This is a genomic window from Janthinobacterium agaricidamnosum NBRC 102515 = DSM 9628 (assembly GCF_000723165.1).
GTDB lineage: Bacteria > Pseudomonadota > Gammaproteobacteria > Burkholderiales > Burkholderiaceae_D > Janthinobacterium > Janthinobacterium agaricidamnosum.
In genome coordinates, this window is the sequence record NZ_HG322949.1 from 951,765 (window position 1) to 994,170 (window position 42,406).

The 42,406-nt window shown below is 61.9% G+C and carries 38 protein-coding genes and 1 tRNA gene; 21 read left to right on the forward strand and 18 right to left on the reverse strand.

Annotated elements, in window-relative coordinates; all coding sequences use genetic code 11:
• Nucleotides 1-80 precede the first annotated feature (80 nt).
• From GJA_RS04060 to GJA_RS04070, 3 genes are read right to left on the reverse strand one after another with little or no spacing between them, the layout of a single operon-like run.
• Nucleotides 81-1,388 (reverse strand): TolC family protein, encoded by a 1,308-nt coding sequence (locus GJA_RS04060; protein WP_038489069.1) that lies wholly within the window; start codon nucleotides 1,386-1,388, stop codon nucleotides 81-83.
• Entirely contained in the window at nucleotides 1,375-4,479 is a 3,105-nt protein-coding gene (locus GJA_RS04065) for an efflux RND transporter permease subunit (RefSeq protein WP_038489071.1), read from the reverse strand. The genes GJA_RS04060 and GJA_RS04065 overlap by 14 nt, the downstream gene beginning before the upstream one ends.
• Nucleotides 4,472-5,614: an efflux RND transporter periplasmic adaptor subunit gene (locus GJA_RS04070; RefSeq protein WP_038498638.1), complete on the reverse strand. Its 1,143-nt coding sequence runs from the start codon at nucleotides 5,612-5,614 to the stop codon at nucleotides 4,472-4,474. Before GJA_RS04070 ends, GJA_RS04065 begins: the two co-directional genes overlap by 8 nt.
• Before the next feature lie 501 nt (nucleotides 5,615-6,115).
• Between GJA_RS04070 and GJA_RS04075 the strand changes: the two genes are divergently transcribed.
• Together GJA_RS04075 and GJA_RS04080 are read left to right on the forward strand one after the other, a co-directional pair.
• Nucleotides 6,116-6,799, forward strand: coding sequence for a response regulator transcription factor (locus GJA_RS04075; RefSeq protein ID WP_038489074.1), 684 nt, complete (start codon nucleotides 6,116-6,118; stop codon nucleotides 6,797-6,799).
• Nucleotides 6,792-8,201 (forward strand): sensor histidine kinase, encoded by a 1,410-nt coding sequence (locus tag GJA_RS04080; RefSeq protein ID WP_038489076.1) that lies wholly within the window; start codon nucleotides 6,792-6,794, stop codon nucleotides 8,199-8,201. The genes GJA_RS04075 and GJA_RS04080 overlap by 8 nt, the downstream gene beginning before the upstream one ends.
• A gap of 11 nt (nucleotides 8,202-8,212) precedes the next feature.
• On the opposite strand, the gene GJA_RS04085 is transcribed toward GJA_RS04080, so the two are convergent.
• From GJA_RS04085 to GJA_RS27095, 5 genes are all read right to left on the reverse strand, one after another.
• A complete protein-coding gene (locus GJA_RS04085; RefSeq protein ID WP_038489078.1) occupies nucleotides 8,213-8,563 on the reverse strand; it encodes a Ku family protein in 351 nt (116 codons plus the stop codon).
• Nucleotides 8,563-9,285, reverse strand: a complete 723-nt coding sequence (locus GJA_RS04090) for an MgtC/SapB family protein (RefSeq protein WP_038489080.1) — start codon at nucleotides 9,283-9,285, stop codon at nucleotides 8,563-8,565. The genes GJA_RS04085 and GJA_RS04090 overlap by 1 nt, the downstream gene beginning before the upstream one ends.
• A 358-nt stretch (nucleotides 9,286-9,643) precedes the next feature.
• Nucleotides 9,644-12,778 (reverse strand): efflux RND transporter permease subunit, encoded by a 3,135-nt coding sequence (locus tag GJA_RS04095; protein WP_038489082.1) that lies wholly within the window; start codon nucleotides 12,776-12,778, stop codon nucleotides 9,644-9,646.
• A gap of 3 nt (nucleotides 12,779-12,781) precedes the next feature.
• Complete coding sequence (locus GJA_RS04100; RefSeq protein WP_038489084.1) at nucleotides 12,782-13,999, reverse strand: efflux RND transporter periplasmic adaptor subunit; 1,218 nt, start codon at nucleotides 13,997-13,999, stop codon at nucleotides 12,782-12,784.
• Between the two features lie 162 nt (nucleotides 14,000-14,161).
• On the reverse strand, nucleotides 14,162-14,446 hold the full coding sequence (locus tag GJA_RS27095; protein ID WP_144241417.1) for a hypothetical protein: 285 nt from the start codon (nucleotides 14,444-14,446) through the stop codon (nucleotides 14,162-14,164).
• A 210-nt stretch (nucleotides 14,447-14,656) separates the two neighbouring features.
• On the opposite strand from GJA_RS27095, the gene GJA_RS04105 reads away from it, so the two are divergent.
• Nucleotides 14,657-17,143, forward strand: coding sequence for a sensor domain-containing protein (locus GJA_RS04105; RefSeq protein ID WP_242404446.1), 2,487 nt, complete (start codon nucleotides 14,657-14,659; stop codon nucleotides 17,141-17,143).
• Between the two features lie 70 nt (nucleotides 17,144-17,213).
• Here the strand turns inward: GJA_RS04105 and GJA_RS04110 are convergent, their stop codons facing one another.
• Nucleotides 17,214-18,197, reverse strand: a complete 984-nt coding sequence (locus tag GJA_RS04110; protein WP_038489086.1) for an endonuclease/exonuclease/phosphatase family protein — start codon at nucleotides 18,195-18,197, stop codon at nucleotides 17,214-17,216.
• Nucleotides 18,198-18,233: 36 nt separating this feature from the next.
• Here GJA_RS04110 and GJA_RS04115 point away from each other — a divergent pair, with 36 nt between their 5' ends.
• The 5 genes from GJA_RS04115 to GJA_RS04135 all read left to right on the forward strand — a co-directional run bounded on the left by GJA_RS04115 (nucleotide 18,234) and on the right by GJA_RS04135 (nucleotide 21,321).
• Nucleotides 18,234-18,725 carry an aminoacyl-tRNA deacylase gene (locus tag GJA_RS04115; protein ID WP_038489087.1) on the forward strand — a complete coding sequence of 164 codons (492 nt, stop codon included), beginning with the start codon at nucleotides 18,234-18,236 and terminating at the stop codon, nucleotides 18,723-18,725.
• 109 nt (nucleotides 18,726-18,834) lie between these two features.
• Nucleotides 18,835-19,482, forward strand: coding sequence for a glycerol-3-phosphate 1-O-acyltransferase PlsY (plsY, locus tag GJA_RS04120; protein WP_081905240.1), 648 nt, complete (start codon nucleotides 18,835-18,837; stop codon nucleotides 19,480-19,482).
• A gap of 265 nt (nucleotides 19,483-19,747) precedes the next feature.
• On the forward strand, nucleotides 19,748-20,395 hold the full coding sequence (locus GJA_RS04125) for a DsbA family oxidoreductase (RefSeq protein ID WP_038489091.1): 648 nt from the start codon (nucleotides 19,748-19,750) through the stop codon (nucleotides 20,393-20,395).
• Between the two features lie 76 nt (nucleotides 20,396-20,471).
• Complete coding sequence (locus tag GJA_RS04130) at nucleotides 20,472-20,762, forward strand: DUF427 domain-containing protein (RefSeq protein WP_038489093.1); 291 nt, start codon at nucleotides 20,472-20,474, stop codon at nucleotides 20,760-20,762.
• 259 nt (nucleotides 20,763-21,021) lie between these two features.
• Nucleotides 21,022-21,321, forward strand: coding sequence for a hypothetical protein (locus tag GJA_RS04135; RefSeq protein WP_144241418.1), 300 nt, complete (start codon nucleotides 21,022-21,024; stop codon nucleotides 21,319-21,321).
• Between the two features lie 5 nt (nucleotides 21,322-21,326).
• Here the strand turns inward: GJA_RS04135 and GJA_RS04140 are convergent, their stop codons facing one another.
• Genes GJA_RS04140 through GJA_RS04150 form a run of 3 tightly spaced genes read right to left on the reverse strand, consistent with a single transcriptional unit; the run spans nucleotide 21,327 to nucleotide 23,509 of the window.
• A complete protein-coding gene (locus GJA_RS04140) occupies nucleotides 21,327-22,580 on the reverse strand; it encodes an MFS transporter (RefSeq protein ID WP_156484155.1) in 1,254 nt (417 codons plus the stop codon).
• A gap of 56 nt (nucleotides 22,581-22,636) precedes the next feature.
• On the reverse strand, nucleotides 22,637-22,945 hold the full coding sequence (locus GJA_RS04145; RefSeq protein WP_038489097.1) for a hypothetical protein: 309 nt from the start codon (nucleotides 22,943-22,945) through the stop codon (nucleotides 22,637-22,639).
• 15 nt (nucleotides 22,946-22,960) lie between these two features.
• Nucleotides 22,961-23,509, reverse strand: a complete 549-nt coding sequence (locus GJA_RS04150; protein ID WP_081905241.1) for an RNA polymerase sigma factor — start codon at nucleotides 23,507-23,509, stop codon at nucleotides 22,961-22,963.
• A gap of 107 nt (nucleotides 23,510-23,616) precedes the next feature.
• On the opposite strand from GJA_RS04150, the gene GJA_RS04155 reads away from it, so the two are divergent.
• The 3 genes from GJA_RS04155 (at nucleotide 23,617) to GJA_RS04165 (ending at nucleotide 26,744) form a co-directional block, all read left to right on the forward strand.
• On the forward strand, nucleotides 23,617-24,852 hold the full coding sequence (locus GJA_RS04155; protein WP_038489101.1) for a metal-dependent hydrolase: 1,236 nt from the start codon (nucleotides 23,617-23,619) through the stop codon (nucleotides 24,850-24,852).
• A gap of 76 nt (nucleotides 24,853-24,928) precedes the next feature.
• Nucleotides 24,929-25,837 (forward strand): ion transporter, encoded by a 909-nt coding sequence (locus tag GJA_RS04160; protein ID WP_038489103.1) that lies wholly within the window; start codon nucleotides 24,929-24,931, stop codon nucleotides 25,835-25,837.
• 628 nt (nucleotides 25,838-26,465) lie between these two features.
• Nucleotides 26,466-26,744, forward strand: coding sequence for a hypothetical protein (locus GJA_RS04165; RefSeq protein ID WP_038489106.1), 279 nt, complete (start codon nucleotides 26,466-26,468; stop codon nucleotides 26,742-26,744).
• Nucleotides 26,745-26,812: 68 nt separating this feature from the next.
• Here the strand turns inward: GJA_RS04165 and tsaD are convergent, their stop codons facing one another.
• Nucleotides 26,813-27,853, reverse strand: a complete 1,041-nt coding sequence (gene tsaD / locus GJA_RS04170) for a tRNA (adenosine(37)-N6)-threonylcarbamoyltransferase complex transferase subunit TsaD (RefSeq protein ID WP_038489107.1) — start codon at nucleotides 27,851-27,853, stop codon at nucleotides 26,813-26,815.
• 71 nt (nucleotides 27,854-27,924) lie between these two features.
• Nucleotides 27,925-28,698 (reverse strand): PEP-CTERM sorting domain-containing protein, encoded by a 774-nt coding sequence (locus GJA_RS04175; protein WP_038489109.1) that lies wholly within the window; start codon nucleotides 28,696-28,698, stop codon nucleotides 27,925-27,927.
• Nucleotides 28,699-28,944: 246 nt separating this feature from the next.
• Between GJA_RS04175 and GJA_RS04180 the strand changes: the two genes are divergently transcribed.
• Nucleotides 28,945-29,370: a nitrite reductase (NAD(P)H) small subunit gene (locus GJA_RS04180; RefSeq protein ID WP_051780255.1), complete on the forward strand. Its 426-nt coding sequence runs from the start codon at nucleotides 28,945-28,947 to the stop codon at nucleotides 29,368-29,370.
• 47 nt (nucleotides 29,371-29,417) lie between these two features.
• On the opposite strand, the gene GJA_RS04185 is transcribed toward GJA_RS04180, so the two are convergent.
• The 3 genes from GJA_RS04185 to GJA_RS04195 form a co-directional block, all read right to left on the reverse strand.
• Nucleotides 29,418-30,485: a 3-deoxy-7-phosphoheptulonate synthase gene (locus GJA_RS04185; protein ID WP_038489111.1), complete on the reverse strand. Its 1,068-nt coding sequence runs from the start codon at nucleotides 30,483-30,485 to the stop codon at nucleotides 29,418-29,420.
• Nucleotides 30,486-30,683: 198 nt separating this feature from the next.
• Nucleotides 30,684-31,361, reverse strand: coding sequence for a hypothetical protein (locus GJA_RS04190; RefSeq protein ID WP_038489113.1), 678 nt, complete (start codon nucleotides 31,359-31,361; stop codon nucleotides 30,684-30,686).
• A gap of 28 nt (nucleotides 31,362-31,389) precedes the next feature.
• Nucleotides 31,390-31,680: a hypothetical protein gene (locus GJA_RS04195; protein ID WP_144241419.1), complete on the reverse strand. Its 291-nt coding sequence runs from the start codon at nucleotides 31,678-31,680 to the stop codon at nucleotides 31,390-31,392.
• 226 nt (nucleotides 31,681-31,906) lie between these two features.
• Between GJA_RS04195 and ybiB the strand changes: the two genes are divergently transcribed.
• The 9 genes from ybiB to GJA_RS04240 all read left to right on the forward strand — a co-directional run bounded on the left by ybiB (nucleotide 31,907) and on the right by GJA_RS04240 (nucleotide 41,758).
• A complete protein-coding gene (ybiB, locus tag GJA_RS04200) occupies nucleotides 31,907-32,896 on the forward strand; it encodes a DNA-binding protein YbiB (protein WP_038489117.1) in 990 nt (329 codons plus the stop codon).
• Between the two features lie 72 nt (nucleotides 32,897-32,968).
• Nucleotides 32,969-34,192 (forward strand): BaiN/RdsA family NAD(P)/FAD-dependent oxidoreductase, encoded by a 1,224-nt coding sequence (locus GJA_RS04205; RefSeq protein ID WP_038489119.1) that lies wholly within the window; start codon nucleotides 32,969-32,971, stop codon nucleotides 34,190-34,192.
• 103 nt (nucleotides 34,193-34,295) lie between these two features.
• Nucleotides 34,296-34,895 carry an FxDxF family PEP-CTERM protein gene (locus GJA_RS25975; protein ID WP_051780257.1) on the forward strand — a complete coding sequence of 200 codons (600 nt, stop codon included), beginning with the start codon at nucleotides 34,296-34,298 and terminating at the stop codon, nucleotides 34,893-34,895.
• 389 nt (nucleotides 34,896-35,284) lie between these two features.
• A complete protein-coding gene (locus GJA_RS27960; protein ID WP_051780258.1) occupies nucleotides 35,285-35,896 on the forward strand; it encodes an FxDxF family PEP-CTERM protein in 612 nt (203 codons plus the stop codon).
• A gap of 143 nt (nucleotides 35,897-36,039) precedes the next feature.
• Entirely contained in the window at nucleotides 36,040-36,252 is a 213-nt protein-coding gene (gene rpsU, locus GJA_RS04220) for a 30S ribosomal protein S21 (RefSeq protein ID WP_008451879.1), read from the forward strand.
• 173 nt (nucleotides 36,253-36,425) lie between these two features.
• On the forward strand, nucleotides 36,426-36,875 hold the full coding sequence (locus tag GJA_RS04225; RefSeq protein ID WP_038489121.1) for a GatB/YqeY domain-containing protein: 450 nt from the start codon (nucleotides 36,426-36,428) through the stop codon (nucleotides 36,873-36,875).
• A 98-nt stretch (nucleotides 36,876-36,973) separates the two neighbouring features.
• Entirely contained in the window at nucleotides 36,974-38,770 is a 1,797-nt protein-coding gene (gene dnaG, locus GJA_RS04230; protein ID WP_038489123.1) for a DNA primase, read from the forward strand.
• A gap of 553 nt (nucleotides 38,771-39,323) precedes the next feature.
• Complete coding sequence (gene rpoD, locus GJA_RS04235) at nucleotides 39,324-41,528, forward strand: RNA polymerase sigma factor RpoD (protein ID WP_422567903.1); 2,205 nt, start codon at nucleotides 39,324-39,326, stop codon at nucleotides 41,526-41,528.
• 151 nt (nucleotides 41,529-41,679) lie between these two features.
• Nucleotides 41,680-41,758 (forward strand) — tRNA-Ile (locus GJA_RS04240).
• A gap of 81 nt (nucleotides 41,759-41,839) precedes the next feature.
• Here the strand turns inward: GJA_RS04240 and GJA_RS04245 are convergent.
• Nucleotides 41,840-42,394 carry a tyrosine-type recombinase/integrase gene (locus GJA_RS04245; RefSeq protein ID WP_242404447.1) on the reverse strand — a complete coding sequence of 185 codons (555 nt, stop codon included), beginning with the start codon at nucleotides 42,392-42,394 and terminating at the stop codon, nucleotides 41,840-41,842.
• Nucleotides 42,395-42,406: the final 12 nt, after the last annotated feature.

Below are 42,406 nucleotides of genomic sequence, written 5' to 3' on the forward strand. Positions count from 1 at the left end.
CCCGCCACGCGTCCTCCTCACGCCTGGTCCGCGCTCCTGATGCGCGGCCAGCAGAAGACGCTCACTACTGGGATAGGCTCTTAAAGCGCCGGCCGCTGCCCGATCGACAGTTGCAGCTGCACCGTTGCGGTGGCCAGGTCGGCGCGGGCTTGCAGATACGCCTGCCAGGCGTCGTCGGCGGAGCGTTGCGCGGACAGCAGTTCGAGAATCGACGCATTGCCATTGGAATACGAAACGCGCATGCCGTCCAATACTTTCTGCGCATCGGCCAGCACCGATTCATGGTAGCGCGTCAGGTTGTCGCGCGCCGCCATGAACTGGTTTTGCGCGATGCGCACCTCGGTTTCCGCCTTCAGTTCGGCCTGGCGCAAGCCCAGCATCGCTTGCGTGACCAGCGACTCGGCTTGCACCAGGTCGCCCTTGTCGCGCCGCGACAGCGGAATCGGGACCGACAGCGACACGCTCAGTACCCGCGAACGGGAGGTAGCGTCGGTCGGTTCACCGCTGGCGTCGATGCCTTCCGGATAACCGCGCAGCGCGCTGATACCGACCGTCACGGTCGGATCGACCGAGCGGTTGGCGCGCGCCAGCGACGCGCCGTCGCGCAGGTTGTCCAGCGTGGCGCGGGCGATGCGCACGTCGCCGCGCCGGTTCAATGCTTGCGGGATCAGCGCGCCGGCATCGTCGCCCTCGTGGAAGGCGCTGAATTCGCACGCCAGTTCCGGACTCGGAAACAGTTCGCCGATATTGCGGCCCAGCGGCGGCGACAGGTTCAGCATGGCCGCCGCCGCATCGCTGCGCGCCTGCACCACGTCGGCCTTGAACTGGTCGCGCTCGACCCGCGACTGCAGCAATTCCAGCCCGCCCACGTCGCCGGTCTTGTTACGGACCTGGTTGACCCGCACCACCTCGGACAGCGCCTTGACGGTTTGCTCCTTGCGGGCCAGCACGTCGCGGGTGCGGCACGCCTCGGCGAACGCCGCCGCCGAGCTATTGTACAAATCGCTCTTGAAGCCAGCCACCGTCTCTTCGGCCAGTCTCAGGTTGCTGCGCGCCGCCTTGATGCGCGCATCGCGCTTGCCGCCTGTTTCAATCGTAAAAGCCAGGCTGGGGTTATGCGTCACCGGACGGTTGCTGCCCGCCGTGCGCACCAGTTCGCGCGACGCGCCATAGGCAAACACCGGGTCGGGCCGGATGCCGGCGATGCCGATGCCGGCTTGCGCCGACGTCACGTTTTCGTGCTGCGCCTGCAAGTCCAGGCTGTTTTTCTCGACCGCGTCGAGGTAGTCGGCAAACCGCAGCGGCGTGCCGGCGTGTGCCGTCGGCAGTCCTTGCAGCATCACGGCGACGCCTAGCAGCATCAGGCTGGTACGGTTAGATTTCTTCATGATCCACTCCTTGATTTTTCGGTGCGCGCGCCAGGACCCGCGCTTCGATCAGGTAATACAGCGCCGGCAGCAGCAACAGCGTCAGCGCGGTGGCGGTCACCAGGCCGCCCACCACCACCGTCGCCAGCGGACGCTGCACGTCGCTGCCGAGGCCGGTGGCCAGCATGGCCGGGGTCAGTCCCAGCGCCGCCACGGTGGCCGTCATCAGCACCGGCCGCATGCGGTCGCGCGCGCCTTCCAGCACCGCCGCCAATAAATCCCTGCCCTCGGCGATGCGCAGCCGGTTGATTTGCGCCAGCATCAGCACCGCGTTCAATACCGCCACCCCGAACAGCGCGATGAAGCCGACCGCGCTCGACACGTTCAGCGTCATGCCGCGCAAGTGCAGCGCGGCCAGGCCGCCCAGCATCGCCAGCGGCACCGCCAGCAGCACCAGCGCGGGCTGGCGCAGGTTGCGGAACTGGCCGAACAGCAGCAGGAACATGGCGCCCAGCGTCATCGGCAGGATGATCGCCAGCCGCGCCTCGGCGCGCTGCAGGTTTTCAAACTGGCCGCCCCATTCGACCTGGATGCGCTGGTGGTCGTACTGGACGGCCCGCTCGACCAGCGGCTGCGCCTCGGCCAGGAAGCTGGCCAGGTCGCGGCCGCGGGCGTTCAGGCGGACGATGATGTTGCGGCGCGCCATTTCACGCACGATCACGCTTTCGCCCGAGGTGGTGCTGATCTTCGCGACCTGGGCCAGCGGGATTTTGGCGCCGGTCGCGGTGCTCAGCATCAGGTTGGCCACCGCGTCCGGGCTGGAACGCAGCTCGGGCGGGAAGCGCACCGTGATGTCGTAGCTTTTTTCGGCGATATACATCTGGCCCACCGGCGCGCCGCCGATGCCGGTCGAGATCAGGTCGGATACGTCGGCCGCGTTGATGCCATAGCGCGCGGCGGCGGCGCGGTCCAGTTCGACCTTCAGGTTCGGCAGCGGCGGTTCGACGTCGACCGCGACGTCGGACGCGCCCGGCACGCCGCGCAAGGTGTCGGCGACCTTGCCGGCGATGGCGCGCACCTGCTCCAGGTCGTCGCCGAAAATCTTCACCGTCAGGTCGCTGTGCGCGCCGGACAGTTTGTCTTGCACGCCGTCGATCATCGGCTGCATGAAGGCCACGCTATAGCCCGGCATTTTTTTATAGCGTTCGCCCAGCCTGGCGATCAAGTCCTGCTTGCTCATGCCCGAAGGCCATTCCCGGTACGGCTTCAGGCCGACGCTGGCCTCGATGTGCGACGGGGTCCAGTAATCGGTGCCGTCGTCGTTGCGGCCGGTCTGCGTGACCATGTACGACACTTCCGGGAATTCCAGCGTGGCGCGGCGCAATTCGCTGGCCATGTCGGACGCCTTGTCGAGCGTGATCCCGGACGGCATCTGCACTTGCAGCCACAGCGAACCCTCGTCCAGGTACGGCAGGAAGTCGCGGCCGATGGTGCCGCCCAGCACCAGCAAGCCGGCCAGCGCGGCGCCGCACACGCCGATGGCCCAGCGCCGCTTGCCGATGGCGCGCTGCAGGAAGCCGGCATACAGCGCCGACAGTTTTTCCAGCACCGGGTTGTGGAACATGCGGCGCGGCTTGCGGAACGCCAGCCAGGCCAGGCCCGGGATCAGCGTCAGCGCCACCACCAGCGCGCCCAGCAGCGCCGAACCGACCGCGTACGCCATCGGCGAAAACAGCTTGTATTCGATGCGCTGGAAGGCGAACAGCGGCAGGTAGGCGGCGATGATGACGGTCATGCCGAACACGATAGGCTTGGCCACTTGCAGCGTGGCCTGCACCGCGTCCTGCGCCGTCAGCGGCCGGTCTTGCTGCTGTTCGCGGCGGCGCAGTATATTTTCCAGCAGGACCACCGCGCCGTCGACCAGGATGCCGAAGTCGATCGCGCCGAGCGACAGCAGGTTGGCCGGAATCTTAAAATGGTGCATGAAGATGAAGGCGATCAGCAGCGCCAGCGGAATCGTCAGCGCGACGATCGCCGCCGCGCGCGGGCTGCCGAGGAACAGCAGCAGCACCAGCGCCACCAGCAGCATGCCTTCGGCCAGCGTCGAGCTGACCGTGTGCAGCGTGGCGTCGATCAGCGAGGTGCGGTCCAGGTAAGGCACCACCTTGACATCCTTCGGCAGCAGGTTGTCGTTCAAGTCCTGCACCGCCGCATGCACCCCGACCAGCGCTTCGGACGGGTTGAATTCCTTCAGCAGCAGCGCGATGCCCTCGATGGTATCGGGATTGTTGTCCTTGCCGAGGATGCCGCGCCGCTCCACGTTGCCGTAAGCCAGTCGGCCGAGATCCTTGATCAGCACCGGCACGCCGTTTTTGGTGCTGACCACCACGTTGCCCATGTCGTTCAGCGAATGCAGCAGGCCGACCCCGCGCACCACGTACGATTGCTGGCCGCGGTCGATCACGCTGCCGCCGCCGCTGCTGTTGTTGGCGTTGATGGCGTCCTTGACCTGGCCCAGCGTCAAGCCGTACTGGGTCAGGCGGGCCGGATCGAGTTCCAGCATGAACTGGGTGGTCAGGCCGCCGAAATTGCTGACGTCGGCCAGGCCGCGCACTTTTTGCAGGCGCGGGATGACGGTCCAGAATTGCAGCTCCGACAGCTCGCGCAGGCTGCGCGTCTTCGATTCCAGCGTATAGCGGTAAATCTCGCCGGTCGGCGACGTATAAGGGTCGAGGCCCGGCTTGGCGCCGTACGGCAGCGTGACCGAGATCAGCCGCTCCTGCAGGCGCTCGCGGGTGAAATAACCGTCGCTGCCATCGTCGAACACCACGGTGATCAGCGACAGCGCGAACAGGCTGCGGGTGCGCAGCACATGCATGCCGGGCGTGCCGAGCAGCGCCCGTTCCAGCGGAATGGTGATCTGCTGCTCGATTTCCTCGGCGCCCAGGCCCGGCACCTGGGTCACGATTTGCGAGGTGACGTCGGCGATGTCCGGGTAGGCTTCGATCGGCAATTGCTTCCAGCTATAGATGCCGTACAGGGTGACGAACAGCAGCACCAGCCAGACGATGCCGCGCCGCTTGAAGCAGGTGGTGATGAAGGAATCAATCATTCAGGAGCACTCCTTCCTTCACGACGATGCGTTCGCCGGCCTTCAGTCCCGAGACGATTTCCACCTGGCCGCCGAGCGTGGCGCCGGCCTTGACCACGCGCGGTTCGAAGCGCAGCGGCGCGCGCTCCACCAGCACCCGGGTGTACAAGCCGTTTTGCAGCAGCGCCGCGGCCGGCACCGCCAGGCCACGGTGGCTGCTCGCGGTGAAGTCGGCGTGGGCGAACATGCCGGGGCGGAATTTGCCGTCCGGGTTGGCGATCGCCACCCGCACCTTGACGGTGCGCGTGTCCGGGTCCAGCACTTCGCCGACATACGCGACCTTGCCGTCGAATACCTGGCCCGGATAGGCGCTCAGCGTGATGCCGGCCTTCTGGCCGACCGCGACTTGCGCCACATCTTTCTCGGCGACGCCGGCCGACAGCCACACGGTGGACAGGTCGGCCACCGTCATGACGGGCGCGTTGATATCGTTCCAGTAGCCGCCCTGGGCGCCGTTCATCTCGATCACGCGGCCGGCGATCGGCGAGCGCAGCACATAGTCGCGCTGCGATGCGCTGTGCAGGCTGGCGCCGAACTGGGCCAGCTTGTCGGCGCTGGAACGGGCGTCGCTATTGGCCTGGTCGTAGGTGGCCTGGGCCGCTTCGTAATCCTTGCGCGCGACGATGTCGGCGTCGAACAGCGTCTTTTGGCGCTCCAGGTCCTGGCGCGCCTGCAGCAGCGCCGAGCGGGCCTTGCTGTACTCGCCGTGGGCCGCGCTCAGCTCGGCCGAATCGAGCGTGAACAGCGGCTCGCCCAGCTTGACGGCGTCGCCCAGCGAGCGCTGTATCTTGAGGATGCGGCCGGCCAGCGGCGGCGTGATCCTGACCAGTTTTTCCGGCATCGCCTCGATGGTGCCGGGCGCGCCGATGGCGCTGGCGATATCCTGTTCCGTCACGGCCGCCACTTGCAGGCGCTGGCGCAGCGGCGAAGCGGCCGGCACTTCGATGCTGCCGTCGGCCCGGTGCAGCGGCGCGCTATTGTTTTCCTGTACTGCAGCGGCGGCTGTCGGACTGTGCCGGCCGCAGGCCGTCAAGGTGGCGCAGGCGACTGCGAAGGCGCACCAGGTGCGCAAATTCATATGGCGTATCGATGTCATCTCGATCATCCTTGTGGTTGGGTTGGATGGCGTGTGCGCATGCGCGCCGCGCACTCCGGGAACCGGGCGTGCGGCGATGGGTACAGTGCCGAAGAGGGGGATATGCCGGCCGGGCGGCGCGCTGGCCGGCCGGTGAAACATCCGCGCGGGTTTGAATCGTCCTGACCCGCGCCATCTATAAAAAACGGAGGGAAAATCAGACTACAATGAACGCGCTACCTGTTCGGCAGGGTGGATAACTCGAGTCGGGGTCCAAGCTTTCTCCTGTTGATGATGGGGGCGCCGTGGCGGCGTGGATATGGTGACGATTTGCTGCATTGACTCAGAGCGCCTGACAAAACGTTCAGTCGCCGAGAGAATAACAAAGCACTGCTGAAGATCATCCCAAGAAAGCCTGAATCCTTCTTCAGAATGGAAATCGCCTGGAAGATGGCCTGTAGAATAGCCGGCGATATGGTGCAATTTGTGCAATCGGTCCGGCAACGAGAAATGGCAGGAAATATGAGAATTCTATTGGTGGAAGATGACCGCAAGGCGGCGCGCCTGCTGGCGCGCGGCTTGCAGGAAGAGGGCTTCGTGGTCGACATGGTGCATTCGGCCGAAGAGGGCGAGGATGAAAGCTTCAGCATGGATTACGACTTGATCGTGCTGGACTGGATGTTGCCGGGCAAGGAGGGCATCGTGCTGTGCCGCGACCTGCGCGCGCGCGGCATCCAGACGCCGATCCTGATGCTGACCGCGCGCGACGCGACCAGCGACCGGGTCGCCGGCCTGAATACCGGCGCCGACGATTACCTGACCAAGCCGTTCGAGTTTGAGGAATTGCTGGCCCGCATACGCGCCTTGCTGCGCCGCTCCGACATCAGCCGGCCGCTGGTGCTGACGCTGGCCGACCTGACGCTGGACCCGGTCAGCCACCGCGTCACGCGCACCGGTACCGAGCTCGACCTGACGCCGAAGGAATACGCGATCCTGCTGATTTTGATGCGCCAGGCCGGCGAAGTGGTCAGCCGCGCGCGGCTGGCCGAGCAGATCTGGCAGGCCGACCTGATCGGCCTGGATAACCTGATCGACGTGCATATCCGGAATTTGCGCGGCAAGCTGGACCCGCCCGGCAAACCGGCGCTGATCCAGACGGTGCGCGGACGCGGTTTCCGCCTGGCGGCGGATCATCCCGGTGCTTAGTTTTCGCAAGCGCCTGGCGCTGGCCCATCTGGCCGCGATCGTCGCGGTGGTCGCCTTTGCCGCGCTGGCCGCGTACTGGGGCTTGTCGCGCGCGGTGCACAGCCAGCTCGACGCGGCGCTGCTGGCGCTGGGCGAAACCGAGATGGCGATGCTGCCGGCGGCCGGCCGCCAGCCGGTCAGCGTGCATGAATTGCCGGCCGGCGTGGCGCCGCCGTCATTGGCGCGGCTGGACCGGCTGGTGCAAATCATCGACGGCGACGGCCGCGTGCTGGCGCGCAGCCGCAACCTGGAAGCGGCGCAACTGCCGGCCACGCCGGCCTTGCTGGCCCGGCTGGCGGCTGGCGAAACCGTGTTCCAGACGCTGACCAAATTCGGCGACGAGCCGCTGCGCATGGTGTCGCTGCCGATGCATGTCGGCGGCAACCATATGGCGGTGCAGGTGGCCGGTTCGCTGGACGACGTCAACCACGTGCTGTCGTCGGCCACCATGCTGTTCGGCGCGATGGCGCTGGCCTTGCTGGTGGCGGTCGGCATGGCCGGCGAAATGCTGACGCGGCGGGTGTTCCTGGCGATCGCCGAGGTGGTGTCGCAGGCGCACCTGATCGGCGAATCGAGCCTGGGCCAGCGCTTGCCGCATCCCGGCACGCAAGATGAAATCGGCAGCCTGGTCGATACCCTGAACGATATGCTGGAACGGCTGGAGCAGGGCTTCGATGCGCAGCGCCGTTTCACCGCCGACGCCTCGCACGAATTGCGTTCGCCGCTGTCGCGGCTGCGCACCGAAATCGAAATCACGCTGCGCCGTCCGCGCGACAGCGCCGAGTATGTCGGTGCGCTGGGTTCCTGCCTGGACGAGGTCCAGCGCCTGACGCTGCTGGTCGAGGAATTGCTGATGCTGACCCGGCTCGACGTCGGCCAGGAGCGCGGCGGCGCCGAAGTCATGCTGCTCAACCCGCTGGCCGAGGAGGCGGCGCGCCGGCTCGACATGGTGGCCGGCGCGCGCGGCATCCGTCTGGTGTGCAGCGACTCGCCGCCGGTCAGCGCGCGCGTGGCACCGGGGCCGGTCGGCCTGGTGCTGGCCAATTTGCTCGATAACGCGGTCAAGTTTTCGCCGCCGGACAGTGAAGTGTTCGTCAGCCTGTGCACCGACGGCGTCGATGCGCTGATCAATGTGGCCGACGCCGGCCCCGGCATCGGCGTCGATGAATTGCCGCACCTGTTCGAGCGCTTTTACCGCGGCGCCAAGGCGCGCGCCGGCGCGGCGCCGGGCTTCGGCCTGGGACTGGCGCTGTCGCAATCGATCGTGCATGCGTATGGCGGCCGCATCGAAGCGTCGAACCGGCCCGGCGGCGGCGCGCTGTTCACAATACGCTTGCCGGCCGGGAGCAAGGTAGTGGAATAATCTCCAACACTTCAGGCGGCTGGCGCGACGCCTTCCCAGCGCACATGACGCACTTGCGGCATGGCGCCGGCGCGGTTGACGAAGCGCACCAGGCCGATGCGCTGGGCGATCTGGCACATCACCAGCGCCACCAGTTTCACCATGCTTTTGCTGTCGTCCCATACACGCAGGATTTGCGACGGGCTCAAGCCGACCAGTTGCAATTCCTGCAGCAGCAGGTGGACGATCTGGTCCGCTTCGGACGACGGGCAGGTGACGGTCAGGCGATAGGCCGACAAGCCGAAGGTATTATTGTCGCGACGCTGCGACGGTTTCAGGTTCCACTTGGCGCCACGCTTGAAGATCCAGTTCAACATGTTCATCACACACCTCTTTCCGCTACAAATTCCGCATTGTTGACCAGCGCCCAGCGTACCGCCGACACGCCGCCTTCGAGACTGACCCGGCTGACGATTTGCTCCAGCAGCGACAAATGGCCGGGCGTGGTCAGCAGGTCGGCGCGCACTTCGATCTTGCCCGCCTGCGGCGCGTCTTCACTGTGCAGCGATTGCAGCATCAGCGCCGGCATGCCGCTGATCATGCCCAGCACCATATTGCGCACCTGGACTTCCTCTTCCGCGTGGCATACGGCGCTGACGCGGTAAATGCTTTCCGTTTCGATGCCGGCCGCGCTGCCGTGGGCGTTGATGCGCTGGGCGATGCTGCGCAACACCAGGTTGGCCGCCAGCACGAACACGGTGCCGATCGCCGCATGGACGCTGTAGCCGAGGCCGGACAAGATGCCGACGGCGGCCGAGCACCACAGCGTGGCGGCGGTGTTCAAGCCGCGCACGCTCATGCCTTCGCGCATGATCACGCCGGCGCCCAGAAAGCCGATGCCGGACACCACTTGCGCGGCGATGCGCAAATGGCCTTCCGGGCCGCCTTCGAGCACCGACACCATGACGAACAGCGACGCGCCGACCGACACCAGCGCATTGGTGCGCAAGCCGGCCATGCGCTGGCGCAGTTGCCGTTCGGCGCCGATCAAGGCGCCAAGGATCAGCGCGGCGGCGACGCGCAGCGCAAAGTCATACCAGATCATCACCGACTCCCGAGGGGAATTACAGGCGACGCTTGCGGCGGGCCGGCATAGGGCCGGCCATCACATCGGCCAGTAGCCGATTGCTGATTGAACGATGGGGGAGATGTGGGCGGCGCTGAAATCGGCCGCTGGAGAAAACACACCTTGCCGGGGCAAGGCGTGCGCAGTCGCGCGTCTTGCTAAGGCTGATCGCCGATCAATAATCGACTACTGTCACTGGAACAAGCACCCACGAGTAACTCCATAAATGAATAATGGACAGAGTCTAGCCACGCATCCAACCCATGTCAACTGAACAAGTCTTCAGGGAGCGGCGCGCAGGCATATGGCGGCTGCGTCGAAGCCGCCATGCGAGGGTTTATGTCGCGTCCGGCGCCGGTTTGTCCAGCGCCGCCGGCTGCACTGCGCCGTGTTCTTCTTCATGGTTGCCCTTGAAGTAGCGCGCCGCCCGTTTGCCCCAGCTGTCGAGGTAGGTGTAGGCCACCGGCACCACCACCAGCGTCAGCAGCGTCGAGGTCAGCACGCCGCCGATCACCGCGCGGCCCATCGGCGCTTGCGTTTCGCCGCCGTCGCCCATGCCGATCGCCATCGGCAGCATGCCGAACACCATCGCCAGCGTGGTCATCAGGATAGGCCGCAAACGCACCTGGCCCGCTTCCATGATGGCCTCGACCTGGCCCTTGCCGCCGCGCTGCGCATGGTTGGTGAAATCGACCAGCAGGATCGCATTCTTGGTCACCAGTCCCATCAGCATGATGAAGCCGATCACCGAGAAAATATTCAGCGTGCTGCCGGTCGCCAGCAGCGCCGCCAGCACGCCGATCAGCGACAGCGGCAGCGACACCATGATCGCGACCGGCTGCAAAAAGCTGCCGAACTGCGACGCCAGCACCAGGTAAATGAAGATGATGGCGATGGCCAGCGCGATACCGGCGCTGGCCATGGTTTCCTGCATTTGCTGCGCATTGCCGGCGATGTCGAAGCGCACGCCGGCCGGCAGCTCGATCGCCTTGATGGCTTTTTGCACGTCGCCATCGACGTCGCCGGCCGGCCGGCCTTCGACGCCGGCATAGATCGCGACGCGGCGTTGCAGCGCCTGGCGCTTCAGCACTTGCGGGCTGGACGAGGGGATGAATTCGACCACCTGGCGCAGCGGCACCATCACCGGCTTGCCGTCGGCGTCGAGCTTGCTGGACGCCAGCGCCAGGTCGGCCAGGTCGGCTACTTTCTGGCGTCCCGATTTCGGCAATTGCACGTTGACGTCATAGTTCTGGCCATCGGCGGCCAGCCAGTGGCTGACGGTGTCGCCGGCCACGAACGGCCGCAGCGCGGCGCCGATCTGCTGCACCGACAAACCGAGGTCGCTGGCCAGTTCATTATTGATCTTGACGGTGGTCGACGGATTGGCGCCTTCCTGGCTGTATTCCATGTCGGCCAATCCCTTGATCGCGCGCATCTTGTCCATCAGGCGGTGCGCTACGTCGTCGAGCTTGCCTTCGTCGGTGCCGAGTATCGCGATGAAGATCGGTTTCTGGCCGACCGACAAACGGATGCCGGCGATCGGCTGCAAGCGTTCGCGGATCAGCTTTTCCAGTTCCTGTTGCGAGCGGCGCGGATGCAGCTTGATGTCGGTCAGTTTCAAATCGACGCGCGCGGTATTGCGGCCGTCCTGGGTGCCGACCACCGCCAGCCGGCTGTCGATTTCCGGGAACTCCTTCAACGCATCCTCGACTTGCCGCACCTTGCTGTCGGTGTATTCCAGGCTGGAGCCGACCGGCGTCTTGAAGCTCAGGTTGATCCAGCCCTGGTCGGTTTCCGGAAACATTTCGCCGCCTATCATCGGCACCAGCAGGATGCTGCCGCCAAACAGCGCGAACGCCACCGCCAGCGTCATCTTGCGCCAGCGCAGCGCCAGTGCCAGTACCTTGCCGTAGCAGACGTGCAAGTGGTCGATGCCGTGCTCGATCCAGGCCATGAAACGGCCCAGCCACGGCGCATACTTGAAGCGGTCCTTGAGCGGGTCCCGCCACACCGACGACAGCATCGGGTCGAGCGTGAAGCTGACGAACAGCGACACCAGCACGGCTACCGCGACGGTGATGCCGAACTGCAGGAAGAAGCGGCCGATGATGCCTTGCATGAACGCCACCGGCACGAATACCGCGACGATCGCAAACGTGGTCGCCATTACCGCCAGCCCGATTTCATTGGTGCCGTCGTTGGCCGCCTTGTAATGGTTCTTGCCCATGCCGAGGTGGCGCACGATGTTTTCGCGCACCACGATGGCGTCGTCGATCAGCAAGCCGATGCACAGCGACAGCGCCATCAAGGTCAGGAAGTTCAGCGTAAAACCGAACGCCTTCATGGCGATGAAGCTGGCCATCACCGAGATCGGCAGCGTCAGGCCGGTGATGATGGTGCTGCGCCACGAATGCAGGAACAGGAACACGATCACCATGGTCAGCACGGCGCCTTCGATGATGGTGCGCTTGACGTTGTCGAGCTGGCTTTGCACGCGCACCGATTCATCGTCCAGCACGCGCAGTCTGATATCGGCCGGCAGGGTCTTTTGCAGTTCGGCGGCGACCCGTTCGATGCCGTTGCCGACTTCGACCACGTTGGCGTCCTGCACCTTGGTGATTTCGATCGAAATGGCGCGCTCGCCGTTGAGGCGCGAAATCGACAATTCCTCCTGTTCGCCGTCGATCACTTCGGCCACCTGGTCCAGGTAGACCACGCCGTTGGCGCGGCGCGCCACGATGATGCGGCCGAATTCGCGCGCATCCTTGATCTTGCCTTCGACGCGCACCAACTGTTCGCTGGCGCCATGGCTGATGCTGCCGGCCGGCAGGTTGGTATTGGTGGCCTGGATCGCGCGGATCACTTCATCGACGCCGATGCCTTGCGCCGCCAGTTCCACCGGTTTCAGGCTGATCAGGATCTGGCGCGACGCGGTGCCGCTCAATTTGACCTGGCCGACCCCGGCCACGCTCTGGAAGCGCTTGGTGATCACTTGTTCGGTCAAGGTCGACAAGTCGCGCAGGCTGTGGCCGCTGGAAGTCAGGCTCAGTTGCACGATGGGGCGTTCATTGTCGCCCTCGGCGCGCGCGATGAACGGGTCCTTGGCTTCCTTCGGGAAGCGCGGCCGCACCAGCGCCACCTTGTCGCGCAATTCCTGCATCGCCTTGTCCATATTGGTCGACAATTCGAATTCCAGGTAGACGCCGGAACGGCCTTCCCACGAGTTGGCGCGGATGGTCTTGATGCCGCTGACGGTGTTGACGATGTCTTCGATCGGCCGCGTCAAATCGTTTTCGACGGCTTCCGGCGACGCACCCGGATAATTGACTTCGATCGCGGCGAACGGCAGCTGCACGCTGGGCATGCTTTCGATGCCCAGGCCCTTGTAGGAAAACAAGCCGAGCACCATCAGCGCCACCATCACCATGGTGGCGAAGACCGGATTCTGGATACTGGTTTTAGTGATCCACATGGCTCAGCCCTTCAGCGCGGGCCTGGTTTCAGCCGTGCTGGCAGGGGGCGCCGGCAATTTCACCCGGTGGCCGGGCTTGACGCCGTCCAGCCTGGCGACGATCACGCTGGCGCCCTGCTCCAGTCCCTCGGTGACTTCGGCATAACCCTCATCGTCGTTGCGCAAGCCCAGCCTGACCGGTTGCGACACCACCTTGTCGTGTTCGATCTTGTACACCACCTGCCGGCCCTGCTCGTTGCGCAGCGCGGCCAGCGGCACCAGCGGCATCACGGCCGAGCGTTCGGTGGTGATATTGCCCTTGGCGAACATCCCGCCGCGCAAGGCGCCATCGCGGTTATCGACCGAGATATACACCAGCATCGCGCGCGAACCGCTCTCGGTGGTCGGGTTGATGCGCACCACCGCGCCGGCAAAGTCGCGCTCCTGGAAACCGTCGACCTTGAACGTCACTTGCTGGCCAACCTTGATGCGCGGAATTTCCGACGCCGGCACTTGCGCTTCCAGCGTCATCCGCGCCAGGTTGACGATGGTGTAGACCGGCATGTCGGGCGCCAGCTTTTCGCCGGCCTGCACATGGCGCTTGCTGACGATGCCGGCGATCGGCGCGCGTATCACCGTGTCGGCCAGCGCGATGCGCGCGATCTCGAGCGTCGCGGCGGCCGACTTGACGTTGGCGCGCGCCAGTTCGACATTGTTCTGGGTCGTATCGTAGGCGGTTTGCGAAATGTATTTTTGCTTCAGCAAGGCCAGGTTGTTGACTTCATTCTTGTTGGCCAGCGACAAGCGCGCCTGCGCTTCGTCGAGCGCGGCTTGCTGCTGCATCAAACGGGCCTTCAGGTCGGCCGTGTCGAGCCGCGCCAGCACTTGTCCGGCGCTCACTTGCATGCCTTCCTGCAGCGTGGTTTCATGCACTTCGCCGGACACCTTGGACTTGATGGTGGCCTGGGTCAGCGGCGTCAGCGAGCCGGACAGCGGTAAATTGACGGTCAGCGAGCGGGCCCCGATGGCGGCCACGTCGCTGCGCGCCAGTTCATGGATGACCGCTTTCTTTTCTTGCTGGCTTGGCTGGGCCAGCGTGGCGGCCGGCTTTTGTCTTGCCTGCATGACGCTCCAGCCCGCACCCGCCAGACCCAGCACAATCAGGCCGATCACCGGCGCGCGCCAGCGTTTGCCGCGGGGGGCGGACTGGATGGATGACGGCGGCAAGGTCTCAAGTTTCATATCGGTCTTCTCATCTAGGGGTGGATACGCCTCCGGCGCGGTCGCGGCATGAAGCGACCTTGGGCGGTAACCGGAGCGATACGCTTGCTGGGGTAGCGAAACGCCCTGCCTGGCACGGGAACACGCCTGCTCCCTTGCTGCGGCGCGGCGTTTCGCATGTTGTTACTTTATGAAGTTTCCAGCCTGCCAGCCATCGAAATGCGACAGAATGCTGGAAACCCGGCCTGAAATGCAGAAACCGGGTGTAAAGCGCGGTACTTCGTGCAAGCGCAGGCTGCTGTTCGTTTTCCTTGAACTACACTGGCGCTGGGCACCGTAAACCATGGGCAGGCGGCAGGCGGCGATGATGGCTATCGCTGCCGCATTCTTGTGCATTATTGCATAAATAATATGATCGGACTCATCATGATTAGCGATGCGCCGGCGGTTTGCGCCATCTATCGCCATGGCGTCTTGAATAACGCTATCAGCCTGGCAAAGAGAGGGGCTGGAAGCAGGGATGATGGATCGATATGGGATATTGTGAAGCTGGAATGAAACAGGAATACACCAGCATCATTGAGGGGCGTCAATAGGCGGATTGGCCAGCGCGCAAAAATGAGAGCATGATTGTACGACCGGCCCGATTGACGCCGGCTTTCTGCATCGAGGTGCCGGGTGTCTGATTCCATTACTGAACTATCCTCCGGCGCGTCGTCTCCCTCGGTAGTCACATCCAGTATCGCACTTGAAACATTGTCATGCCTGGTCGATGCGCTTGAACTGGCGCCGGTGGTTGCGGTGCGCAGTTTCGACCGCGCCGGCATCGTGCATGTGTGGAATCTCAGCGCCGCCGAACTGTACGGGACCAGTGCCTTGAACGCCATCGGCCAGCCGCTGGCGAGTGTGCTGGACTATGGCGAAGGCAAGGCCGAGTTTGCCGCCGAGATCGAGCAACTGTGGCTGGGGGGCAAGGTGCAGGCGCCGCGCGACTGGCTGGTCAGCAAGGCCGACGGCGCCACGCTGTGGATTTATTCCAGCATGTACCCGGTGTTTCGCGCCGGCCGGCTGCACCAGATTTTTTGCATGGATGTCGACATCACCTTGCGCAAGCAGGAAGAAGATGCGCTGCAACAAGCGGGCGGCAATTTTCGCCAATTATTCGACAAGTCCGCCGATGCGATCCTGCTGATCCAGGACGAGCACATCACCGATGTCAATCCAGCCGCGCTGGCCTTGTTCCAGTGCGACGGCAAACTGCGCATGCTGGGGCAGCGTTTGTGCGATTTTTCGCCGCTGCAACAGCCTGATGGCGAGTTGTCGCTCGGCTTGAGTACGCGCATGGCCAGGCAAGTGTATGCCACCGGCAATTGCCGCTACGACTGGCGCTACCTGACGTGCCAGGGCGAGCTGTTCTGGGGCGAAGTCTTGCTGACGTCGATCACGCTGGACCACGAATACCTGTTTTATGCGGTGATACGCGATATCTCGGCGCGCAGGCTGACCGAGCGTTCGCTGTACCTGGCGGCGCAAGTGATGGAGCACGCGCGCGATGCGATCCTGGTGACCGACCGCCAGCACATGGTGATCACGGTCAACCGCGCTTATACCGAGATCACCGGTTTTGACGCTGGCGACATGATCGGCAAGCTGTTCAGCGTGCACCGTTCGGAGCTCGACGAACAGTTTTTTTTTCACCAGATCTGGGCGGAGCTGGAGCGCAGCGACCATTGGCAGGATGAAATCCTCGGCAAGCGCAAGGATGGCACCTCCTATCCGGGCTGGCTGTCGCTGACGGCGATCCGCGACAGCCAGGGCGAGATCAGCAATTACATGGCGATCCTGTCCGACATTACCGACCGCAAGCAGTCGGAAGAGCATACGCGCCACATGGCCGAACACGATTTCCTGACCGACTTGCCGAACCGGGTCTTGCTGCTCGACCGGCTCAGCCTGGCGCTGGTGGCGGCGCGCCGCCGGCACAGCATGCTGGCCATCCTGTTTCTCGACCTGGATCACTTCAAGAACATCAACGACACCATGGGCCACCATGTCGGCGACTTGCTGCTGCAGGAAGTGGCGCAGCGCCTGGTGCACTGCGTGCGCGGCGTCGATACGGTCAGCCGCCAGGGCGGCGACGAGTTCGTCATCATCCTGGCCGATATCGGCGGCATCGACCAGGCCGCGCATGTGGCGGCCAGCGTGCTGCAGGCGGTGACCCAGCCGTACCAGATCGCGGAATACGAATTGCACGTGTCGACCTCGATCGGCGTCAGCATCTTTCCCAGCGATGGCGAAGACATGGAAACATTGATCAAGAACGCCGACATCGCGATGTACCACGCCAAGGAAAACGGCCGCAACGGCTTTCAATTCTTTAACGCCGACATGAATGCCCAGATCGTCGAACGGGTGACCTTTGAAAACGGCTTGCGCCACGCGCTGGACAACGATGAATTTATCCTGGAATTCCAGCCATCGCTTGATGTGTCCAGCGGCGCCATCGTCGGCGCCGAAGCGCTGATCCGCTGGCAACATCCGGCACTGGGCTTGCTGAAGCCGGAGCGCTTTATCGCGGTGGCGGAGGATGCCGGTTTGATGATACCGATCGGCAACTGGGTGTTGCTGCATGCCTGCCTGGCGGCGCAGCGGTGGCATGACGCCGGTTACAAGCTGGTGGTGGCGGTTAATTTGTCGGTGGCGCAATTCATGCAAAAAAACTTGCCTGCCATCGTCGGCGCCGCACTGGATGAATCGGGTTTGCCGGCGGCCTGCCTGGAGCTGGAAATCACCGAAACCATCATCATGAAGGATGGCATCAACGTCAACGACGTGCTGGATCAGTTACACCGGATGGGCGTCCAGCTGGCGATCGACGATTTCGGTACCGGTTATTCGCGGCTGGGGCATCTGCGCAATTACCCGATCGACAAACTGAAGATCGACCGCTCCTTCATGGCCGGTGTCGGCGGCGCCGACGACGATGGCACGGTGGCGGCGGCGATCATCGCGATGGCCAAGGGCTTGAAATTGAAGGTGATCGCCGAAGGCGTCGAAACGGCGCAGCAACTGGCATTCCTGCGCCGGCAAGGTTGCGATCAATACCAGGGCTTTTACGCCAGCGACGCGGTACGGGCCAGTGAACTCGGCAAGATGTTGCACTAATCTGTAGCGTCCGGCAAAACGCCCATGGCGGCGTTGCATCGCCTTGTCCTGAGCATTTTGCCGGACGCTGTTACAAACCGATGCGTATCCGGGCCAGCACCTGTCCATGGTCCGACGCTTCGGGTAGCGCCTGCAATAAATGGTCATTCAGGTAAATCACGTCCAGCACTGCGCCGATCGCATGGCGCGAGGCCGGGTTGAATTCTTCCGATACCAGGATATGATCGATGGTCATGTAATGGCCGTCGTGTACATTGGTATAGGCGACGTGGCGCAGGAAATCCTGGCGCAACTGGATGTGCCGGCTGTCGTACATGCGGTCGGCCAATGCATGGCCTTCGTCCAGCGATGCGCCGGCCCCCAGCACGATGCCGGTGGTGACGGCGTCGGCGACATCGTTGAAATCGCCGAGCACGATGCGCGGCTGGCGGGTACGCTGGCCGATTTGCGACAGCAGCACGCGCAGCGCCACCGCTTCGGCGCCGCGCCGTATCAGCGAGCGCAAATTGGCCATCGCGTACGGCAGCGTATCAGCGGCCGGCTTGCCGTCGTCGCCATTGCGGTAATCGGGGCGGCGCGATTTCAAATGGATCACCAGCACGTCGATGCCGCGCCCGTCCGGCAACAGCACTTGCGCATGCAGCGGGGCGCGCGCAAAACGGTCGGCCCCATGATCGCCATTGCCGCCGGGTATCAGCAAGCCTTCCGGAAACACCGCATAGACCTGGGCCGGGCCGGCCAGCGGCAAACGCGACACCAGCGCCACGTTCGGCGTCAGGCGCGCGCCGTCGATCGACAGGTCGGCGTCGAAACCGGCATGCCACGCGCCGCGGTATTTTTCGGTGCGCGACAGCACGTCCAGCAGGACCGCCTGCGAAAAAATCTCCTGGAAGCCGATCACGTCGGCGTCGAGCCGGTCCAGCTGGCGCGCGGTCCAGTTGACCTTGGCCTCGTATTGCAGCGGCGTCAGCGGTTCCAGGTTATCGTACAATTTTGCCCCGACCGGCCCCAGATTGCAGACATTGAAGGTGGCAAAGCGGATTTCTTGCTGCATAATTAGAACTCCCATTGAACGATTAGCGTATCACGCATGGCTAAAAAAGAGCACATTTCCGAAACGCAGGCGACGCAATTGCTGCGTAAACATCAAGTCGCGTTTTCCGAACATCCCTATCCCTACCAGGAACATGGCGGCACCAGCGTGTCGGCGCGCGAGTTGGGCGTCGACGAACATGCGGTCGTCAAAACCCTGGTGATGCAGGACGAGGGCGCCAAGCCGCTGATCGTGCTGATGCATGGCGATTGCAAGGTGTCGACCAAGAACCTGGCCCGTGAAATCCCGTGCAAATCGGTCGAACCGTGCAAACCGGACGTGGCGCAGCGCCATTCCGGCTACATGATAGGCGGCACGTCGCCGTTCGGCACCAAGAAAACGATGCCGGTGTATGTGGAAGCGAGCATCCTCGATTTGGCGTTGATCTACATCAACGGCGGCCGGCGCGGTTTCCTGATCGGCGTGGCGCCGCAAGTGTTGCTGGATGTTTTGGGGGCCAAACCAGTCCATTGCGCTTTAAAAGAATAACAGTGCTCGCTATTAAAAAATTTCTTGACGGATAGCCGCCAGTACAGGCGCTTGGTGTATATTCATCAGCCCCGGCGGACAGCGCCGGCAAGACAATACAAGGGATGAAATGAATACAGTATTAATCACTGTCCTGATGACAGTGGGCGCTTACCTGATCGGTTCGGTGTCGTTTGCGGTAGTGATGAGCAAGGCTTTCGGCTTGTCCGATCCGCGCACCTACGGTTCGAAAAACCCTGGCGCGACCAATGTCTTGCGCAGCGGTAATAAGGGCGCAGCCGTGATGACCCTGATCGGCGACGGCGCCAAGGGCTGGCTGGCGGTATGGCTGGCGATCCAGATTTCCGACCGTTATCCGCAATACCTGGGCGCCGGCGACGTGGCGGTGGCGCTGGTGGCGATCGCCGTGTTCCTCGGCCATTTGTGGCCGGTGTTCTTCCGTTTTGTCGGCGGCAAGGGCGTCGCCACCGCGCTCGGCGTGCTGCTGGGCCTGAATCCCTGGCTCGGCCTGGCGACGCTGGTCACGTGGTTGGTAATCGCTTACGCCTTCCGCTATTCGTCGCTGGCGGCGCTGGTGGCCGCGCTGTTCGCGCCGTTTTATTACGGCTTGCTGTTCGGCATGGATGAAAGGCTGCTGGCGGTGGTCGTCATGAGCGCCTTGCTGGCTTATCGCCATGGCAAGAATATCTCGAATTTGCTGGCTGGCAAGGAAAGCCGTATTGGCAGCAAGAGTAAGCCCGACGTCAAAAAGAAATGACAACACCTGACAACACCTACTGCGCGTCGTAATTTGCGGCCTCCGATGCTCGCTGACCTGGCGTCCCCGTGCATGCGCACAGCTCCGCTTCTCTGCCGCAACTCCCATCCGCTCGCTACGGTTTTGTCAGGTGTTGTAAAAAATAAGTGTTGCGCTGTGTTCGCCGTTCTATTGATTTAGAACCAGGCGGACATATATGGAAGGCTACGTTGCCGCATGGTGCGGCCTCCCCATTCTAGCCCTGAGCGGGCAAAGGCGTGTTGACATGACTACTCCGATCAAAATCGATTTCGTTTCCGACGTATCTTGCCCGTGGTGTGCAATCGGCCTCAAATCCCTGGAACAGGCGCTCGATAAGCTGGGCGACAGTGCCAAGGCCGAGCTGCATTTCCAGCCTTTCGAGCTGAATCCGAACATGGTGGCCGAGGGCGAGGATATCGGCGAGCATATCGCCCGGAAATACGGTTCCAGCCCCGAACAACTGGCCCAATCGCAGGAAATGATACGGGCGCGCGGCGCGGCGCTCGGTTTCACCTTCGACATGAAGCAGCGCAGCCGCATCTACAACACCTTCGATGCGCACCGCCTGCTGCACTGGGCGGCGTTGCAAGGCCGCCAGGGGGCATTGAAGAATGCGCTGTTCAAGGCGTATTTCACCGATGGCGGCAACCCGTCGTCGCATGACTTGCTGCTGAAAGTGGCGGGCGAAGTGGGCCTGGACCAGGACGAGGCGCGCAAGATACTCGAATCGGACGCGTTTGCCGGCCAGGTGCGCGCCCAGGAAACTTTTTACCAGCAACAAGGCATCAATTCGGTACCAGCCGTCATCATCAATGATCGCCACCTGATTTCCGGCGGCCAGCCGCCGGAAGTATTCGAGCGGGCCTTACGCCAAATCATCGCTGCCGCCTGAGGTTGAAATAATCGCCGACGTGGCGTGTGCCATGCCGGCGATTTTGCGCTACACTCCCTGCATGGAGGGTGACGATATGCCAACAGCCAGCTGGAACCGCGCCGTGATCGCGCAAGCCGCCGACGATGACATCAAGGTCGTCGAAAACAATGTCTACTTCCCGCCATCGGCGGTGAACCAAAGCTACCTGCAAGCCAGCAGCCACCAGACCACGTGTCCATGGAAGGGCACTGCCAGCTATTACAATGTCGTGGTCGACGGCAAGGTCAATGAAAACGCGGCCTGGTATTACCCGCAGCCGTTCGATGCCGCCAAGGAAATTGCCGGTCATGTCGCCTTCTGGCGCGGCATCGACGTTCAATCTTAAGAGCCTATCCCAGTAGTGAGCGTCGTCTGCTGGCCGCGCATCAGCAGCGCGGAGCAGGCGTGAGGAGCAAGCGTGGCGCGCCACGCGACGACGATCAACGCAGTCCCCGTTCCTGAGGGGCGCCAGAAGAGGGCGTATTCATCTACTGGGATAGGCTCTAAGTAGTTTCCTGTTCTTCAATTGATCGCTCGCCTCTTGCGCCATCGGCGGGCAGGTAGCGGCGCGCCCGTAATCCTCCTGACATCGTTGAAAGCGACCCATGGACGTGCGTCTTGCGCTTTACCAACTGGCTCACCGGCATCGGCTCGATGCCGGCGCTAGCCGGCAATTGCAGCAATTGGCGGGCTTCGAGCGCGAACCTGCCACCCTGGCGTACTGGCTGCCGCGCGGCTTGGCGGTGCTGGGCGCATTGGCCAGCCTGCTGCTGGCGCTGGCTTGCCTGCCGCAGGCGCCGCACTGGTATGACGGGGGCGGCGCCCGCTTCGCTGAATTCCGCGTGATGCCGGACGGCCGCGCCTTGCTGGTCGGCTTGCGCGGTGCGGCGTTGCAAGCGCTGTGACGGCGTCAGGCCGTATCCGCTACGGTTTGCGCGGCCTGGTCCAGGCTGCGCTGCAACTTCCACACCACTAGCACCGCCAGCAGCGAGGTGGCCACCACCACGTAGCCGACGGTGTCGACATGCTGCAGCTTGCCATCCGCGCCGGCGCTGACGATGTGGCCGGCGATCACCGAGGCGATGCCGCCGGACAATTGCTGGATCGATGCGCTGACGGCGTTGAACGAGCCGCGCTGGGTGACTGCCGGCACCGAGGACACCATCGCCTGATAGGGGATCATGCGTGAAAAAATGCCGACGAACATCAGCGCATTCAGCACCACCAGCATCGCCAGCGAGATCGCGCTCAGGTGGGTGTAGATCAGCACCATGGCGATCGACAGCACCGTGCCGACGATGAACACCGGGAACTTGCCGATCTTGTCGGACGACTTGCCGATCAGCGGGCCGAAGAAGATCGTGCACAGCCCGGTGATCAGGTAGACCGTCGGCAAGTCATGCAAGCTGACGCCCAGGTTGTTGACGCTATAGGCGCTGCTGAACGGCATCAGCATGAAACCGCCGGTGGTCAATAATGCGGTAATCGCAAACGCCATCAGGTAGCGCGTTTCGGTCACGGTGTGAAACAGGTGCATCAGCGGGCTATGTTCCTGGGCTTGCTTCAAATGCGCGTTGACCGGCTGCATGCGCCAGCAAACCAGCAAGCCGCCCAGCACGCCGAGGCCGGCCATCGCCAGGAATGGCATATGCCAGTCCCAGCGGCTAGCCAGATACAGGCCGATCGGAATGCCCAGCACCTGGCTGGTCGCGAAGGCCGTCTGGATCAAGCCCATCACGCGGCCGCGCATTTGCGGGGGGAACAAGTCGGTGGCGATCGCCAGCACCACCGAGCCGATGACGCCGCCGAACAAGCCGGTGAAGATGCGCGCCAGCAGCAGCGACTCGAAACTTTGCGCCAGGCCGCACCAGGCGGTGCCAATGATGAAGCCGGCGTAAAAGAACAGCAGGATTTGCTTGCGGTCGTAGCGGTCGGCGAACCCCGCCGCCAGCAAGCCGGACAGGCCGGCGCTGAATGCGTAGGCCGACACGACCAGCCCGAATTGGCGGGTGTCGATGACCAGGCCGGGCATGATCATCGCTCCCAGCGGCGCCATCAGCATGAAGTCGAGGATCACGGCGAATTGCAGGAAGGCCAGCATGCCGATGACAATTTTTTGGTAGCGGGAAAGACTCGCCGCTGGAGATGCAGGGACTGGCTTCATGGTTGTAATTTTTATCGAGGGTGATGGAGCGCCGGACATACTCCGGCGCTGTCTATTTATTCATGCCTGGGCGGCTGGCACACGCTCGCCATGTTTTTGCGAAACTGTTCGCGCTCTTCTTCCGTCATCGCTTGCCAGCGTTGCCAGTGATGGCGCTGATTCCATCCGCCATGGCCGCGGAATCCGCCAAACAGGATGCGGCACAGCAGCAGCAAGCCCAGCGCGTGCCAATAATCGATGGTGTTACTGCCGGCAAATACACCCGGCACCACGGCATTCCATAACAGCATCACCGCGCCGCCCAGCGCCGCCACGGCGGCCAGTACCAAGCCCAGTTTGACTACTTTTTTGTTTCTGAGTTTCATCATTCCACTCCTTCATCAATCAAATTCATCGTAGATCGCTTGCAGGCGATTGCGCAGGTATAAGACTGCATAGCGTTTGCGGGCCAGCAAGGTATTCAGGGCAACCCCGCTTTGCGCCGCCATGTCCTTGAAACTGATGCCTTCGAGTTCGTTGGCGATGAAGACCTCGCGCTGCTTGGCGGGCAACTCATCCAGCGCCTGCTGCAACTCTTGCAGCAAGACCGACCTGGCGTATTGCGCTTCCGGCCCGTCATCGGGCGACGGCAGCGCCAGGTCGAGCCGGTAATCGCTATCGTCGTCAGCGTCGCAGTCCGGCGCGTCGAGAGGCTGTTCCTTTTTCTTGCGGAAACGGTCGATGATGCGGTTGCGCGCGACCCGGAATAGCCACGCGCTGGCTTGTTCGATCGCCGCGGGCAAGCGATACGCCTGGACGAATTCGTAAAACACCTCTTGCAGGATATCGTCGGCCTCGCTGGGATCGGACACGCGCCGAGCAATGAAATTCCCGAGCTTGCCGCGCTGCTGCAATACAGTGGCGGTGATGTCCCGGTCTTCATCGGTCATCGGGTTCGGGAGTTTCGGCGCAGTCATGCTATGGAAGACGTCTCACAATCGGAAATATTGTATGCGCGTGAAAATTTCTTCTGTGCAGTTTATTGTAATATCGGCACATGGATAATATTACGCATTCGGTCATCGGACTGGGCACTGGCGAGTTGCTGCACCGTAGCTTGTCGCGCGAAACGTCAGACACGCAACAACAAACGCGGCGCGCCCTGATGCTGTTTGCCTGCTGGTTCGCCAGCAACGCGCCCGACCTGGACTTGTTCCTGACGCGGCTGCTACCCAGCCCGCTCGGTTATTTGCTGCATCACCGCGGCCACACCCATACCGTGCTGTTCGCGCTGCCGCAAGCCTTGCTGTTGCTGGCGCTGATCTGGCTGTTGTGGCCGGCCGCGCGTGCCTTGCTGAAGCATAGCCGCAGCGCCCGGCTCGGCCTGGGCAGCAGCATCGTGCTGGGACTGGGCTTGCACCTGTTCATGGATTTCTTGAATTCCTACGGCTTGCACCCGTTTTATCCGCTTGCCAGCCGCTGGTTTTATGGCGATACCCTGTTCATCATCGAACCGCTGCTGTGGGTCGCGTTCGGCGTGCCGGTGGTCATGGCGCTGCGCAGCCGGGTCTTGAAAGCCGCGATACTGGCCGGCCTGTTGGCCGCGCTGTGTTTCTTTGTATTCAAGGATTTCCTGGCGTGGACGGCGTGCGCCGTGCTGCTGGCCATCGGTATCGGGCTTGCTCTTTTGCAACATCGTGCTGGCCAGCATGGCCGCCAGGCATTGGCGCTGTCTTTCGGCATCGGCATCGCTTTCATCCTGCTGCAGGGCGCCGCGACGCATGTGGGCCGCGCACGCTTGCAAGCCGCGCTGCAACACATCGACCCGGCCAGCCATGTGTGGGATGTATCGATGACGGCGTTTCCGTCGAATCCGCTGTGCTGGGTATTTGTATCGGCGGAAAGTAATCAGGCCGCCGCTACTTACCGCTTGCGGCGCGGCATGCTGAGCCTGGCGCCGGGGATCTTGCCGCCCGCTGCCTGTCCGGCCGGCCTGGCCGACCGAGGGCCCGGCACCGTGCTGGCGCCCGGTATCGTACAAATGACTGAAAGCAATGGCAGCCTGGCCGCGCTGCGCCAGTTGCAAGGCGAAAGCTGTTATTTCGACGCCTGGCTGCGCTTTGCGCGCATGCCCGGGCTCGATGGCACGGTCGCCACCGATGCGCGCTTTTCCGGCGGCTTGCGCGGCAATTTCACCAGCATCGACGTGGCGCGCTTGCAGCACCGGGCTTGTCCGGTCCATGTGCCGGGCTGGGAGCCGCCGCGCAGCGACATGTTACGCAAGCCGCAATAATTGCCAGGCGCGCACGCTTACCCTGATTGCCGGCAAACTCTCGATACAATCATCATCATGCAAGCGAACGTTCACCATGCAGGCTGACCATTTACATACCAGCACCGCCGCCCGCCAGCGTGCGGCGGAAGAAGCGTTTCGCCTGTACGGCAAGCCCGAACGCGGCGTCCGCGAGCGCATCTACACCATCATCTTCGAAGCGGAAACCCGCGCCGGCCGCTGGTTCGACCTGTGCCTGATCGCGGCGATCCTGCTCAGCGTGACGGTGGTGGTGCTGAGCAGCGTGGCGGCGATCGACCGGCGTTATGGCCCCTGGCTGACGGCGCTGGAATGGTTTTTCACCGGACTGTTTACCGTCGAATATGTGGCGCGCCTGTCTTGCCTGAAACGTCCGCTGCGCTACGGAAAAAGTTTCTTTGGCATAATCGACCTGCTGGCCATCGTGCCGACCTATGCGGCGCTGCTGATGCCGGGCGCCCATGTGCTGCTCGACGTGCGGATCCTGCGTTTGCTGCGCATGTTCCGGATCTTGAAGCTGACCTCGTACGTGCACGAATACAGTGTCTTGGGCCGCGCGCTGATGGCGAGCCGGCGCAAGATCCTGATTTTCCTGTCGTTCGTGATGCTGGTGGTGTTTTTGCTGGGCACGGTGATGTATGTGGTGGAAGGGCCGCAAAGCGGCTTTACCAGCATACCAACGTCCGTGTACTGGGCCATCAGCACTGTCACCACGGTCGGTTTTGGCGATATCGCGCCGAAGACCGACCTGGGACGCACGATTTCCTCGCTGATGATGTTGCTGGGCTGGGGCATCCTGGCGGTGCCGACCGGCATCATCAGTGCTGAAATGACGGCCCAGCGCCATGCCGGCAAGCCGACCACGCGCACCTGTACCGAATGCCTGACCGAAGGCCATGAAGCCGACGCGAAATTTTGCAAAGACTGTGGCGCCGGATTGCCGCCTTTTATACACGCTCACGGATGATGCGAGAATGATTCCTGTTCGTCTGATTGCAGTCGGCAAGGCCGTGCCCGCGCACCGCGTCACTTCGGACAACCCTGGGCCGTCACTCCGGCTACGCCGGCCATTGATTGCAGCTGTCCTGACGGTTAACCCGATCTGGTGATACCGTGTGCGATTCTGGTGCATTGCACAAAAACAGTGCTGGAACAGGATCGGTACAGCTGACAGACGCCCGTGGAGAACCGCGCCAAACGCCGGATCATGCTGGCATGCCGCTTGCTGGGACATGGGTAAATGTCCGGCATTGGCGGCCCAGGATGAGCAAGAACAGCCATATCGATTCGACCCGCCGCACTAAGAGCCTATCCCAGTAGATGAATACGCCCTCTTCTGGCGCCCCTCAGTAGCGGGGACTGCGTTGATCGTCGTCGCGTGGCTCGCCACGCGTCCTCCTCACGCCTGGTCCGCGCTGCTGATGCGCTGCCAGCAGAAGACGCTCACTACTGGGATAGGCTCTAAATAATACGGCATCGGCCATGCGCAGTTACAGGCTGGTCGACGGCGTGCCACGGGACGATCCGAATCCGCAAGCGCATGCCTCGTCGTTCAAGATCACCCCCTGACAGGGACTCACCCGGAGGAACAGAATATGAGTGCGGTGTTGAAAGAAAACGGTTTACCGCTGGCCGATCCGGCCTTGAGCGGCATGGACAAGCCGCTGCGCAGCGAGCGGCTGGCGGCGCGCGGTTATGTGCTCGGCGGCGGAGAGTCGCGCCTGCGTGCTTATGCGCTGAAAATCCTGCGACCGCTGCTATGCCTGGCGATGCTGGTGCTGGCGTGGCACATCATTGCCGAGAAAAACAGCCATTTCCCGACCCCGCTGGCCGCCTGGAACGAGGCGCTGAAACTGTTTGACCATCCGCGCTGACGCGCGCGCATTGGCAGGATTGTCTGTGCCGCCGGCAAGCGCGGCCAGCCGGGGCGGCATGACGAAACTCAGACTTCCCTGATCTGGTCCAGCGGCCAGCGCGGCCGCACGTTGAACGCATAATCGTACTTGGCCGCCTGTGGATTGATTTGCAGCCGCATCGCGCCGGCAAAGGCGATCATCGCGCCATTGTCGGTGCAGAATTCCAGTTCCGGGTAATACACCTTGAAGCGTTTTTTTGCCGCCGCCGCGTTCAGCGATGCGCGCAGCTGGCTGTTGGCGCCGACGCCGCCGGCGATCACCAGCCGCTTCAATCCGGTCTGTTTCAGCGCGCTGACGCATTTGGCGGTCAGCACGTCGACGATGGCGTCGACAAAACCGCGCGCGATATTGGCCTTGTCCTGTTGGCAGATATTGGCGATGATTTTTTCGTCGTGGTTCTTGACCACCGTCAGCACCGCCGTTTTCAGGCCGGAAAAGCTGAAGTTCAAATCCTTGGAATGCAGCATCGGGCGCGGCAGCTTGTAGGCCGCCGGGTCGCCGAATTCGGCCAGCCGAGAAATCGCCGGGCCGCCCGGATAACCGAGGCCCAGCAGCTTGGCCGACTTGTCGAACGCTTCGCCGGCCGCGTCGTCCAGCGTTTCGCCCAGCAAGGTGTATTGTCCGACGCCGTCGACCCGCATCAGCTGGGTATGGCCGCCCGACACCAGCAGCGCGATAAACGGGAATGCCGGCGGTTCCGACGCCAGCAGCGGCGACAGCAGATGGCCTTCCAGGTGATGGATGCCGAGCACCGGCTTGTTGGCCGCCAGCCCGAGGCTGCACGCCACCGACGAGCCGACCAGCAGCGCGCCGGCCAGGCCCGGTCCCTGGGTGTAGGCGATCGCGTCGATGTCCTTCAGCGCGAGACCGGCCTTGGCCAGGGTTTCCTGCAGCAGCGGGATGGCGCGCCGGATATGGTCGCGCGACGCCAGTTCCGGCACCACGCCGCCGTATTGCTCGTGCATCGCGACCTGGGAATACAGGGCGTGCGACAGCAGACCGCGTTGCGTGTCGTATAAGGCCAGGCCGGTTTCGTCACAGGAGGATTCGACGCCGAGAACAATCATGGGGAGTTATATCAGGTGCATTAAACCCGCCATTGTAAAGGAAAGCCGCCGCGGCGGCTCCTGGGCGGCGCTCAGGCCCGGTGTTTGCCCGCCTTGGAACGGCGCGCATGCCACGCCGTCATCAGGCCGAGGCCGGCCAGCAGCATCATCCAGGTGCCTGGTTCGGGGACCGGCAGCGCGGCCGAATAAATCGTCAATACCGGATTGCTGATGGCGATCGACGCAAACGACGGCACTTTTAATTCATTGCCATCCTTGTCGTGGTAACGGCCGTAGCTGGCGCTGGCAAACAGGAAGGCGTCCATCGACAGCGTCATCACGTCGGGAAAGGCGCTGGCCGCGCCGTTCAGCCCGAGCTGGCCGGCGCCGGTCACGTCGTCCTGCCTGAGCATTGACGAGGCATACGTGACGCCATCCAGGCCCGACACGGCGAGCGCGGCCCGCGCATAGTTATTGGCGGTTCCAGGGGATTGCCCTTTCGGGATCGCGTTGGCCGGCGGGGCGCTGGGCCGCAGCACGCCGGCCAGGTCGCTGGAAAATTCGAAGCCGGTAATCTGGTAGCCGGGCAGCGCCGCCAATTGCATCGATAAGCGGTACCAGCGATTGATCAGCAGGCCGCCCGACAGGGCCGGGCCGAGATGCTCCAGCGTGTCGAGGCCGATCCGGGTGACGCCATCGGCATCGGACAGCACTTTCAGCGGCAGTATCGGTTCGGTGCGGGATGTGTCCTGGACCAAATGGTCGAGCGAAAACGCGCTGAAGGTCGTCGGCTGCTGCGCGTAGGCGCCGGGGGCGATCAGCAATGCGGCGATGCCGGTGATGGCGGCGCGTGTCAGGAAATGCATGGTGGCCTCGTGATGGTGATGGATGGATTTGCTTCTTTCTTAATATTAATCCATATTTAATATTAATAATGCATTTAAAGTATCAAGTTCATATTTTTGTTCCGCCGCAAGACATTCCGCACCATTTTCGGCGCTGCGGCGCACCGCTCCAGTGCATCTCGCCGATAGGCGATGCCAAGCACCCTGCGGACTCTTGGCATCGCTCTTGCTTAGGTCAGCGCTGTGCATTTGCGAATGGAGATTCAAATGACCGAACGGTGGAAAGTGATTTGCAAGTTGAAGGATGTGCCGCTGCAAGGCGCGCGGCTGGTGCAGCGCGGCCTGGCATGGCAGGATCTGCCCGGCGTGGCGCTGTTTCGCACGGCTGACGACAAGGTGTATGCGCTGCTCGACTGTTGCCCATCGTGCAGCAAGGGCGCGGGGCCGGGCGGCTCGTTGGCGCAGGGCGTGGTGGCAGGCAGCAATTTGCTGGGGCCGCGCAATAGCTGGACGATTGAATTGGATACCGGCCGCCAGGTGGCGCCCGAGATCGCTTATGTGCGGACTTACCGGGTGCGTATCGCCGATGGCCGCGTGTGCCTGGACTTGAATGAAATGAATACCCCGGCCAGCCGCGCCGAATGGGCGCTGGCCGGCTCGCTGGCGGTGCTGCCGCATTTGCAGATGGCGTAGCGACGGCAGGCCGGGCTGGCCGAAGCCGCAACCCGGCGTAAATTACCTTAGCCGAACAAAGGACGCTGCAGCAATTGGGTGTGGGCGTCGCGCAGCATGGTTTCGGTGGTGTCCCAGTCGATGCAGCCGTCGGTGACCGAGCAGCCGTAGGTCAGCTGCGACAGGTCTTGCGGAATCTTCTGGTTGCCGCCGACGATGTTCGATTCGATCATTACGCCGACCAGCGACTGGTTGCCGTGGCGGATCTGGTTGACTACGTCGGCCATCACCAGCGGTTGCAGTTCCGGCTTCTTGTAGCTGTTCGCATGCGAGCAGTCGACCACCAGGTTGGCCGGCAGCCTGGCCTTGGCCAGCGCCTGTTCGGCGATCGCCACCGACACCGAATCGTAGTTCGGACGGCCGTCGCCGCCGCGCAGCACCACGTGGCCGTAGGCGTTGCCGCGGGTGCGCACGATCGACACATTGCCTTCGCTATTGATGCCCAGGAAGGAGTGCGGATGGGCCGACGACAGGATCGCGTTGACGGCGATGCTGATGTCGCCGTCGGTGCCGTTCTTGAAGCCGACCGGGGTCGACAGGCCGGACGACATTTCGCGGTGGGTTTGCGATTCGGTGGTGCGCGCACCGATCGCGGTCCAGGCGATCAGGTCGCCCAGGTATTGCGGCGAGATCGGGTCCAGCGCTTCGGTGGCGGTCGGCAAGCCCAGCTCGCACACGTCGAGCAGGAATTGACGCGCCTTTTCCATGCCGATATCGACCCGGAAGGAATCGTCCATGTGCGGATCGTTGATATACCCTTTCCAGCCGGTGGTGGTGCGCGGCTTTTCGAAATACACCCGCATCACCAGCACCATGGTGCCCTTGACCACGGCTTGCAGCGCCTTCAGGCGGCGCGCGTAATCGAGGCCGGCCACCGGATCGTGGATCGAGCAGGGGCCGACCACCACGAACAGGCGTTTATCCTTGCGGTCGATGATGTCGCGCAGGGTTTCGCGGCCTTCGTTGACGGTCTTCGAGGCGGCTTCGGTCAGCGGCAATTTGGCGTGCAGGGCTTCCGGCGACGGCATTGGCGCGAATGAAGTGATGTTGATATTTTCGAGATCGGGAGTAGTCATGATTCTGCTGGCTTTCGGCGGTGCGTACTGGGTGCGTACATAATTAAGATGCATTAGTGTAGCGGAAATGCGCGCTGGCGGTGCCCGGCAGTTCAAAAACAGGGACAGGAAACAATGAGTAAGTGACAAAAAAAAGACGCCCGAAAAGGCGCGTCTGAAGGCGGGGGCGAAAAAAGGTGCGCTGCCGGTTCGCTGCCGTCAGTGCGGCAGCGCGCGATTCCGGCTGGCTTCCTGGCCGGCGAGCGGCGCCGGCCGGCGCACCGGCGGGCTGGTCCGCAGCGCCGGATGGCTGCGCATATAGGCGTCGATTTCCTGCTGCTGCTGGTCGATTTGCTGCTCGATGCAGACGATCTGGCTTTGCAGCAGCATGAACAGCGCGTGCTGGCCGGCCCGCAGATGCTGGCCCAGCCGTTCGCGTTCCTGCAGCCGCACCAGGTTGAGTATTTTCAGGCGCCGTAGATTCAGGCGCAGCGCCAGTTCGCCGGGCGCCGGCGCCTCCCAGGGCGTGGCGTGGCCGGCCGCGCAAAAGCGCGCCAGCAACAGGGCCAGCGCCGATTTCGGGCCGCTGACTTCCTGGTGCGGCATGTCGCTTTGCCGGAATTGTTCCAGCGCGCCGGGATCGGCGTCGTGGATCTGCATGCCCAAGCCGGCCAGGTTCAAGGCCGGCGCTTCGCCGTACGGGCCGTTCACCAGCAGGCACACATGCAGGCCATCGGCTTCGACGTCGTGCCTGAGCAGCCAGCCGCACAGCCAGCGGTGGCCCGCCAGGTCGTTTTCCAGCGCCTTGATAAAGATTTCGCCATGGGCCAGCAACACGGCCTTGATCCACAGTTTGCTGACTTCGATGCCGAGTACGGCGCGGGAAGGGTTTTTCATGATTTTCTCCTGACAGGAAATAACACCATCACAGTGGCGTTAACTGCACGCCAAACGTCCGTTCGACCAGCCAGGCCGCTAGCGCCAGCATGATCAACAGTGAAGCGCCGCCCAGCAGCCAGCGGTAAAACCAGGTACGATGCAGTGCGCAAGCCAGCGCCGGACTGGCGCTGCCGACCAGTCCCAGCAGCGCCGCGAACAGTATCGGCAAGCGGTGCACGATGCCTGTGCCTGTCATCGCGCCGGGCGCGGACACGCAGGCAAGACCATTCCCCGGTACCACCGTGTTGAGGAAAGTTCTTGATAGCAAAACTGACATGTCTTTCTCCGATGGCTGATGGAACGGCGCGGCATGATGCGGGCTTGCCCGGCTGCTGGTTCAGCCTTATACGCAGCCGGCGCGGAACTGGATTCAAATTTTTCAGGAATTTTTCAAAAAAAGCGGAAAGGGCCGTCAGGCAAGCAGACCGGCGCGCGCCGTGATTTTGTGCGTATTTCCGGGGCGGGCATGGAAGGGCCACGCAAATCCGTGTAAGCTCTCGCCGATGCATACTTCCGCCCCCGCCGAACCTCTCGCCCCCTTTAGCGCCGCCCGTTTCATCAAGGAAATCGGGCGCGGCAAGAATGGCGCCCGCAGCATGAGCCGCACCGACGCCGAGGCGCTGTACGGCGCGATGCTGCAAGGCCGCGTGTCCGACCTGGAACTGGGCGGTATCTTGTTGTCGATGCGCATCAAGGGCGAATCGGTCGAAGAAATCGCCGGCTTCCTGGACGCCGCCGAAGCGTCGTTCGCGCCGCTGGCCGCGCCGCCCGGCGAGCATGCGCCGGTAGTCATTCCAAGTTATAACGGGGCGCGCAAGATGGCCAACCTGACCGCCTTGCTGGCGCTGCTGCTGGCGCGCCGCGGCGTGCCGGTGCTGGTGCATGGCGTGGCCAGCGATCCCGGCCGCATCACCACGGCCGAAGTGTTCCAGGCGCTGGGCTTGCCCGCCGCGCGTTCGCATGCCGAGGCCGAGGCGGCGCTGGACCGTGGCGAACCGGCCTTCATCGCCATCGACGACCTGGCGCCGCAACTGGCGCATTTGCTGTCGCTGCGGCGCATCCTGGGGGTGCGCAATTCGACCCACACGCTGGTCAAGATCATGCAGCCGTTCACCGGACCGGCGTTGCGGCTGGTGTCGTACACCCATCCTGAATACCTGGAAATGCTGGGCGAGTATTTCGTCGCGGCCGCGCCGCATGCGCGCGGCGATGCGTTCCTGATGCGCGGCACCGAGGGCGAAACCGTGGCCAACGCCAACAAGGCGCAGCAAATCGACTGGTTTCACGATGGCCGGCGCACCTTGCTGGTGGAAAAGCAGACGCTGGTGCAAAGCTTGCCGGTCTTGCCGGTCGATAAGGATGCGGCCACCACGGCACAGTGGATACAGGCCGTATTACGCGGCGAAATCCTGGTGCCGGAATCGATCGCCGAGCAGGTCGAACAGTGCCTGGCCGCATCGCGCGGCTTGGCGCAGCGCTTTATGCAGCGCTAAAAAAACAGCGCTTCCTGCGGCTCCCGGCAGTTTACAATGTCGCTTTTGTAATCAGGCGGGACCGGAATTTTCATGGCAAAACAATATGATGTGGCAGTAATCGGCGCGGGCGCGGCCGGCATGATGTGCGCGGCAGTGGCGGCGCAGCGCGGCAAGCGCGTGGTATTGATCGATCATGCGGGCAAGCTGGCCGAGAAAATCCGCATCTCCGGTGGCGGGCGTTGTAACTTTACTAATTTGCAGGCCGGACCGCAAAATTTCCTGTCGGACAATCCTCACTTTTGCAAAAGCGCCTTGTCGCGTTATACGCCGCAGGACTTCCTGGCGCTCATCAAAAAATACCGCATCGCTTATCACGAAAAGCACAAGGGCCAACTGTTCTGCAACGAGTCGGCCGAGCAAATCATCGACATGTTAAAGGATGAGTGCGCTGCCAGCGACGTGCACTGGCGCATGCCGTGCAAGATCGGGTCGCTGGCACGCCGTCCGGAGGGCGGCTTCTTGCTGGGTACCGACAGCGGCGACATCGTGGCCGGCAGCGTGGTGGTCGCCACCGGTGGCTTGTCGATCCCGAAAATCGGCGCCACCGACTTTGCCTATCGTATCGCCCAGCAATTTGACTTGCGTCTGGTCGAGCCGCGTCCGGCGCTGGTGCCGCTGACCTTCGATCCGGCGATCTGGGCGCCGTACGCCGAATTGTCCGGCATCGCGCTGGAAGTGGATGTCGAAACCGGCAGCCTGAAAGGCCGCAACCCAAGCGGCGCGCGGTTCCGCGAAGACTTGCTGTTCACGCATCGTGGTTTGTCCGGCCCGGCGATCCTGCAAATTTCCAGCTTTTGGCAGCCGGGCACGCCGATTGTCGTCAACTTGCTGCCGGAAATGGACGTCGCCGCGACCCTGATCGAGGGCAAGGGCAGCCTGAAGAAGCAACTCGGCAATATCGTGTCGCAATGGCTGCCGGTGCGGCTGGCCGACAGTTTGCTCAGCGCCAATGGCCTGGCGGCCGATGCGCGCATCGCCGACTTGCCGGATGCCACATTGCGCAAGCTGGGCCAGGCCATCAACCAGTGGTCTATCGTGCCGAACGGTTCCGAAGGCTACCGCAAGGCGGAAGTGACGCGCGGCGGCATCGATACGCGCGAACTGTCGCAGCAAACCATGATGGCCAACAAGGTGCCGGGTTTGTATTTCATCGGTGAATCGGTCGATGTGACGGGCTGGCTGGGCGGTTACAACTTCCAGTGGGCGTGGGCGTCGGGTGTTGCCGCAGGGATGGCGTTGCAATCGGAGCAGTAGTTTGCAATAGGTTTGGCTTTCATATAATTCAATTGAGTAATTGACATTAAATTGACTTTTGCTTACTCTTGCTGACCTTATAATTTGTCACCATGGAGTTTGAATGAAACGTTTGTTGATCGCCGCCGCGACTGTCGCCTTGTTCAGTGTGAATGCGCATGGCGCGGTGCCTGTGCTGAAAAATGCCAGCTTTGAAATCAATCTGGTCGGAAATGATTACGGTTATGGCCAAGTGGCGCCCGATTGGGTATTCACGGGCAAGTCCGGCGTATCGGCCAGCGGCACCGCCTGGGGCGGCGCCGCCAGCGATGGCCGTTATTTCGCCTTCCTGCAGACCGCCTCCAGCATTTCGCAAACCTTTGCCACCGACGAGGCCGGCGATTACACGTTTACCTTCGACCTGGCCTTGCGTCCGGTGCTGCAAGCCGGCCAGGTGGTCGGCGTCAGCCTGGACGGCCAGCAATTGGGACGATATACCTTCGATGGCCCGGGCTGGAGCAACCGCAGCGCCACGGCCCTGAATGTCGGCGCCGGCAAGCATACGCTGACGTTCACCGGCTTGACCAATGCCGGCGATACTTCGGCCTTCGTCGATAATGTCAAGGTGCTCAGCGCCGTGCCGGAACCGGAAACCTACGCGATGATGCTGGCCGGTTTCGGCTTGCTCGGTTTCGTGGTACGCCGCCGCAAGACTGCTGCCTGATATAGCGCTGCCTGGCGTCCGGGATGCATCCGGCATGCCTGGCAATGCCGCGCAAGTATTGCGGGACAGCCGTGCAGCATCCGCGCGGCGACGCGGCCGCCTCGCATCGCCGTCGGCATTACGTTACTATCGAAACAGTAGTTTACTTGACATCATGATTCTGTATAAGTCAATTGAATAATTGAGACTCAATTGCTTTTTATATAGCATTTATGGTCTTGGAGCCTATCCCGGTAGATGAATACGCCCTCTTCTGGCGCCCCTCAGTAGCGGGGACTGCGTGGCTTGCCACGCTTGCTCCTCACGCCTGGTCCGCGCTGCTGATGCGCGGCCAGCAGACGACGCTCACTACTGGGATAGGCTCTTAATCTGCCACTTATGGAGTCTTGATGAAACGTCTCTTGATCAGTGCCGTACTTGCCTTGGCGAGCAGCGGCGCATCGGCCGACACGCCTATCCTGAAAAATACCAGCTTTGAAATCAATACGGTCGGTTCCAACTATGCGTATGGGCAAGTGGCGGCCGATTGGGTATTCAGCAAGACCTGGTCTGGCGTATCGGCCAGCGGCACCGCCTGGAATGGCACGGCCAGCGACGGCCGGTATTTTGCTTTCTTGCAAAATACTTCCAGTATTGCGCAAACATTCACCACCACCGAGACCGCCGATTACAGCTTCTCCTTCGATTTGGCCTTGCGTCCGGGCTACAATGTCGGCCAGGTTGTCGAAGTCAGCCTGGATGGCCAGCAATTGGGGCTGTACAGCTTTAATGGGTATGGCTGGAAAAACAATACCGCGTCGGCGTTCAATATCGGCGCCGGCAGCCATACGCTGACGTTTGCCGGCTTAAATCCGGGCAATGCGCGAGATACTTCCGCTTTCCTCGATAATATCAAGGCCGTCAACGTCAGCGCCGTACCGGAACCGGAAACCTATGCGATGCTGCTGGCCGGCCTGGGCTTGCTGGGTTTTGTGGTGCGCCGCAGGAAGGCAGTTGCCTGATCCAGGGAGAAGAGCGGGGCGGGTGTTGTTTTGGCATCCGCCGCTATCGCTGGAAACCAGGCGCAAGCGGCATCGGGGCTTCCCTTTTTGAATAAAAGCTGCTACTATCTACCTCTTCCTATATCAACGGTTTGAATTTTTACATGACCACTATTCGCCTTAAAGAAAACGAGCCGTTCGAAGTCGCAATGCGTCGCTTCAAGCGCACTATCGAAAAAACCGGCCTGCTGACCGAATTGCGCGCACGCGAATTCTACGAAAAGCCAACAGCTGAGCGCAAGCGCAAGCTGGCAGCTGCTGTCAAGCGTCATTACAAACGCATCCGCAGCCAACAACTGCCGAAAAAATTATTCTAAGACTGTTTTATTGGAATTAACCCGGTAGTTGGCGCATATTCGCCACGGGTTATATTTTGATACATTTGAATGCAAGCCGGTTCAGATGAGTCGCATACCCGCTCCGGTTCGCCGCAGCGGGTTTTCGCATTTATACCTATTGCATTTATATCTATTACATTAGCGAGGTTGTCATGGGCTTGAGAGAACAAATTACCGAAGATATGAAGGCCGCGATGCGCGCCAAGGAAGCTGTCAAGCTGGGCACCATCCGCCTGCTGCTGGCTGAAATCAAGCGCAAGGAAGTCGACGAGCGCATCGAAGTGACCGATACCCAGACGCTGGCCATCGTTGAAAAAATGATCAAGCAGCGCAAGGACTCGATCACCCAATTCGAGGCGGGCGGCCGCGCCGACCTGGCTGACATCGAAAAAGTCGAACTGGCGATCTTGTCGGCCTACATGCCGGCCGGCCTGTCCGATGACGAAGTGGCTGCCGAAGTCGCCGCCGCCGTGGCCGCTTCCGGCGCCGCCGGTCCGCAAGACATGGGCAAGGTCATGGCCATCGTCAAGCCGAAACTGGCTGGCCGCGCCGATATGACGGTGGTGTCCGCGCTGGTCAAGAAGGCGCTGACCCCGGCTTGATCGAGCGCATAGCAATGCCATATCGCGCGTTGATCTGGATCAATATCCGGCGGCGTGCGCTAGTATAGCCTGACCCATAATAAAGACCGCCCAGCAAAGTGATACCACAATCTTTCATTTCCGATTTATTGAACCGCGTCGATATCGTTGACGTTGTCGGGCGTTATGTGCAGCTCAAAAAAGGCGGCGCCAATTTCATGGGCTTGTGCCCGTTCCACAATGAAAAGTCGCCCAGTTTCACGGTCAGTCCGACCAAGCAGTTTTATCACTGCTTCGGTTGCGGCGCGCATGGGACATCGATCGGTTTCCTGATCGAATATTCGGGCATGGGGTTTGTCGACGCGGTCAAGGATCTGGCGCAAGGCGTCGGCATGGTGGTGCCGGAAGCGGACGACAAGATTCCGCCTGCCCAGCGCGCACAAATGCAAGCCCAGAGCATGGCCTTGTCCGACGCGATGACGCATGCTTGCGATTATTATCGCGGCCAGTTGCGCGGCGCCACCGAAGCTATCGCCTACCTGAAGAATCGCGGCTTGACCGGCGAAATCGCGGCCCGCTTCGGCATGGGTTTCGCGCCCGGAGGCTGGGACAATTTGCGCTCGGTCTTTCCCGATTACGATGTGCTGGCGCTGGTCGAAGCCGGCCTGGTGATCGACAAGGTTGATGAGGACGGCGGCAACCGCAAACGCTACGACCGCTTCCGCGAACGCATCATGTTCCCGATCCGCAACACCAAAGGGCAGGTGATCGCGTTTGGCGGCCGGGTGCTGGATCATGGCGAACCGAAATATTTGAATTCCCCCGAAACCCCGCTGTTTTCCAAGGGTTTCGAACTGTATGGCTTGTTCGAGGCGCGCCAGGCGATCCGCGACGCCGGCTACGTGCTGGTGACCGAAGGTTATATGGATGTGGTGGCCCTGGCGCAAATGGGCTTTCCGCAAGCGGTGGCGACGCTGGGGACCGCGTGCACCACCACCCACGTGCAAAAATTGCTGCGTCAGACCGATACCGTCATTTTCAGCTTCGACGGCGACAAGGCCGGCCGCCGCGCCGCCCGCCGCGCGCTGGAAGCATGCTTGCCGCATGTGGCGGACGACAAGACCATCAAATTCCTGTTCTTGCCGGCCGAACACGATCCGGACAGCTACATCCGCGCCCATGGCGCCGACGGTTTCGAGCAGCAAGTGCATGAAGCGATGCCGCTGTCGCAATTCCTGATACGCGAAGCGTGCGGCGAGCATGACATGGACTCGCCGGAAGGACGCGCGCGAGCGCAGTTCGACGCCAAGCCGATGCTGCAGGCGATGTCGCCATCGTCGCTGCGGCTGCAAATCGTGCGCGGCCTGGCGTCGCTGACGCAAACCACGCCGTCGGAAATCGAAACCCTGTTCGAACTGGCCAAGCCGGTGGCGGCGATCCACCGCGCACCGCCGAAATCGGGCCGGCCAGTGCCGGTCGGACTGGAATTGAAGATCACCCGCATCCTGATCGCCCATCCGCCGCTGACGCTGCTGATCGACGCAGCGGGGCTGGCCGCGTTCCAGCACCTGGGCGCCGACGCCGGCGCCAGCCTGGCGCAAGTGGTGGCGGCTGGCCAGGCGCTGGGGCAGCATGGCAGTTTTGCCGCGCTGGCGCAGAGCCTGAAGGAAATGGGCGGCGATTACGACAGCATCATCGGCGAAATCGCGGCCGGCATGGAATCGGATTACGACAGCGAGCAAGCGTGGCTGGTCAGCACTATCCGCCAGTTGAAACTGGACGTGCTGAAGACCGAATTGAACCAGTTGTTCGCGGCCGGTTTGCCTTCCGACGAAATTGGTGTACGCTACCGCGAAATTATATCGAAGCAAGACCAGTTGCAGCGTGAGCGCGATGCCGAATTAGGCCACCGCTAGCGCATTTGCTAATATAGGGATAATGGCAAGATACATAAGTGATTGGAAACAATACCAGTCATCCCGGCACGCCCGGCAGGGGGTGTCCCGCAGGCTGGAAAAAGAATTTTGACGTGCTATAATTAAATGCTAAGTATTCTATGCTATGGCAAGGTAGTTCAGTTTCGGAAATAGTGTTTGTTTTCAGTAAGTTAGGCTCTTGATCGGCGCATAGGGACAGCGTCGGCGGCCAGGGCCAACTGTTGGTTTCGGCGCTGCAGCGTGCTTTGCGCCGGTGGCAAAACTGCCCGCAAACCATTCTTGGCGCTCGCCCCCAACCGCTGCCGGATGCAGTAAAATTTCTGTCGAAAACGTCAGGAACTGCATGGTTCGCAGATCGTGGCCGATGAGGTGTAAGTAACGTAACAGTGTCGAACCTGGCTTGTCGGCAGGTTCGAAGATGGTGGCTCTGTAGCGGGGCCGGCAGCAAACTTTATCCTAATCCACCGTAAAGCAAGTCGTTGTGTAATCGAAAGCGCCTGTGCCAATCAAGAAACCCGAATCCAAAGCGGCTGTGAAGCCCACTAAAGTTACCACGAAAGCCGAAAAGGCGATCGACAAGCCGGAAGCGCGCGTCACCAGCGCGCCGGTGGTAAGCCAGACTACCGATGCGGCCGCGCTGGCGGCGATCGATACCTCCGGCTATGTCTTGCCTTCGGTCAAAGTGCCAGGCCGTCGCGGCCGCAAACCTAAAGAATTCCAGCCGGAAAACGACGAAGTCGCCGCGCTGAACGCCGTCGAGCGGGCTGAACTGAAAGCCGTCGACAAGGCCAAGGCCAAGGATCGCAAGGCGAAAGAGCGCGCGCTGCTGAAGGACGCGTTTTCATCCGACACCGAAGCGACCGAGGAAGAACTGGAGCGGCGCCGGCAAAAGCTCAAGACCCTGATCAAGTTCGGCAAGGAGCGCGGCTTCCTGACCTACGCCGAGATCAACGACCATTTGCCTGAAAACATCGTCGATCCGGAAGCCATCGAAGGCATCATCGGCACCTTCAACGACATGGGCATCGCGGTCTACGAACACGCGCCCGACGCCGAAAGCCTGCTGCTGACCGACAACGTGGCGACCGTCACCAGCGACGACGAAGCCGAAGCGGCCGCCGAAGCGGCGCTGTCGACCGTCGATTCCGACTTCGGCCGCACTACCGACCCGGTGCGCATGTATATGCGTGAAATGGGGTCGGTCGAGCTGCTGACCCGCGAAGGCGAAATCGAAATCGCCAAGCGCATCGAAGACGGCTTGAAAGACATGATCCAGGCGATTTCCGCGTGCCCTGTGACGATTGCCGAAATCATCGCCGCCGCCGACCGTATCGCCAACGACGAAATCAAGATCGACGAAGTGGTGGACGGCCTGGTCGACCAGAATGAGGAAGCCGCGCCGGTGGTGGTGAGCGCCGCCGTCGAGGAAGAGGAAGACGAAGAAGAGGAAGACGAGGAAGAAGAGGAAGAAGAAGAGGAAAGCAGCCCGTCGGGCGCCGCCGGCTTCTCCGCCGAACAGCTGGAAACGCTGAAACGCAGCGCGCTGGAAAAGTTCGCCGTGATTTCCCAGCAATTCGACAAGATGCGCCGCGCCTTCGAAAAAGAAGGCTACAACTCGAAACCGTACGCCAAGGCGCAAGAATCGATTTCGCAGGAATTGCTGGGCATCCGCTTCACCGCCAAGATCGTCGAAAAACTGTGCGACACCTTGCGCGGCCAGGTCGATGAAGTGCGCCACATCGAAAAGCAGATCCTCGACGTCGCCGTCAACAAATGCGGCATGCCGCGCGCCCACTTCATCAAAGTGTTCCCAGGCAATGAAACCAATCTGAACTGGGTCGATGGCGAAGTCGACGCAGGGCACGCCTACAGCGCGGTCCTGGGCCGTAATATTCCGACCGTCAAGGAATTGCAGCAACGCCTGATCGACTTGCAGGCGCGCGTCGTCTTGCCGCTGCCGGACTTGCGCAACATCAACCGTCAAATGGCGGCCGGTGAAATGAAGGCGCGCAAGGCCAAGCGCGAAATGACCGAAGCCAACTTGCGCCTGGTTATTTCGATCGCCAAGAAATACACCAACCGCGGTTTGCAATTCCTCGACCTGATCCAGGAAGGCAACATCGGCTTGATGAAAGCGGTCGACAAATTCGAATACCGCCGCGGCTACAAATTCTCGACCTATGCGACCTGGTGGATACGCCAGGCCATCACGCGTTCGATCGCCGACCAGGCGCGCACCATCCGGATTCCGGTGCACATGATTGAAACCATCAACAAGATGAACCGCATCTCGCGCCAGATCTTGCAAGAAACCGGCGCCGAGCCCGATCCGGCGACGTTGGCGATCAAGATGGAAATGCCCGAGGACAAGATCCGCAAGATCATGAAAATCGCCAAGGAACCGATTTCGATGGAAACACCGATCGGCGACGACGACGATTCCCACCTGGGCGACTTCATCGAAGACAACAACACGCTGGCGCCGTCCGACGCGGCCTTGCACGCCTCGATGCGCGGCGTCGTCAAGGATGTGCTGGACTCGCTGACGCCACGCGAAGCCAAGGTACTGCGCATGCGTTTCGGCATCGAAATGTCGACCGACCACACGCTGGAAGAAGTCGGCAAACAGTTCGACGTCACCCGCGAGCGCATCCGCCAGATCGAGGCCAAAGCGCTGTGCAAGCTGCGCCACCCATCGCGTTCCGACAAGCTGAAAAGCTTCCTGGAAGGTAATTAAGAGTGTTGGAGCAGCGCTCCGGAACGATAGTTGTTTCCGGAGCGCTACTTAGCACTTGACGAGCGCGCCCGATACCCCTATCCTCGCCACTTCGTTTCCTTACGATAGCGTGCCGGATAGACATTATTTCCGGGCGTGTCAGCAGTACATTGGGCCTCTAGCTCATGCTTGGTTAGAGCAGCGGACTCATAATCCGTTGGTGCCGTGTTCGACTCACGGGAGGCCCACCAGAATTCGTAATAAAAACAAGGGGTTGCGCGATTGCGTAGCCCCTTTTTTTATTTGGCTTTCATCAAAGGTTCAACGGAAGTTCAACAGAGATTTAGCCGCGCCAACGGATTGAGGTGGCGGGTCTCTTGCAGGTGTTCGGGTGACAGGTGAGCGTACCGCATCGTCATTGTTAAGCTGTGATGCCCCAAGACTTTTTGTAGGGCTAAGATATTTCCGCCATTCATCATGAAATGACTTGCAAACGTATGGCGCAAGATGTGCGTAAGCTGGCCTACCGACAGTTTCAGTTTTGCCTGATTTAGTCCTTCTCTAAATGCGGCATAAGCAGTTGTGAAAAGCCGTTCTCCGTCACCGACGTTTTTGTGGTGTGCCTTAAGTGATTTCTCTAGGTCGTCGGTGATTGGAACCGCTCTTGCCTTGCTCGATTTGGTTTGCACGAACTGAATCAAGCCGTTCCGTATTTGAGAGGCCCGTAGACTTTCCGACTCGCCCCAGCGCGCACCAGTTGCCAAGCATACTTTTGTGACCAGCGAAACGTGGGCATTTGTAGATTTATCCAACTGCGCTAGCAGGGTGATGATCTGGTCATGTTCTAGATATGACAGCTCTTTTTCCTGAATTTTGAAGGCCCGCAATTTAGTCAGCGG

Excerpts from the sequence above, each read along its gene's own strand:
- GJA_RS04060 (WP_038489069.1), bottom strand. The coding sequence starts at position 1,388 with ATGAAGAAATCTAACCGTACCAGCCTGATGCTGCTAGGCGTCGCCGTG.
- GJA_RS04065 (WP_038489071.1), bottom strand. The coding sequence starts at position 4,479 with ATGATTGATTCCTTCATCACCACCTGCTTCAAGCGGCGCGGCATCGTC.
- GJA_RS04070 (WP_038498638.1), bottom strand. The coding sequence starts at position 5,614 with ATGACATCGATACGCCATATGAATTTGCGCACCTGGTGCGCCTTCGCA.
- GJA_RS04075 (WP_038489074.1), top strand. The coding sequence starts at position 6,116 with ATGAGAATTCTATTGGTGGAAGATGACCGCAAGGCGGCGCGCCTGCTG.
- GJA_RS04085 (WP_038489078.1), bottom strand. The coding sequence starts at position 8,563 with ATGAACATGTTGAACTGGATCTTCAAGCGTGGCGCCAAGTGGAACCTG.
- GJA_RS04090 (WP_038489080.1), bottom strand. The coding sequence starts at position 9,285 with ATGATCTGGTATGACTTTGCGCTGCGCGTCGCCGCCGCGCTGATCCTT.
- GJA_RS04095 (WP_038489082.1), bottom strand. The coding sequence starts at position 12,778 with ATGTGGATCACTAAAACCAGTATCCAGAATCCGGTCTTCGCCACCATG.
- GJA_RS04100 (WP_038489084.1), bottom strand. The coding sequence starts at position 13,999 with ATGAAACTTGAGACCTTGCCGCCGTCATCCATCCAGTCCGCCCCCCGC.
- GJA_RS27095 (WP_144241417.1), bottom strand. The coding sequence starts at position 14,446 with ATGGCGATAGATGGCGCAAACCGCCGGCGCATCGCTAATCATGATGAG.
- GJA_RS04110 (WP_038489086.1), bottom strand. The coding sequence starts at position 18,197 with ATGCAGCAAGAAATCCGCTTTGCCACCTTCAATGTCTGCAATCTGGGG.
- GJA_RS04115 (WP_038489087.1), top strand. The coding sequence starts at position 18,234 with ATGGCTAAAAAAGAGCACATTTCCGAAACGCAGGCGACGCAATTGCTG.
- plsY (WP_081905240.1), top strand. The coding sequence starts at position 18,835 with ATGAATACAGTATTAATCACTGTCCTGATGACAGTGGGCGCTTACCTG.
- GJA_RS04125 (WP_038489091.1), top strand. The coding sequence starts at position 19,748 with ATGACTACTCCGATCAAAATCGATTTCGTTTCCGACGTATCTTGCCCG.
- GJA_RS04130 (WP_038489093.1), top strand. The coding sequence starts at position 20,472 with ATGCCAACAGCCAGCTGGAACCGCGCCGTGATCGCGCAAGCCGCCGAC.
- GJA_RS04135 (WP_144241418.1), top strand. The coding sequence starts at position 21,022 with ATGGACGTGCGTCTTGCGCTTTACCAACTGGCTCACCGGCATCGGCTC.
- GJA_RS04140 (WP_156484155.1), bottom strand. The coding sequence starts at position 22,580 with ATGAAGCCAGTCCCTGCATCTCCAGCGGCGAGTCTTTCCCGCTACCAA.
- GJA_RS04145 (WP_038489097.1), bottom strand. The coding sequence starts at position 22,945 with ATGAAACTCAGAAACAAAAAAGTAGTCAAACTGGGCTTGGTACTGGCC.
- GJA_RS04150 (WP_081905241.1), bottom strand. The coding sequence starts at position 23,509 with ATGACCGATGAAGACCGGGACATCACCGCCACTGTATTGCAGCAGCGC.
- GJA_RS04155 (WP_038489101.1), top strand. The coding sequence starts at position 23,617 with ATGGATAATATTACGCATTCGGTCATCGGACTGGGCACTGGCGAGTTG.
- GJA_RS04160 (WP_038489103.1), top strand. The coding sequence starts at position 24,929 with ATGCAGGCTGACCATTTACATACCAGCACCGCCGCCCGCCAGCGTGCG.
- GJA_RS04165 (WP_038489106.1), top strand. The coding sequence starts at position 26,466 with ATGAGTGCGGTGTTGAAAGAAAACGGTTTACCGCTGGCCGATCCGGCC.
- tsaD (WP_038489107.1), bottom strand. The coding sequence starts at position 27,853 with ATGATTGTTCTCGGCGTCGAATCCTCCTGTGACGAAACCGGCCTGGCC.
- GJA_RS04175 (WP_038489109.1), bottom strand. The coding sequence starts at position 28,698 with ATGCATTTCCTGACACGCGCCGCCATCACCGGCATCGCCGCATTGCTG.
- GJA_RS04180 (WP_051780255.1), top strand. The coding sequence starts at position 28,945 with ATGACCGAACGGTGGAAAGTGATTTGCAAGTTGAAGGATGTGCCGCTG.
- GJA_RS04185 (WP_038489111.1), bottom strand. The coding sequence starts at position 30,485 with ATGACTACTCCCGATCTCGAAAATATCAACATCACTTCATTCGCGCCA.
- GJA_RS04190 (WP_038489113.1), bottom strand. The coding sequence starts at position 31,361 with ATGAAAAACCCTTCCCGCGCCGTACTCGGCATCGAAGTCAGCAAACTG.
- GJA_RS04195 (WP_144241419.1), bottom strand. The coding sequence starts at position 31,680 with ATGTCAGTTTTGCTATCAAGAACTTTCCTCAACACGGTGGTACCGGGG.
- ybiB (WP_038489117.1), top strand. The coding sequence starts at position 31,907 with ATGCATACTTCCGCCCCCGCCGAACCTCTCGCCCCCTTTAGCGCCGCC.
- GJA_RS04205 (WP_038489119.1), top strand. The coding sequence starts at position 32,969 with ATGGCAAAACAATATGATGTGGCAGTAATCGGCGCGGGCGCGGCCGGC.
- GJA_RS25975 (WP_051780257.1), top strand. The coding sequence starts at position 34,296 with ATGAAACGTTTGTTGATCGCCGCCGCGACTGTCGCCTTGTTCAGTGTG.
- GJA_RS27960 (WP_051780258.1), top strand. The coding sequence starts at position 35,285 with ATGAAACGTCTCTTGATCAGTGCCGTACTTGCCTTGGCGAGCAGCGGC.
- rpsU (WP_008451879.1), top strand. The coding sequence starts at position 36,040 with ATGACCACTATTCGCCTTAAAGAAAACGAGCCGTTCGAAGTCGCAATG.
- GJA_RS04225 (WP_038489121.1), top strand. The coding sequence starts at position 36,426 with ATGGGCTTGAGAGAACAAATTACCGAAGATATGAAGGCCGCGATGCGC.